Here is a 57,671-nt window from a genome sequence, read left to right as displayed (position 1 = left end):
TTGGATACCGTGGCTCAAAGAATTACCGCTCAGTTGCCAGTGCTGTTAACAGTAACAGATTCGATCAATCAGCCAGAATATACCAATGTGGTAGAGATCGCCAAGAGTTTCAACAAACCTTTGACGACCTGGCATGCAGCTGACTTGAATCTTGAAGAAAAACGTGTTGGACAAGCAGGGTCACCAACAATCGTCCGTTCAATCTCTTCACCAGAAAAGAAGACAAAGGTGGGTCACAAATTGTCCAATGACCCAGTTGAGGCGGCTCGTGAGTTAGTTGACGCCTTGAGAAAACAAAATATTTTGACGGAGGAAGATTAAGATGGCAGTGATCAAAGAGAATTGGGTGTTTGCTGAAACAGAATTAGACAAAGTCAATCCAGTTACTTACCAACTAATAACTAAAATGAAACAGATCAGTCATGATCCACTCGTCGTGATCTTGATCGAAAAAACTTCGGCAAATTTGGAACAAGCCATTACTGAATATGGTCCCGACAAGATCCTAGTGATAAAAGATGACGATTTAGTTGCCGGCGATGATTTGGAGTTAACTAATGCCTTGGATAATTTGATCAAGAAGCTGGGCACACCTAATACCTTGGTATTTCCAGCTACTGTTTTTGGCAGGTCGGTTGCCCCCAGATTACAAGCTCGACTAAGAACTGGTCTAACAGCTGATTGTTTGGACTTAAAATTTGAAGGCAATCTCTTAGTTCAAACGAAGCCTTCATATGGTGATAACATCATGTGTGAGATTACGATTCCTAATCATCAACCGAAGATGGTCACGGCCCGTCCTAATGTTTTCGCAGCAGAAAAAGTTGCCAATCCTCAGACTGAGATTGAAGAAATCAAGGACTTGGACTGGGAAAAAGATACTCAATTGACGGTTGTAAGTGAAAACTTGCCAAAAGAAACTAGTGACGATGTTTCCCAAGCCAATAGGGTTGTTGCTTTAGGTCGAGGTGATAAGACTGAATCTGGAATTGAAATGGCCGAAAGTCTTGCCCAAAAACTTCATGCTACGATTGGAGTAACTCGTCCGTTAACTGATTTGGATAAATATACGGTTAAAGAACAAATTGGTCAGAGTGGTCAAACTATTGCCCCTGACTTGTTGATTAATTTGGGTATCTCTGGTGCGGTACAATATACTGCCGGAATCAGTAATGCTAAGGTAGTGGTTTCAGCTAATACTGATGCCAATGCCCAAATATTTAAGTCTTCAGATTATTACTTTGTCGGCAATGCTTATGAATTTTCAAAAGCACTCGAAGCAATTCTTTAGACAAATAACGTCTCGAAAACAAATGCCTCTTGATTCTAAAAACTAGAATCAGGGGGCATTTTAAGTTGATTTTAGTAATTTAAATAAGATTTTTTTATTTTAATTTATCATCATGGCAAATAAAACTCGCAAAGTAAGATGAAGCATGGGATAGCGCGTTAAATTTTTACATCAAATTTAGGTCGTTTTTGTCCATAAAAATGCTTACAGCAAAACTGATAATTTGCATAAGAAAATTATATTTGTTAGGGTTATATAGTTCGCTGTTATTTGCATTGCTTAAATAATAGCTTTTTTATTTACAATTAATGCATATTTCATTTAAAGAAAGTGCATTTTTTTCAATTCCAAGAATGGGGGATTTAATGAGTACTCAAAAAAGTACAAAAGTAGAAGTCAACAATTTAACGAAAATCTTTGGTAAACATATTGCCAAAGCTAAAGAGTTAAGCCGTCAAGGAAAAGATAAAGCAGAAATACTGAAGGAGACGGGTGCCACTTTAGGTGTCGACCGAGCTGATTTCAAAATCTATGATGGAGAAATCTTTGTCATCATGGGTCTGTCCGGTAGTGGTAAGTCAACTTTAGTCCGAATGATCAACCGTTTGATCGAACCTACTGAAGGTGAGGTTTTGATCGACGGTGAGAACCTAATGAAGATCGACAAAAAAGAACTTCGTGAAGTTCGCCGAAAGAAAATGAGTATGGTGTTCCAAAACTTTGGCCTCTTGCCTAATCGAACTGTTTTGGAAAATACTGAATATGGCTTGGAAATTCAAGGTGTCGATAAAGCGACTCGCGAAAAGAAAGCTAAAGAAGCACTAGAAACAGTTGGTATCACAGGCTATAACGACGAGTATCCTGATCAATTATCAGGTGGGATGCAACAACGAGTTGGATTAGCTCGAGCCTTAGCCAATGATCCTGAAATTCTCTTAATGGATGAAGCTTTCTCAGCTTTGGATCCATTGAACCGAACTGATATGCAAGATCAGTTATTGGATATCCAAGAAAGATTACATAAGACCATTATCTTCATCAGTCATGATTTGAACGAAGCCTTGAAAATTGGTGATCGAATCATGATCATGAAGGATGCCAGAGTAATTCAAACTGGAACTCCAGAAGATATTTTGACTCATCCAGCTGATGAGTATGTTGAAGAATTTATTGAAAATGTTGACCGTAGTAAGGTCCTTACCGCCGGTAATGTTATGATTCGTCCAACAGTTGTCAACATTGAAAAAGCTGGTCCAAGACTAGCCTTGAAGTTGATGAAAGACAATGAAGTTTCAACCGCCTATGTCATTGATTCACGTCGTAATTTACTTGGTATCGTCGATGCGAATGATGTGATCAAATTGGCTCGCGAAAAGAATGGTGATTTAACTTCAATTGTTCAAACGAAAGTACCAACAACGTCAGAAGATACGCCTATTTCAGACTTAATGGATGATATTTCACAAACCGGTATCCCATTTGCCGTTATCAACGATAAGAAACAATTGATGGGAATCATTGTGCGTGGTGCCGTCTTAGGTGCTTTAGCCGGAAATGAGGTGAGCGATTTTGAATAGTCTCTTCTTAAATAGTATTCCACAAATACCACTTGCTAATTGGATCGACAAATTCGTTGATTGGTTAGTTCAATTTACTGGCTTTTTCAATGCCATTACTAATTTTATTGGTTCGATCAACAGTGCCTTTCAATGGGTCTTTGATTTGATTCCAATTTGGTTATTTATCGTAATTGTATTAGCTCTCACATATTATGTGAACCGGGATCAACAAAACTGGGGACTCTTGATTTTTGAATTCCTAGGTTTGTTATTGATTTGGAACTTAGACTTTTGGCGTGATATGACCCAGACCTTAACGCTAGTTCTAACTTCCAGTTTGATTGCCTTAGTTATCGGAATACCACTTGGTATTTTAATGGCTAAGAGTCACACTGCTGAAGTTATTTTGAAACCGATCCTTGATTTCATGCAGACTATGCCGGCCTTTGTTTACTTGATTCCAGCAGTTGCTCTGTTTGGTATCGGGATGGTGCCAGGTATCGTCGCTTCAGTTATCTTTGCGATGCCACCAACAGTTAGAATGACGAATATGGGTATCCGTGAGGTACCGGATGAATTGATTGAAGCCGCTGATTCATTTGGTTCTACTGAATGGCAAAAATTATTTAAAGTTGAATTGCCAATTGCTAAAACTAGTTTAATGGCTGGTGTCAACCAAAGTATGATGCTATCACTTTCAATGGTTGTTATTGCTTCAATGATCGGTGCTATGGGCTTAGGAACGAAAGTTTACTTTGCCGTAGGTCGAAACGACGCTGGTAATGGTTTTGCCGCAGGTTTAGCGATCGTTATTTTAGCTATTATCTTGGACCGATTGACTCAATCACTAACTAGAACACGCAGAAAACATTAGGAGGGATTATTTGAAGAAACAAAAGTTTATTAAACTTTTCTTATTAGCTCTACTGATTATCCCAATTATTTCTGCTTGCAGCTCCCAAACTGCTCCTTACAATAGTAAAGAAAAATTGGGTTCACAGATTAACTATACGATCACTGGGATCGATGCTGGTGCCGGTATCATGTCCTCGACGCAAAAAGCTCTGAAATCATACGGACTTGATAAAGACAATTGGCAACTTCAAACGAGTTCGACTGCCGCAATGACGAGTACCTTAGACAAGGCAATCAAGGATAAACGTCCCATCGTTGTCACAGGTTGGCAACCACATTGGATGTTCACTAAGTATCCAATCAAGTTTTTGAAAGATCCCAAGAACGTCTATGGTAAAGCCGAACATATCGATACGGTAGTTCGTCTAGGTTTGAAGAAAGATAAACCAGAAGCTTACACGATTTTGGACCGATTCCATTGGAAACCAGCTCAGATGTCTCAAGTGATGTTGAAGGTCAATAATGGTATGGACCCACAAAAGGACGCTAAACAATGGATTAAGGACAATCCCAAGTTAGTTAAGCAATGGACTAAGGGTGTCAAAAAAGTACATGGTCAATCATTGAAAATGACTTATGTTGCTTGGGACTCTGAAATAGCTTCAACCAACGTGGTGGCACAAGTTCTACGTGATCAAGGTTATAAGGTCACGATTCAAGCTATGGAAATTCAGCCAGTGTGGGCCTCAATTGCCACCGGTGCTGCCGATGCTCAAGTCAGTGCTTGGCTGCCTAAGACTTCAGGACTCTTTTATAAAGACTATAAAGGCAAGTTCGAAGATTTAGGTCCTAATTTGGAAGGTGCCAAAGTGGGACTAGCAGTGCCCAAGTATATGACTAACATTAATTCCATCGAAGATCTAAAAAATAAGTAAAAAACTCAAAAATCGGAAGAAATTTCGGTTTTTTTTATTGCAATAAAAATAATCATCGCTTTTTGGAATATTACGCCATTGGGGCAATTCATATAATATATAGAAAAATATTTATTCACCTGACGAATCGTCAGAAAACCCGTTCAAACAATGACAGCGTATAAACTAGGGTATATAATTATATTTGATTGATTTATAAATTTTTTATATAGGAGCAACGACGTGGATATACAAACTTTTATTGATAAAAGAAAAGAGTTGGGTATCTCTCAAAAAGAGCTAAGCGATGGTATTTGCACCCAAGCCACTTTGAGTAAGTTTGAAAATAATGGCAAGATACCCTCATTAAAAATTTTGATTCAATTGTGTAATCGATTGAACCTAACTTTGGATAGCATTATTGGTGTAAAAGATGGTAAGAATCAAGCTGTCATCAAGCAGATGAATAAGGCCGAATTCAATTTAATTATTCAAGAGTATGAAGACGCTTGGAATATTATCAAAGCTATCAATATTGACGATTTTGAAGACGACAAAGATGCCTTGATGCAATATTACTATCTCAAAGGCTATTTAAATGTTTTAGATAATGGCGATTTATTTGATGCCGTCTTTGATTTCAACCGAATTCTGTCAGAATTGGACATTCATGGAGAAACTATCTTTACTTTCCTAGGTTTTGTGGGGATGGGAATGGTCTATGCTAAACAAGGCGACGATACGAAGAGTGAATATTATTTCAGTAAGGTCTTTAATAATATTTATACGATGACGATCGATGACTCCTCAAAGATTTGGCGTTATATCAACATTATTTTCTATTGTGCGATTTATTATTCTGAACGCAGTGATTTGGAGACAGCCAATACTCTGTTGAATTATGGTGTCAAAGTTTGTTCAGAGAATCATGTTACATATTATATTGCGAGAATTTATGCTCAGCTAGCAATGAATGAAAACCGTGTTAATGGCAACAATCAGCGAGTCCAAGATTTGATGAACAAAGCTTTAGTCTTTTCTGAGTTCAATCAGAATAAAAAGGAAATCGACTTAATCAACCATTGGGTTGCGAGTAACGCTGTCAAATAACCGACAACCACAGAATGTATAAGAACAACGAAACGACCTACTAATTTTTAAGAAATTGGTGGGCCGTTTTTAGGTGAATGTTTAGTCTTTTTACCTGATATGATATATTGTTTAGAAAGATATTGAGGGAGTAAATTATGGAAATAAAGCGTAAGCAAGTCATCAGATACAGCCTATTAGTTATTGCACTGCTGGTTTTATTGATTTATCCAGGCCAAGTTTACAATATTTTTTTACGACTGCTAGGAATTGTTATGCCCTTGATCTTAGGAGGTGTCTTAGCTTATGCACTCAATATTTTAGTCGTAATACTGGAGAAACATTTATTCCCTCATACAAAAATAAAGTGGCTACAGCATAGTCGTCGAGGAATTGTTATTTTAATCACTCTTGTGATAGTAATTTTAATCATGACGGGCGTCTTTCGGTTGGTATTACCACAATTTGTCAGTGCCTTGACCGACTTCTTCAAATCGATTCCCAGCTTGATTACTGATATTTCTGATTTAGCTAAAAAGTTGAATAATAATTCGGCCATCCCCGATCAACTTAAATCCGTCGATATCAATTGGACGACGATCCAAAGTAAAGTTATGAAATTTTTGACTTCTGGAGTCAGTGGACTGTTTGGGTCAACCTTCAAAATCGTTACCAGTTTAGCCAAAGGAATCTTTAATTTTATTTTAGCCATCACTTTTGCAATATATATCTTAGCGACGAAAGAAAAGTTGGTTCAGCAAGTTAATAAAGCTGGCCAAGCTTTTATCAAAGAGAAATATCTTCAAAAAATCAAATACTTTATTGATATTACGAACAAGATGTTCAGTAGTTTTATCGTTGGACAAGTCACTGAAGCGATTATCTTAGGAACGTTGTGTGCTTTGGGAATGTTATTGTTCAAGTTTCCGTACGCTTTGCCAATCGGAGCTTTCGTTGGCGTCACCTCATTGGTACCAATTTTTGGAGCTTGGGCTGGTGGCGCTGTGGGATTCTTGTTGATAGTCGTTGATTCACCATTAGATGCAATTTTATTCGTAATTTTTATAGTTGTTCTACAACAGTTAGAGAGCAATTTAATCTATCCCAGAGTCGTGGGTACTTCGATCGGTCTACCGGGAATTTGGGTACTAGCTTCAATCACTATTGGCGGCGGTCTTGGTGGGATTGTCGGAATGCTATTAGGTGTACCAATTGCGGCCACAATTTATCAATTAGTTAAGAATGAAGCTGATCGGCGTTTAGCCAAAGATGCTGGGTTATAATTGATGAAATTGTTCAAGGAGAGATGAATGTGTGGAATAATTATTTTGGATTTGTCATAACTTTCGTACTTATTTTTACACTAGTCCCATATCTGACCTCAATGTTAACTTCTTGGTTAGGTCATCTGTCAAAAGTGACTTTAGTTGATAATTTAGGTAGCAATAGTCAATTAGTTGTTGGTGGTTTAGGTGTAATCATTCACGAATTAGGTCATATGATCTTTGCCTATTTATTTGGACATCAAGTCACGAAGGTGCAGTTGTTGAATTTGAACTACCAACGATCAGGCTCATTAGGTTCAGTCGATCATCGCTGGAATGATCGAAATGTTTATCAAATGTTGGGTAATTTTTTTATTGGTTTAGCACCGTATTACATGTGTTCGATCGCATTATACTTGTTACAAAAGTTTTTGTTGAAAGCTCGATTCAGTATCAGTTCATTGACGCAAAGTTTGAATATCAACTATAATTTGTCTCCGAGCATTATCTTTGATTCAGTTCTCGACAATCTCAAGTCGAGTTTTTCCAATGCTTCTATAGGCATGATCGTGCTGTATATTGTCTTGACGATCATGATTGCCAGCACCGGTTATGACTTGAGTAAGAATGATTTCATGACTGTTAACAAGGGAATATTGCCTTGGGTGGTAACTTTGATCGTTTTAGGGTCGATTTTGTACCTCTTCAATATTCGCACCCCAATTATAAGTGGTTCAGTATATTTCATTGCCTTTTCCATTTTGTTTATGATTCATGCCATCATCAGTATTTTGTTCTCAATTGTGATTATCAAGATCTTGAGTTTTTTCAATTAGAAAATTTTAAAAGGGTCATTCAATTCATTTATCGAATTGAATGACCCTTTTGTTAGATGTTTTGATAATTCTTAGCTTTCAAATTGGAGATAGTTAACATGACCAATAAGCTAATGATATAAAGCGTTGAGATGAATACCATCACGTTCATGATATTGTAGTGGTCTAAGATATAGCCGATAGCTAAACTAGAGAAACCACCGATACAACGACCTACATTCATGATGACATTATTAGCCGTAGCCCGAACTTCCGTTGGATAGAGTCGGCTGACGATGGCTCCATAACCGGCGAACATTCCGTTAGAAAAATAACCGACGATTGCTCCGACAACGATCAATGACCAGACGTTGCTAGGCAGTGTTAAGACATAGACCCCGATGGCAGAAGCAGTTAAGAAGATTCCAAAGGCTAAACGAGGTCCTAAATTATCGAGGATCCAACCGAAAGTTAGCATACCGGCACACATACCTAGAATCGTAGCAATCATCCAAGTTGAAGCCCCGACTGTTAGGTTAAGTTGTTTTTGCATAATAGTTGGCAGCCAGTTCATTAAACCGAAGTATCCGGCAATTTGGACGATGGCCATGACCATCAAAGCGACTGTTTGGTAAGCCATCTTTGGTGTGGCGAAAAGTTGTTTGATATTACCTTTTGTTTTCTTGGAGGAATTAGTAAATGAATTACTTTCACGAAGATGTCTTCTGATGAAGAATGTGATGATAACTGGGATAACTCCGAATAAGAAGAGTGCATGCCAGCCTAAAGTTGGTAAAATCAAGGCAGCTAAGAGTGAAGCAAAGATGGCACCGATTTGTCCAGCAACACCAACCCATGAAGAAACACGGCCTAGTTTTTCCTTGGAGAAGCTTTCAGCTAGAACGGTCATGCCGATGCCATACTCACCACCAGCACCAATACCTGCAATGAAGCGACAGAGGTAAATCATAGTCAGATTATTGGCAAAGTACATTGCAGCTGTCGCAAAAGCGAAGATAAAGATGGTGTGGCTGAAAGTTTTGATCCGACCAATTTTATCAGCTAAAATTCCAAAAAAAATACCACCTAATAACATACCAATATTTGTGATGGTCGAGATGAGTCCCGCCTGTGTTCCACTCAAATGCATCTGGGAGATTATGGATGAAAGTGCAAACGATAAGAACATCACGTCCATATTTTCCAATCCAAATCCTGAAGCTGTGGAAGCAACCACTTTAGCCTGGTAGCTATCTAGCTGGTTCGATTTTGTTACTATTTTCATTTCTATTCCCTCCAAAATGGACGCTCACTGACGTCGTTTAATTTTGCTTGAATGTATAATAGCACAAGATTTTTGACCTAACAAGGAACAGACGCTATAAATAGGCACAAAAAAAGTCGTCAATACCATATCTTGCATAGTATTGACGACTAATTTATTTTTTAATCAGTAAATGATTGATTGAGCTTGTTCAAGTCGCTATCTTGGAACTTAATGTCATCCAATTGGTCAGCTTTGTCATGTAAAGTCTCACTAATTCTATCAGTGATCTTTGCGACTTCTGTTTGATCAGCGGCATCAGGGAAGACCCCAACAATTAAATAGTCGACAGGTGCGGCGTCATTGCCCCAAGCAATAGGATTCTTGAAGGTCATCATCATAGTATGTACACGGCTCTTACTGTCACTTGTGGCATACATGAAGACAGCCCGGTTTTCAATGAGCTTGTTACCATTGGCTGCACTAGCAAAGATACTGCTTTGAATGCTTTGTTCATCAAGATTGAATTCTTCAGCTGTCTTCTTGGCAGCTAATTTCAAAGCGTTAATTTGGGTGTTATCCTTTAATTCAACATTTGCGGTGGTGTGATTTTTTCTAAAAATTTTAAACATAATCAATATCTCCTTGCGTTTTAAGTTATGAAGCTATTCGACATGTCTTACTTCTCTACATCAATTATGATATTCTATCGAACCCGTTTCATAGCAAGGGAAAAGTTTAATTTTTTTTAGAAGAGTATAAATTGTTGCTGGGACGGTTGATTTGAGGGTACTTTTCATTTAAAGCTTCAAAAGCTGCTTGGACATTTTGAGGAATATCGACATGGGCAATAAAATTCTTGCCGTTTGGTCCATAGCCGTTTGAATCATCAGTTAGCCGAGGAATTTCGCCCATTAGAAGCTGCATGTAACGTTTAGGAGTCCACATTCCGAGGATCTCTTTGGAAAATGCCACTTGTTGATCTTTGAAGATCAGTTCATTTTGGTAAGTCGCAAAGTTGATGATTTGTATCGATGGCGAAAGATATTTAGCTAAACAGGCACTCATCCGTTTTTGCATCGTTGCGTCTTGAGCCAAAATAATAGACCGGAAATCAAGATGATTTTCAGCCAATAGTTGCAACAGATAGGTGATATTGTTTCCACAGTTAGTCGATTTAGTCTCCAAGTAGTCTACTTCAAGATTGAATCTTCTCTTTAATAACGCCGCAAAGATCTCAGCTTCTTGCATTTCTTGGGCAGGGATGTCCGGGTATTGTAACGCTACAGCCTTTTGTAACGTTGCCGTTGTGTGTCCGAAGCCACCGACAATGACATATTTTTTGGCAACTTGTTGCTGAATCGCCGTAGCTAAAATATCGACTCCATAAAGAATACTGCCACCGAATAAGACGAATACGTCAGCTTGAGGTAGTTGATATTTGGCTTGCAGAGAAGCTTTAGAAAGAGCACTGATATCACGTTGTCCTAAAAATTTTCCCAGCAGATTAAAATTGTCTAAATCATTTTGCAGCATCAATTTTTTGCACACCTTCAGGAATGTCGACTACCTTGTCCACAATGTAATCAGCACCAGCATTGTTTAACTCTGCATAGTCGCCGAAACCATATGTTACGCCTAATGTGTGGACGTTATTAGCCACGCCGCCTTCCATATCTGTCATTCGATCGCCAATCATAATTGATTCAGAAGCTAACACCTGACTGTCATCTAAACCATAATGAAGAATTGCTTTTTTGGTATTGCGAGTCGTCTCATCATCAGAAGCACCATAGATTCCTGAGAAGTATTGCTCTAATCCAAGATGGGGAATAAGTTGCTTAACTAATGATTCAGGTTTGACTGAAGAGACATATAATTTATATCCGTCAGCTTGTAAGTCTTGCAGAGTGTTTTCCATCTGATTATAAATCTTTAATTGATAGACACCTTTATCGTTATAAAAAGCTTGGTAAGTTTTAATAGCTTGAGGGTAGTCGGCTTTAGGGAGATTAGGATAAAATCTTTCCAAACTATCAACAAGCGCTGGTCCAATAAATTTTTGATAAGTGGCTAAGCCCAAGTTTTCCAGATCCATTTTGTCGGCCATATATTCAAGAGCATTGACGATACCTTCTTGAGTATTGGCAATCGTGCCATCGAAATCAAAAAATAAGTTCTTCATTTAAGCAATCTCCTTTATATATCATGTGTTTTTATTATAGCAAATAATAAAATTAGTTATAATCATTCTGCGATTGGTTTGTGACACGCCACTAAGATTCCTGATAATGTTAATAGCACTGATAGAACGACCAGAATCAAGATGATCAAATTCCAAGAGCCAGCCAAATTTTCAATGAAACCGAATAATACCGGACCGAAAGCGGCTAATAAATAACCAGCAGATTGCGCCATCCCTGAAACTTCGGCTGTTTGGTAAGGATTAGTGGTCTTTTCGGTAAAGAAGATCACCGCCATATTAAAGGCTAAGCCGGAACCAAAACCTGTTATGATCGTAATCAAGATGAGGTAGAGGCTGTTATTAGTTGAAACAAGATAACCTAAAGGTGCCATTGCGTAGCCAATAAAGAGCATGATCAATAATTTTTTCATACCATTTTTGCGTATCGATAAGAAAGGCACGACAAAAGAACAAGGGAGCCCACTTAGTTGTAATAAAGTTAATAAATTACTGGAAAAAATCGTGCCGAGACCGTGGCTCTGCAAAATAGATGGTAGCCAAGTGATAAAGGAATAGTAAACAATTGATTGTAAACCAAAAAAGACTGTTATCAACCAACCCAAGCGTTGTTTCCAAACACTCTGGTAATTTAACTTCTTGTCAGCAGAAGTACTCTCATGATGATTGGAGCGTAAGTTAGGAATCCAAAAGATCAAGGCAATAATTGCTACAACGGAAAGAATCGCTAGCGTAGATTGCAAACTCATTTTAGTGATAAAGAGACCGGATAACGCCGTACCAATGGCCCCGATAAGGAGCATCGACATCGTATAAAGACTAGTTCCTAGTGGAATATTGTCAGGTAGACGTTCCTTGATTATAGCTGGAACTAAAACATTACCACTGTCAATTCCGATTCCAGCTAAAAAAGTCCCCAACAGCAAAGCCCAAATAGTAGGGATGATTCGCAGGTAACTACCAACGATGAGAATGATGAAGAAGACAAAAATCGTCAATTCATTACCGATGCGTTTAGCAATTTTAACGAAAACCGGTGAAAAAATAGCGAAAGTAATCAAAGGAATAGAAGTGATCAACCCAGCTAAAGATTTAGGAATACCGAGATCCTTTTCAATCGTGCTTAGAAGTGGCGGAATAATAGTAATGGGGAGCCGCAAGTTGGCTGCAACCAGCATCATACTGATCAGAAACCATTTTTGATGATTTTTTGTTGACTGCATTGTAACCTCCTAAAAAACAATACTTTAAGTTTAAACCTGTAGACTAGGTCAATACAACTATCCTTCTTTGGATATGTTGATGGGGAGGTGATTTTTTGGTTCACTGCCGTCATCCGCTACAGTTCTGGGGGATATGGAACGTGGTGGGCCGACTTGGAGCCCCTCAGCAAGCTGACGGTCTTCAAGCTCGACCGTTTACTAAATTGGCAAAAACCGCCAATTAAGTAAAATTTCACCACTGATATCCCCCAGAACTTTCGCTCCTGACTAGGGCTACTGCATATTTGATTTGTTAGTGATATGTATAGGAATCCTACGTTCCTTATTTAGCTTGGTAGGAGTGGAAGCTGGAAAACCTTGGTGCTTAAGAGCAAAAGATAAAAAGCAAGACAAAAAAATGTATTGAATTGACTTATTTTTATATCAATTCAATACATTAGTAGTTATTAAAAGCATCAATTCATTTTATCTTTTAAGGATTTAAGTTCTTGCCCTTAATCTTTAGCCCTTGAACTTGCCTTAGCTCTTGAACTTGTTCACTTGAGGGATATCCAAACATGTTTTAACATTCTAGGCTGTAGTGAGAGCTCTGAGGGGTCTCAGCCATGAAATTGTTCTTAGTGGGCGAAGCACACTTAGAACAAGGCTCGACTTTGAAACAATTGTGCACTTCAATTGGTTCAAAGCGATGCCCATGGCGTTCCAGACCCCTCAGAGCCGAACGAAAGCCGGCAGTGAACCACCATCAACTGCAACGTTTATTTCTATTTAGACCATTTAGCAAAGAAACTAGCTGTAAAATCAATAAACTTATCACGAGAAACCTTGAAGTCGTTATCTTCAAGATACTCGACCAAACCAAGCAAACCACCAACGATAAAGCTGATCATCAATTCCGGAGTATCCGACTCAGTAATCATCTTAATCAAAGGATCATTTTGACTGGCGGGGTCCTTGCTTTTCTTCTTAACAATATCCTGTAAAATACTGCGAAATTCCGGATAAAGATTAGCCTTAGTCTGATATTGCGGTGAAAGATGATGGATAAAGCTATTATTTTTCTCCATAAAATCAGCAATTTGGTAAACAATCGTTTTAGCGTTCGAAGTATTGTTGAGCAAATCATCTAATAAATAAGAAAAAACTGCGTGCAATAATTCATACTTATCGCTGAAATAACGATAGAAAGTACTGTGATTAATCAGAGCCTCGTCACAAATATCACCAACTGTGATCTTCTCGAAGGTTTTCTTTTGAAGTAAGGAAATCATCGCGGTGATGATCGACTTTTCCGTTCGTTGAGTTACTTGTGACATGTTGCATCCTCCTAAAGTACTTTGACGTTTTCGTAATGTGGCATTAATGTATTAAAATTATAGTCCTTTATTTTTTTAATGCTATCCTTTCCGTTGAAAAAGGCAGTCAAACTTCCAGCTAGCATGAGATTTAATGGTTCGTCGGTCATATTACGAACACCAATGACAGGGACATTATTAGCAAAGGCATAGCCACATTCCCACATTGTACCAGAATCTGGCTCTAATTCGTTTTCTTCTATCTTATAGTCTAACATTGCAACAACGACATCTGAAACATTAATATTGTTGATATCATGCTTGAAGACAGCGGTTTGCCATTCGAATGAACCAAACTCGGCAGCAGTATAGTCATCTTTGCCTGGTCGGAAAATATCGCCAATCGTTTTGTTGGCAGCAAGTAAGTCCTGAATTTCATCGAGGCGTTTCACCTGATTATCACTGAAAAATGGTCCGGCTAAGTAAACACGATTCTTTTTTTCCATGGGTATGTAGCAACTCCTTTATATTTATACTCTAATTATACTGAAATGTTCGGAAAATGCTCGAAAAATTAGCTCGAAGACCGTTATTTTTTCAGTTATAAGGAGTAAATTTTCAATAAATACTATCATAAAAAATAAGTTTTAAATTTTGTTGAAAAGCCTTTTCATTTCAGATATTAGATGATATAACTTTTATAAGCACGGAGGCATTGCTTATGAAAAAGAATTTACAGAATAGTCGTAATGACAAAAGAAATGTTAGCTTACTTGCGGCACTAGGAATTTTCCTGGCATTTATTCTGCTGATTTTTTAGGGAAACGTGCTTATAGATGGGAAAAAGTAGTATTCTTAATTAGAAGACTAAAACGGCTGGGACTAGATGAAAATTTAGTCTCAGTTTTTTAATGGAGGGCTGAAGTTGGTGAATGAAAGTCAAATCAAAAATATTCTATATGCTGGCGTAGTCGGCGATGCTTTAGGCGTTCCTGTGGAATTCTCTAAACGTGATTCATACTATGTTGATTCAATGATTAATGGGGGTGTTTGGGAACAACCTGCTGGCAGCTGGTCCGATGATACTTCCTTTTCACTTCCATTAATGGAGAATTTAACTGAACAGGGTGATTTGAATCAATTAATGAAAAAGTTCGAGAATTACATGTTTCACAACGAATATACCCCTGACAATTTAGCCTTTGGTATCGGTGCGACGTGCAAAAAAGCGATCATCAATTGGTCAGTAAATCAGTATGACCCTTTAAAGTGTGGTGATCCCAGTGTAGAAGCCAATGGTAATGGGGCAATCATGCGACTGGCACCTTTGGCAATTCATTTAACCGATGAAAAAGACTTATCCAAACGGCTTAAACTGACACGTGAATATACTGTTTTAACTCATCGACATGCTCGAGCAATCGTGGGTAGTTATATTTATTTAGAAATCTTACACGGACTTTTGAATGGTCAGGCGCTGCGAACAATCTTGAGTAAATTACCTGATCAATTGAATCAAGCTCTTCAAAATCGTCCAGAAGAGTTAGCTCAATTGGCTCAATATGAATTGATGTTTCAAACAGACTTTGATGCAACACTGCGTAAGGATATCAAATCTACTGGATATGTAGTGGATACACTTTTGGCTAGTATTTGGTGTGTTTTAAATAGTACTAGTATCGATGGAGCTATCATTATGGCCGTCAATTTAGGTGATGACACCGATACGATTGCTAGTATCACGGCTACAATTAGTAGTTGTGAAAATCTAAGTGATCAAGTTAACAACGACTGGAAGTCTCAACTGAGAAATCCCCAATTATTAGAAAGCATTATTGTTCCGTTTGCTCGAAAAGAAGCGGTTCGAGAGTTAGTTTAAAGAAATTGAAAAAGAGACACTGCTGATTAATAGCGGTGTCTCTTTGTTGTTGTGTGGCTTTCAAAAATTCTTTGCTTATTTTTCAGGTTGAATTAAAGAATTATCAGAGTTTCCAAACCATTTTTTGTTGATCTTTTGTAGTTCACCAGTGTCAGCTAAGTGTTGTAAAGCTTGATCGATCTTTTTCTTCAAAGTTTTGTCACCTTTACGCATTCCCACGGCAAAGTCTTCGCCATCAAAGCCACCGGTTGTTGTCCGATAGGAACTAGGATCTTTTTCTTTACTAATATAGTAACCAGCATAAACACTATCGATCAATAAACCTTGAATACGATTAGCATTCAGATCCATCAAAGCATTGTTGAAGGAATCGTAAAGGACCGGTGTTTTGCCTTTGATGTAGTTCTTGAGCATTTGTGGATGTTCATCGAGAAGACTAGCTCCAGAAGAACTAGTTTGAGCTCCTAAAGTTTTGTTTTGCATGTCCTTAAAACTGGTAATATTTTCCTTAGTTTTGGTAACTAAGACTTGGCGGTTAGCCATGTATGGGCGTGAAAAGAGCAATTGTTTTTGACGAGCAGGTGTAATAGTATAACCGTTCCAAATTAAGTCAATTGTCCGATTTCGTAATTCAGTCTCCTTCATGTTCCAATCGATCGATTGAAAATCGGCTTTGATGCCGTATTGTTTAAAGACAGCTTTGGCTAAATCAATATCGTATCCGACAAGCTGCCCATTTTTTTCACGAAAGCCCATGGGAACGAAGGTATCGTCAAGTCCAATAATGACACGGCCTCTCTTTTTGATGTGAGACCAAGTGTCAGCGGTATTGGCCTCTTGGGCCACCGACTTGGAGTTATCTGAACAACCGGCCAGACTGAGACTGAAGAAGGCTAATAAACTGAGTAAGATAAATAGCTTTTTTTTCATATTATTTATTAATCCCCCTATTTCTAATCATTTAATGGTTTAACTTCAAGCAGTTGGTCGGCAATTTTTTTGGCAAAATCAGGGTCATGGGTAATGACGATTTGAGTAATACCGGTATTCTTGAGATCTAAGATCACTTGGGCAACGGTATCGCGTAAACTTGGATCCAAAGCTGAAGTTGGTTCGTCATAACAGAGGATCTCTGGTTTCATTGCCAAAGCTCGTGCAATAGCAACTCGTTGTTTTTGACCTCCAGATAGTTCAAAAGGATATTGATTTTTCAAACTGGTCAATCCTAATTGTGCTAAGAGGTCTTCTACATTTTTTTCAGCAGTTTTTTTATCTTGTTTTAAAACCATTTCCGGTGCTAAAACGATATTTTCTAAAACTGATAAGTGCGGAAAAAGATTGAAGTCTTGAAAGACTACCCCGACCACTCGTTCTTTGACAGATTCGCCGAAGGGATCAAAAGTTTGCCCGTTGAGGAGAAAACTGCCTGAATCCACTTTTTCTAAACCAGCAATGCAGCGTAACAAGGTAGTTTTACCAGCACCACTAGGTCCGACAATACTAAGGATCGAATTATCTTTGACCTCGAGATTGAGGTTATTTAAGATGGTCTTGCCATCGAAGCTTTTAGTTATATTTTCTAATTTCAACATATTGATTTTCTCCTAACGGTAATAACTGAAACGTTTTTCTAAGACTTTAAGCACCCAAGTACAGATCAGAGTTAATAGTAAGTAAATGACACCAACTAATACTAGTGGCAATAAGGTTACATCACGTGAACTGGCAATGTTTCCAGCTCTTAGTAAGTCGCCTAAGCCAATGACATAAACTAAAGATGAGTCTTTGACTAAGTTAATAACTTCATTTCCAATTGAAGGAAGGACGATTTTGATAACTTGAGGAATAATAATTTTTCTGATCGTTTGCCAGTAACTGAGTCCCAATACTTTAGCACCTTCGAATTGACCTTTGCTGACAGTACTAAAACCACCACGAAAGATTTCTGCAAAGTAAGCTGTGTAATTCAAGATAAAGGCAAACAAAGCGGCGTCGTAACGTTCAAAGACGATATGTGCGAAAGGCATGTTAGGTAATCCGTAAAAGACAAAGATCAATTGTAATAGCAGTGGCGTTCCCCGCATGACCCAAATATAAAATGATAAGATCCAGCTCAAAGGTTTAAACTTCGAGCTTCTGCCCAATGAGACTAGAACGCCTAGTGGCAGGGAACAAATGATTGTCCAAAAGAAAACCTTCAAGGTCATTACAGTCCCACTTAATAGTGACGGTAAAATTTCAAAAATATAATTTAACATGGCTAATTTCCCCTTTGTTTAAATACAAAAAAATCCTCTAGCAAAATAATGCTAGAGGACGTTTTGACGTGGTTCCACCTCGAGTTCGTCAGCACTTCACAATACTGACCTCAAGAAGTTATTGCAAACAAAGTAGTAGCCAAAATAAAAACCCCCTTAGTCAAAAACTGACTAAGAGGGCGAATTTTCGCGGTACCACCTCTGGTTACTAATATCTCACGATATTAGACTCATGAAGTTACAATAACTTCAGCTGTAACGGTGCTACCGAAATGACCTACTATAATTCAATCATTCAACTTACAGATGTGTTTCATCAAGGACCAGATTAACTCGCACCACCGTTAACTCTCTGAACTGATTTGCTCGATTACTCTTCTGTCGTCGTTTTTGTATTTGTTTTAAAATGTTGAAATTATCGTACGACCATTAATAAATAAAGTCAAGCTTTTTTATTAAAAATTGACATACGTTATTATTTATAATATATTGTTAATGAACAAATATTATACGACGTATAATATCATAGAAACGAGGAGATCTTATGGCAATTCAAGTCTCAACCGAGATTCTTGAAGGTTCGGTGCTGGCTTTGTTAACCAAAGAGGATTACTACGGTTATGCGCTAACCCGGGAAGTTAAGAAAGTATTTCCAATTTCGGAATCAACCATGTATCCGATTTTACGTCGTCTAAAGAAAGAAGCTTGGTTAAGCACATATGATCAAGCTTATGAAGGACGTAATCGCCGTTACTATAAAATAACTGATCAAGGTTTAGAACGTTTAAACCAAATCAAGAGTAACTGGCAAGAATTAAAAACTGCGACAGATGCAATCTTGGAGGGGAACAATGAAGAATAAGGTGATTGATTCTTACATTGATGAATTTGAAATATATTTACATCAGTTAGATGCAAAAGAAAAACAGGACGTCTTGGAATTTTATCGAGAATATATCATTGATGCTAATCTACAAACTAGCGATGCTATCATCAATGAATTAGGAACTCCTAAGCATTTAGCTCGAAAAGTCTTAGCAGATTATTCGATCAAGATGTCAGAAGAGAATTATCAAAATGTCCAAGAGGGCGAGATCACCAGCAATCAACGTTTTTCACGTAATTTGAAGATGATCGGTTTAGTCATTTTGGCACTAATGGCTTCACCAGTAGCTATTATAGTGGCAATTATTTTAATTCCGTTGATTCTGTTATTCATCGGGATAGCTGTTTTTATGGTCTTGTTATTCCTTTTCCTAGTAGCAATGTCAGTGGTTGGTGGAATCGGGGCTATTTTCATGGGCGTCTCAGTCATCTTCCAATCATTTGCGACCGCTATTTTCTATATTGGAATTGGTCTATTGATTCTGGGAGTCGATTTCTTCATCATTCCGATCATTATCGCACTGTTCAAATGGTTCTTCAGCGTCATCGTAATTTTCTTCCGTTGGTTAGGTAAGAAATTATTGCATGGAAGAAAGACACCAATGAAGGGGGAAAAACAAAATGCGTAAGTACTTCGTAACAGGTTTTTATTTACTGATAATTGGTGGCTTGCTTTTACTTGGCGGAGTTTTGATGGGGGCTAATAGGTCAGTCATTTGGGATCACGGATTCAAAGTGGCACAAGAAAAGGATGAGACTTATCCACTTGCCGATTTCAAGAATGTTTATGTCGAAGGCAAAGACGTTGATGTCTCCATTCGATTTGGTGACCGTTATAAGATCCATATCGCCGGCGACAAATCACAAGCACCTACGTATAAAGTTAAAGATGATACTTTATCAGTTGTCGGACCTGAGAAAAAAGGTTCAATCGGCGTCGATGTTTTAGGACATGAAAAGGTAACTATTACTATTCCTATGAACAAGAAGTTAGACAATGTTCATTTGAGAACGGCCAAAAGTAACTTGCAGCTCAATGATGTAACGATAAACAGTTTGGTGAAAACCGCTCAAGACATGGACTATGACTCCAATATAGCTCTAAATGATGTTACGATTCATAACGCCGCTGATATAACGGTATATAACGCTGCCTTTAATGTCAAAAATTCGAATATTACTAACTTGAATTTAGCGGGGAGTGAGTATTCAACGATTAAAACAGACAACACCACAATTAAGGATTCGCATTTGAACTTGGATGGTTCTACCTTGGCAATCAAGCAGTCCAATCTTGATTCAATGCACGCCGTCATTAATCATGGAAAAGTCAATTTAACTAGCACTGTTTTGATGAATAAGAATAAATTCGATTTGTCTAATTCTAGTAAATTCACTGGTAGTAATCTGACTGTCGATGGTTTGAAATTGGCCCTTGATAAAGGTTTAGTCAGATGCTACAACAAAAATTATGGTATTCAGTATGAAAATAAAGCTGATGCTGCCAACTTGCTTGATGTTAAGGGTACTAAGGGAACGATTACGATTAAGTAAATTAGGTTGTCATAGTTAACTTTGTTATAATAGGAGTATTTATTGCGAGGGATATAGATGAATACTAACTATAATCGATTATCTGCCATGGAGATTCGTCGGGAAGCTCATCGAGCCTTTCGAAAGGATATTAGAGGGACGATTTCATTAAATGTCATTCCCATTCTCTTAAGATTTTTGGCAGTATTTTTTGGAACTAAACTGTATACAAATTGGATGAGTAACTTAAATGTTAATCTAGCTGATCCAGGTCAAGCTAGCCGTCGTTTAGCTGAAATTTCTAATAGTATGGCTAACGATCCTAGTTCTGCGGATAAGTATATGTTGACGTTGACGCCACAAACGAGTGTGGCTGTTTATGCTTTTATGTTATTCTTCATTATGATTTGCGTAGGGGTTTCTTATACCTTACTAGATAAAATCAGAAATCCTGATTATCAGATCAATTCACTGCGCGACAGTCTTCAAGCTTTTTCAGGAAGGTACTTCTTTCCGTTGATCTTTATCACGGCGCTCTTCGGCTTATTCTTAGAAGCTGGGTTGATGCTGTATATCATTCCTGGAATCTTCTTCTTCTTGATATTTTCACAAGCCTTTTTTGTTTTCAAAGATGACGTGGCCGATCAGGGAAAGTGGAATTTCAGAATGGCTTTTTCAACCTTTAGTCGTAGTTCAATCTTAATGCGTGGTTACAAATGGACTTACTTCTCACTTTGCTTTGAATTCTTCTTTTGGGAAATTCTTAATGCTTTAACGCATGAATTATTGTCTATTTGGCTCCAGCCTTATGAGCAATTGACAATGGCAATTTTTTACCAAAAAGTTTTAGAAAATAATCGACAAAATCAACAAAAATAAACGAAAGTATCACCAAACATGATTAGCTTTCGAATATAAAAGTAAAGCCGCCTCTGATTCAAAATGCTGAATCAAAGGCGGCTTTTTTTAACGTGTTTCAACGAAAATATAATCAATGGCTTTTGCACCAATCGTAATGTTAGTTCCATCGGCTTTTTTGACAACTAGTGAATTATCAAATTTTTCATGTTTGATGACTTCAATTGTATCGTCAATTTCCAAGTTTAAACTGCCAAAGTATTGTAAAAAGTCATAATTATCGGAAACTCGCACGATTTGTACTTTCGTACCGTCGGCAATCATACTGAGCAATTTGTCGTCAGCGTCAGTTTCACCTTGGCCGTTACCAGGAATGATACCACCGTGTGGGCAACGTTGAGGATGATCCAAAAAATCATTCAGACGATCAACTAAGTCGTCATCAGAAGAATGTTCCAGTGCATCGGCGTTATGATGAACATTGTCGACGGGATATTTTAAACATTCGTGAAGGAAAACTTCCCATAAACGGTGGGTCCGGACTAATTTTTCCGAAACCTTGTTACCCTTTGGAGTTAAGACAATTTTATTGTAAGGAGAATGCGTTAAATAGCCCTCACTAGCTAATGCATTCAACATTTCAGTAACGGATGGGGCGGAAACATTCATGATTTCGGAGATCCGTTTGTTGGTAATTTTGGTAAAATCATAATTTAATTCATAAATAGTTTTTAGATAATTTTCTTTGTTAGGGGACAATTTTGCAACCTTTCGTTTAACCTAATAATATTATTAGCCTCTTTATTATAGCGCATATCGTTAAACTTTGATAATTTATAATGTTAAAATGTTTACATTAAAAGGGAGGGATTTTTTATGAGCGAGCCAAAACGCCGCTTTGATTGGTTCGGTTTTATTATTGGACTGATCTCTTTGTATGCGGGTTATTTAGTGATCTGGTATCCATTGAAAAGTTTGTCAACGATTGCAGTTATCTTTGGGGTCTTTGTTATTTTAAGAGGGGTCTACCAACTGTGGTTCGGTTCTCAAATGACACGTTTTCTAGGTGTCAGAAGTGGTTGGACAATTTTTTCAGCCATAGTTAATATTATTATCGGTATTATTTTTATCGCACATGTCAACGTAGGTGTGATGGTTATTATTTACATGTTTGCTATTTGGTTCTTGCTAGATGCCGTTTTCCAAATTATGACTTCACGGTTCTACCATTTCTTCGGAAAAAAATATTATATTTTAATCGTAATTTTGGCATGTTTGAACCTACTATTCGCCGTTATCTTGCTGTTCAATCCAGTGCTTGCTGGAGGCTTTATTGTTTTCATGCTAGCCTTCTTCTTCTTTGCAACTGGAATTTCCGAGATTATTGAGGCATTTTAATAAAAAAGCATTTTCTACGTCTATAAATTTTGGTAAAATGTAGGAAGTGTAAATGCCGTCTTAGCTCAGCTAGGTAGAGCATCACCATGGTAAGGTGGGGGTCGTCGGTTCAAGTCCGATAGACGGCTTTTTAAGTTTAAACGAGCAAGAATATCAGTTTTCTTAATAAGAGAGTTGAATGTTGTTAAATCAGCAGTTTCAGCTCTTTTTTGTTTTTCTAAATGTTTTACACATATGGGAAAATTCGTATACTACCTCTATTTTTTGAGATTAAAAAAGTAATATTTCCTCACAAGAATGTCCTAATGTTCGGTAGGAGATGAATAAATGGTATTATTAATCAGTAATTTAAATACAGAATAAATTTAAATTGCTACTTCAACTTTAGGAGGTGGGAGCATGTATCAAATATTAGCTGATTCAGAGTGTGACTTGCCATTGGAAGTTCTTCAAGCAGGTAATGTCAAAGCAATCAGTTTTCACACTAAAATAGGAGACCGGGATTTGATCAATGACTTTGGGGAAAGTTATGATATCGATGACTTCTATAAACAAATTAAAGCTGGTACGATGCCTACTACGACTCAAGTGAACGTTGGCGAGTACTTTGAATTCTTCAAACCATATGTCGAAAAGAAAGTTCCGATCGTGTACGTTGGATTTTCCAGTGGGCTCAGTGGGTCAATGTCAAGTGCTAATCAAGCTAGGGAGATGCTCTTAGAGTCTTATCCAGAAGCTGACATTCGTATTGTTGATACTTTAGCTGCTAGTGGTGGCGAAGGCTTAATGGTCTTGAATGCTATCAGATTACAAAAGTCAGGTGCCACGTTAGATGAATTTGTGAAATGGTTTGATGACAATAAAATGTTATTGCAATCTTGGTTCACAGTCGATAATTTGAACTATCTTTATCACGGCGGACGTATTTCACGAGCTTCGGCAACATTGGGGACTATCCTGCAAGTTAAACCGATTCTTGATGTTGATCCCAATGGTAAATTAAGGATGGTTTCTAAGGCACGAGCCCGTAAGAGATCACTCTTGGAGATTGCGGATAAAGTCATTTTGGCGATGTCTAGCGATCCCCAGCAACCGATAATTATTACCACCAGTGGGGATTATGACGCGGCTGAAGTTGTTAAGGCACGAATTTTAAATAAATTTAGTCAGGCTGATATAAAAATTTATCCAATCGGGATGACAATTGCTAGTCACACTGGATTTGGATGTGTGGCAGTCTTTGCTTTTGGCGAGACACCTCGGGTCTAAATAATAATGAAATTATAATTTAGCTATTCAATTACGATTGAATGGCTTTTTTTTAATATAATTTGACAATCAAATTTTAGAGCGTAATACTTGCGTTATAAGTAATTTATTACCAATTTAATAAAATTGATAATAATTACACTAAATTGATGAGGGTGATTTAGTTAATTATGCTAAGAAATAAGGGTAAAGAATGGGCATTATCCTGTGTAGCTGTCAGTGCGGCAGTACTTATGGGAATGAGTACAACAGTCTATGCCGATACAACCAACAATAATGTTAATTCAGAAAATACAACAATTAATAAAGAAAGCGTTACGTCTGCTCAAACACAGAGTTCAGCTGTGACTCAAGCAACTAATGACTCTGTACCCGATGGGGGACATGTAAGTGATGATTTTTCTAATGAAAGTCAAAATCAACTAGGTTATGCGTCAAACTTCCATATTTTTGCTAACGAAGCTCATTTGAATGCACATACTAACGGAAATGTTGCTGTGGGGGATTTTTATGGCAATGTTAACTTTGGTACGAATGTCATTGATGGTGGTTTAGATAGAGAGGTCTCATATATTCAAACACCACACAATATTGCCAGCAGTTCTTTTGTAACGAGTGGCGATACACGTGATAATAAGGTCGTTTTCGGTGAGAACAATAATATTGATGTTTCAAACAGCAATCGTCCAGCAATTAACGGGACTAATTTGGATCACATCAATGGACAAGAGATTTACCAAGATAAGAATAGTAATGAATACATTGATATTAAGAACTATCTGGATAACTTTTTAAGTAACAAGTCGACTTCTTTAACAGCTAAGACGCCACAAGTTTCAGTAACCAATAGTGACTTCCCCGATAAAAATCAGCGCATTATTAATTTACAGGAGTACCAAGTAACCGCTGATAACAAAATTATCATTGATTTAGATCCTAGTGTATTAAATGAGAATACGCCATTAACAATCTTTGGATTATCTGATACTGCTGGTGGTACCAACGTTATCATTAATGTTGATACTAAGGGTCAAGATCCTTACGAAGTTAACTCACAAATTAAGTTGATTTATAGCGATGGGACTACTAACAATGATGTCACCCGTCCTAATCAGGAAACTGAATACTTCGATGACAACCATTTGCTTTGGAATTTCTATGACAGTACAGCAGCAGATAAGCTTTATCAAGGCCAGGTCAATATCCAACGCCCATTCCAAGGTAGTGTTCTAGCTCCTAAAGCAACAGTAGACGTTAATGCCAACTTAGACGGAAATATTGCCGCTAATAAGGTTGTTGTGTCTGCCGAAACTCACCGTTGGGATTTCCAAGACGATTCTGAAACGGAAACTGAATATGAACGTCCAATAACAATTCCTGGAGAACTACCAGAGTTACCTGGTGAAGAAGGCAATGAAGGCGGCAATATCATAGATCCTGATGATGAAGAGGAAGCAGAGGTTGATCCAGACACTGGTGACCTTATCGAAGTTGATGGAGGCAGTGAGGGTCAAAAACCAGATACTGATGACGAAGATGATTCAGAACAGGACAAGGACAAAGATCCTAACGATGAAGACAAGTTATTAACTGACGATAATTCGGATAAGGATAGTTCTGATAAAGACAGTAACGATACTGAATCACAGACGCCAAATAATATAAATACTGATAAGTCAGGACTATTGCCTCAAACAAGTCAAACAAATGGAATTTTGATTACGATTGGCGGCTTGATTTTGTTAGCCTTTGGCTTGATCTTAAAAGCAACTCACATTAAAAAAGAAGATTAATTAATCTTAACCTTTTAGTTTGGAAGTTAATTTCGAGCTAAAAGGTTTTTTATTTAGAAACTAAAAAAGTCTCTGAAACTTTCTGACAATAATTTCATCAGATGGTTATCAGAGACTTTTTATTAATTATTTCTTTTTATGAGTTTTTCCAGTGAGCAAGTAGTTAAGACCAGGGATCAAACTAAAGATCCAAATAATGGCAACAGATAAGATGGCTACAACGATATACCGCAAGAATAAGGCAATCAACCCATGTACGGCTATATTTGAAGCAAACCATGGTTCAACGTACAAGATAAAAAGGTTGTGAACAAGGTAGACGCCAAAGACTAGTGGTGACAAGAATTCAAAGACTTCGATAGTCGTTTTAGATGTGATGCGGTTGCCCCATTTTTGTAAAAGAATGAACGCAGCGACAGACATCACGGGAATAAAAATTGAAGTTACGTAATAACCATTGTTAGGGTCATAAATTTGAGGTACAGCGGTTGAAACGTAATTTCCAGCAATGCCAGCGATTAGAAAAGTCAACAGTAGGACAAAATTATTAATATTTTCAACTTTTACTTTAGTTAACAGATAGCCAAGAATAAAGTAGCCCGTAAAACCGCCAATCAAAAAGAAATTAGCTACTGGGGATAAAGTCAGCATCGCTTGTTGGTCTTTGGGTAACAATACCGCTAAAGATGGTAACAACGAACAAGCAACTAACCAAATACCGGTAATGTAAACTAACATTTCCGTAGTCGCATTTTGAACAAAAGTTTTGATGACTGGAGAAAGAATATAGATTCCGATCAGAGGATACATGAACCAAAGTGTTGGTGAGGTGGGATGGTTCAAGATGGTTTTAACGGAACTAACAACATTGTGCAGCGATAAAGCATGAGCATAGATTCCGACAACAATCGGTGAAATAATTGACCACATAATGAATGGAACCGCAACTCGAGGAATTCTTTGTTTCCAAGTGTAAGTAAGTGAAGTAGTTTTTTTGCTATTCAGTAATAATGACCCGGAAATCATGAAGAATACTGGTACGCTGATATGGGCCAAATAATTGAGGATTTTGGTTACTTGCCACTGACCGGTACCGATATTTTGGGTTGTGTCGATAGCTGATACGTGAATAAAAATGACCAAAAAGATAGCGATAACTCGAATGAAATCAAGATAAAAAATACGATGGTTTTTATTCATTAATAAGTCCCTCCAAGAATACTCTATTAATAATAGTTGAAAACCAGTTGAAAATGAAGCATTAGCGTATGATATAATTACAAAGTAAAATTATTGATTGGAAGAAGTTAATATGCGCGTAGGAGATTCCCCAAGTACCGATTTTACCAGATATCTGATTTGGATAGCATTTTCGATTATTACCTTATTTTTAAAAAATAATGTGGTAAATCAAAAAGGATTTAATATTCCTTTGTTGTTTTTGTTTATCGCTGTCGGATTAATTACGTTATTCTTGATGATTAGAAAATACATCCGTGAAGAGAATTCTTTCTCGGATACGGCGGAGGGCTTCGTTTATTCATTAGTGTCTAATGCTGGCTTAGTTAGTTTAATGATCATCATGGTTTGTCTTTTGAGAATCATGATCAGTTATTTGCAAGTAACTGGAAAGCTAGCTAGTTTCGTTAATGATGATATTTTGAGTTCAGACCAGAATGTTTTTTTATTTGATATGATTGCCAATGTGTTCGTTATAGCGGTTCAGCAACAGTTAGTTCAGACTGGATTTTTCTTTAATTATTTCTTTAGAAAGACTTCTTCAAGCGGTGCCATTTTAGGAATCATTTTTAGTGGCTTAATTGCAGGTGCCATCAGTTTACCTGGTTCGTTATTGCAGTTTGCTATGATGACAGCTTTAGGTTGGTGCTACGCCTTGACATATCTTTATACAAAAGATGAAAAAATGGCGATTTTTGTAGCCATGGTCAGTGCAGCGGTTGGTACGATTATAATTTAATGTAAAATAAATAGATAACAGAAAAACAGCCACCAAATTTCAACTTTAGGGAATTTGGTGGCTGTTTTCATGTTTAAAATAATCTATTTTTCGGTAATTAAGTCAGCTGATTCTTGGCTCAATAGTGGCGACAAAGTTTTATCAACACAGAGAGTCAAACTGTGCATGGCTCTTGTACAAATCGTGTAGAGGACATCAACGCTGCGGGAGTCAGGATAATTCTTAGCTGAAATATCGTGGCCAATCACGGCGTCAAATTCCAATCCTTTGGCTAGATAAATTGGTAAAACTAGAATTCCCTTGGGAATAGAACGGAAATTGGCATCAACAAGGGTCACAATCGATTCATCGCTAAAGTGGGTATAAATCTGTTCCGCTTGAGCTTGATTACGGGTCAAAATAGCGACTGTATCGTATTTCTTGTTCAATTCACGTGCGGTATCTTTTAGACCCTGATAGTAATCGTCGTTGTCGAAGACTTTGATTACGGGATCTTCACCTTGTCTGGAGAAGGCTTTAACTTCGTCTCCATTAGGGAGTAATTTAGTCGCAAAGTTAGTGATTTCAGCCGTGGAACGATAACTTTGGTTCAAAGTTATTGTGGTGATCTTCTTTTTCTTAAAGAGATCGTTGACTTCGGTAACTAGATCTTTTTGACGATAAGAACTAGTCAATACATCTTGCGCTCTATCTCCTAATAGGGTCATTTTAGCGTTAGGGAAAGAGTGAGCGATATATTTCAATTGCGCCATCGTATAATCTTGAACTTCATCAATGAAAATATGTTGGATGGCATGATTGATTCCACCATCAGTTATTAAATCACGTAAGTACAGGATGGCAGTGGCGTCAGAAAGATTCAATTTATGAGCTTCAATTTGATCATCGATTGATTCGATCATAGTTTGCCAAACATTCTCTGAAACTAAGTCTTGGCGTAATTCATTGAGTAAGAAGAGGTATTCTTTGTAGGGATTGAAGAAATAATTATTGATCAAAGCGTTGTAAATTGGGGCATAACGCTCACGTAAGAATTCTTCGGCAATGATTTCACGTTGATTGGTCGACTCTTCGATATTGTGATCAGTAATGATCTGTTGAAAGTCTTCATCGAATAAGTTGTCGATCTCTGCTTGTACCCAGTCTTCTGTTCGATCTTCATGGATGCGTCTTTGTAGACGCTTGATCAAGATATTTTTAGTTTTTAAGAAACGGTCAGGGATGTGATAGGCATGATTGACTTGATCATAAATTTGGGCAATTTCTTCTTTAGTAAAGAAAGGTTTGCCATCAAAAATAACATCTTCAAAATATAAAATATGGTCAGGGTGGTTTTCTTCAAGTTGGGCTAACTTATCGAGAAATGCGCCGCTTTCTTTATATAAGCGCATTTTAATAGTTGTCTCTGGTAAGTTGCGTTCGTCTTTTTCATAGCGCTCAAAGAGAGTTTCAACTTGAATACCAGTCAAACGCAGTGCCAAAAATTCGTTTAAAGTAACTTGTCGCATATTTCTTTCCCCAAGACTTGGTAAGACTTCTGAAATATAGTTACTGAAAAGTTTATTTGGTGAAAAGAGGACAATATTGTCAGCGTTCATAGTTGAACGTGAATGGTAGAGTAAGTAAGCCACCCGCTGCAAAATCGCAGAGGTTTTACCAGAGCCAGCCACTCCTTGGACTAATAAAACGTCTGAATGGGTATCACGAATGATAGTATTTTGCTCATGTTGAATCGTTGCGACAATGTTTTTTAAATATTCATCGCTATATTCACTGAGGACGGACTGTAGGATTTCGTCGCCCACAGTTTCGTTAGTATCAAACATTGTTCTAATTTGATTATTAACGATTTGAAATTGACGTTTCTTCTTTAAATCAACCGTTGTTGGCCCGTTGGGAGTTTGGTAATGAACTTTACCAAGCATACCATTGTAGTAGATTCCCGAAATTGGTGCCCGCCAATCGTAGATCAAAAATTCGCCATCATCGTCTTGCAGGGTAGAAGTTCCAATATAAAGAGTGTCCTCTTCGCCATCTTCAACGATATCGATTCTGCCGAAGTAAGGCGATCCTTGGAGATTTTCGAGTTTTAATTTATTGGAGTTTAAAATATTTTCGTTTTCGACTGCCAAGGCCACCAATTGTTTCTGCTGTTGCACAGATGCATTAGTTTCCATTTGGTCATCGACTTCAGTAGTATTGACTTTGGTATTTTCACCGTAATTACGTTCGATGCGATGCGTTTCTTGATGTGCTTGAGCAATACTTTTATCAACGCGTTCAATTCTTCTGTCAATCTTGTCAGCAACTAAATTGACGCGCTTTTGTTCTTCTGCTTTCGATTGATTGATCGTCATAAAAAATACCTCTCGTTGACAATTTGTTGGTTTTTCATTATGCTAATAGCAATTAGAGTACATTACAGCATAGACATTTTTTAGTACTAATTCAAGTAAGTTGGTTCAGAGAATAACTTCATGGCTGAAAAAGTTATCAACCTTGTTTTGGGAAATGGGTTTGGTTTGTTACCTTATAACTTAAAGTGGTAGATTAAACTCTACAAGACAGGTGGTACCACGCTTTGGCGTCCCGTTATTAATAGATAACGGGGCGCTTTTTTATTTTTAAGCAGACCAGTATTATAGCACCTTTGAAATGTCGATGCACATGTAATTTTTGGAGGAAATAAAATGAAAACTAATACAATTTTAACTGGAGACCGTCCTACTGGTAAATTACATATTGGACATTATCTTGGTTCCTTAAAAAACCGAGTTAAGCTCCAAAATGAAGGCAAGTACAAGATGTTTATCATGATTGCCGACATGCAAGCTTTGACCGATAATGCCAGAGATCCAGAAAAAATTCGGACTAGTCTGATTCAAGTAGCCTTGGATTACCTTTCAGTAGGAATCGACCCAGCAAAGACGAACATTTTAGTTCAATCCCAGATTCCAGCTTTGAATGAATTGACGATGTATTATCTTGATTTAGTTTCCTTTGCTCGTTTGGAAAGAAATCCTACTGTTAAGACTGAGATCAAGCAAAAGAGTTTCGGTCAAAGTATTCCTGCAGGTTTCTTAACTTATCCTGTCAGTCAAACTGCTGACATCACAGCATTTAAGGCTGATACAGTTCCAGTTGGCGATGACCAAGAACCAATGATGGAACAAGCTCGTGAAATTGTCAGAACGTTCAATAATACTTATAACGTTGATACTTTAGTGGAACCAGAAGGCTACTTCCCACCAAAAGGACAAGGCAGATTACCTGGGATTGATGGTAATGCCAAGATGAGTAAGTCATTGGGCAACTGTATTTATCTATCTGATTCAGCTGATGAAGTTACTAAGAAAGTTATGTCAATGTACACTGATCCTGATCATATCCACGTTGAAGATCCTGGCAAGATTGAAGGCAATACGGTCTTTACCTATCTTGATGCCTTTGGAACAGATACTGAAAAGATTGCTGAATTGAAAGAACAATACCAAGCTGGTGGTTTAGGCGATGTTAAGGTTAAACATTATTTGAATGATGTTTTACAAGAAATTCTCGAACCAATCAGAAACCGTCGAGCTGAATATGAAAAAGATATTCCTGGCGTTTACGATATCTTAAAGAAAGGTAGCGATAACGCTAATATCGTTGCTAATCAAACACTTTCTGAAGTTAGAAAAGCAATTGGCGTTAACTACTTTGATTAATTTCTGAAAAAATAATATTGATTTCATGAAAACATATTGCACTTAACTCTTGATTTTATCAAGAGTCAGGTGTAATATGTTTTTTTGTTCCAAAAAATAAAAGTTTTTTTAAATAAAATGAGGTAAATTTATGGATGATTATGCTTTGGTTAGGTTTGTAATGAAATATACATCAATCAAACGTCGCATTGCTGCTAATTATTTAAAAGAAAAGCAATTGAATGTTTTTGAAAGTATTATTTTGTCGATCATTTATAAAAAGGGTGCTTGCACTCAAGACAAGCTGGGCGAAATCACGATGTCTGACGGTGCTCTCATTGCTCGTTCATTGAAAAAGCTTGAAAATTTCGGCTATGTTTTACGAAAACCAGACCCGACAAATGGTCGTCGCAAAGTGGTTTCCATCACCGAAAAGGGAACTGAGCTCACTGATACAGTTCGTAATAAGTTTAAAGCTAGTAATCGAACGATGCTTCAAGGTATTACGACTGAAGAACAGGCTCAGTTGGAGAACATTTTAGAAAAACTTTATAAGAATTTAGATAGTATCGAAATACCTTCTAAATAATTCAAGGGAAGAGGAATTTTTTATTATGGATAGTAATAAAAAGATTGTAGATGCACATGGAAAAACCTTCAATCGTAATTTGATGGTTCTAGTGCTTTTAGTTGGTACGTTCTGTACGGTTTTAAACGGTACTATTTTAACGACTGCGTTTCCAACTTTAATGAAAGAATTTAGTGTTACAACTTCAGATGTTCAGTGGTTAACAACTGGATTTTTGATGGTTAACGGGATCATGATCCCAGTTACTGCTTGGTTGAGCAATAACTTTAGTACCAAAGTTTTATATATTATTGCAATGTCAACTTTCTTAGTCGGAACAATCATGTGTTTCGTGGCTCCAAGTTTTGGCGTTATTCTTGCTGGTCGTTTGATTCAAGCGGTCGGTGTTGGTATCACAATGCCATTGATGCAAGTAGTTATGTTGTCAGTCTTTCCAGCTAATAAACGTGGTAGTGCCATGGGATTAGCTGGTTTGGTAATTGGACTAGCTCCAGCTATCGGACCTACACTATCTGGTTTCATCATTGATAACTGGACTTGGAGAGATCTTTTCGGAATGATCATTCCAATCGTTATCTTAGTTTTGATTTTGGCCTTTTTCTTTATGAGACCAGTTATTCATACACACCGGACAAAATTGGACGTTCTTTCATTGATTGAATCAACTGTTGGATTTGGTGCTATTCTTTACGGATTCTCATCAGTTGGTGATAACGGATGGGGTTCAATGACGGTCCTTGGTTCGATTGCCATCGGTCTTATTTCGATTGTTTTATTTGGTTATCGTCAACTACATTTAGACAAACCATTTTTGGAATTACGTGTTTTTAAGGAAAAGAAATTTGCGATTGCCGCAGCCTTATCATCAGTTACCAATATGGCGATGATCGGTGTGGAAATGGTCTTGCCTTTGTACCTACAAATTGTTAAAGGTATGTCAGCTTTCCATTCAGGTTTAACACTCTTGCCTGGTGCCTTGATGATTGGTGTCATGAGTCCTATCACCGGTAACGCTTTTGATAAGTTTGGTCCTAAAGATTTAGCTCGGATGGGTATGTTCTTATTAACTGCCGGAACAATTCCTTTCTTGTTCTTAACTCAAGATACCCCCGTACTTGATATCGTGATTCTTTATATGATCCGTATGTTTGGTATTTCAATGGTTATGATGCCAGTTACAACTGATGGTATGAATTCCTTGCCATTTGATTTAATGAGTCATGGTACTGCCGCAAATAACACTGTTCGTCAGGTCTTCAGTTCGATGGGTACTGCTATTTTGGTCAGTGTTTTAACTAATGTAACAAACAACTTGAAACCAGGACAATCATTGTTGAAATCAGCTCCACTTCAATATAAAGATAACTTTTTCAATGCTACTTTGAGTGGTTATCATGCCGCCTTTGCTGTAGCTATCTTATTCTGTGTGATCGGTCTTTTGATCAGTTTCATGGTCAATAACAGTTCTAAATCAAAGACGATCGATGAAACAACTTTAAAGAATACAAAATTGGCAGGTGAAGAATAATGGTTCTCATTTCAATCTTAATTTTTGCGGTTTTAGCTTATTACTTCGCTGTCTTTTTGAGAAATAAGAAAGTTGGTTATACCTTAGCTTTTACTTCCATCGCATTATTTATTTGTAGTTTATTCTTATTGATTTCAAACGAATATGGTCATTTTGGAATGAAGCAAGTTGTCACTGACAAAACTTATCAAATTCAATCAGTTCAAAAAGGAACTAATCTTTTATTGAAGAAAGAATTAGGTACTAGCGGTAAAGAAGATGTATACATTTATCGGACTCCAGAAACAGCCAATAAGAAGAAACCAACGACAACCAAGGTCGATGTTAATGTAACTAATAAAGTGAAAACCGGCAATTATTCGGCAGCCACTTTAGATAAAAAGACAACTCATTGGGAATATAAGAATGGTTTTTATTCATTCCTCTTCGGAATCTCTGGAAATAATAAGCAGTTTGTTCGTCAAACTAATACTTTTAAAGTTGGCAAAGATTGGTTGGTTCTAACTACTACTCAAGCTAGTCAATTGCAAAAGAAGATGAAGAGTAAAGCCTTCCAAGCTCAAATGAAACAAGAAGGTGCTACTTACGTTAAAGCAGCAATGATGAAAGCCATGCAAGCTAACCCAAGCATGACTAAAGCACAACAAAAACAAGTAATGCAACAAGCTCAAAAAGCCTTTAAGGCTCAAGCTCAAGCCAAATTGATTCAAGAAATCAAGGCTCAAAAATAAAAAGTATCTCCAGCAATCCAATTGGATCGCCGGAGATATTTTTTTTAATCAAGTTTTACATATTGGTTGGAAGCAACACGATAGAAACGTTGACCGTTGATATCAGTTAATCGATCAACATCCCAACTTGAATTTGCCGGAAGTGATTTTCTTAGTAATTGACCTCTAGCATTGTAAAGTGGGGTATTTTGTTGAGTCGTGTATGTTGTTTCAACAGGAGTGTAAGTATCGATCTTGGAATCTTCAACATATTGGTTGGAAGCGACGCGATACATCTTAACCCCGTTAATAATTGCCCAACCGTCAGATCTCCAAGCACTGCCAACTGGCAAGACTTCAGAAACTTTTTGACCTTGGGAATTGAAAGTATTGGTTTTAACCGTGACATTTACGTCGGTATTTAAAGGATTGAAAACGAAGACGACGCCATTATCAATTTTAATAAATTTGTCCACGGCAATTTGATAGTAACTTTGGCCCACAATTTTCACGATTCGTGAGAATTTCCAAGCAGTATTTGGCAATAGAGCGATATTGATTGCTTCACCTTGGCGGTTATACATTTCAACATCAAAGCCGAAGGTTCTCACGATGCCATGTTCTGTCGATTCAATACCGATATATTGACTGGCTTCAACGTATTCACCGTTATTTAAAAGATAGAAGTGTTTACCGTTGATTACAGCAGTACCTTTGACACCAACTGAAACTAAGTAAGCATCATCTTTAGAATTTGGATCAAGGTAATGAACATTGACATTTTGATCGTTAGGATTGGTCTCACTAGGCTTATTTCCAGTGTCATTGGAGACAATAGCGCCAGTATTTCCGTTACTGTTAGTGTTAGGAGTTGTTGTTTGGGACCCAGAATTAACGTTACCAGTAGTGGAACCTTGAGTAGCGATTGCCGCATAAGTTAGATTGACCGTCTGCGGATTTTGGCTAAAGTTACCCGTCAATAAGGTTAGGGGACTAGTAAGAGTGTAACCGTTTAATTGGCTAATTTGAGTTAGATTATATGGATCACCGATTTTATTCCCCGCAAGAGTCTTAGTTTGAGCCACGCCGTTTACAATAATTGGTTTGCCACTATTATCTAAGAAGTTGATCGTAACAGTAGGATGAGCTTGAGTGATCAGTGGTTGATTGACCGTGGTGGATACTTCAAAGATCGCATTGCCTAAGTGTTCGAGAACTGCTGAATTAGCACTGTATCCATTGCTGAAACCATAATTGCCATAACTTAGAGTTTTGGCTGTATCATCAAAATTATTCAATGTATAAGTGTCGCCGGTATTGTGAGTCAAGTTGCCGTCAGCTAAGTTAGCTGCTGGAACTGTCGTTGAGTAAGTGAAAGTATTTGCGAGGTCTTTTCCATCAGGGTCCAAAACTTGAGGACTGGTAAAAGTAACTGGTTGTTGGTCGACTGCAAAGACAGGTGTTGAGTCGTTTACTGTATTACTTACGGCATCGATAAAGACACCTTGACCAGTTTCGGATGGTTTTAGAGGTGAAAAGTCATTGATTAACGAATTACTGAAACCAATCATGTGCGAGCTTTGTCCATTATTAGCAAATTTATTAATAGTTGGAGCGAGCTGATTTAATTCTGGTTGATTTATTCCATCATTTGTAGTGCTACCTTCAAAACTAAGGGTATTGGCTTTGGAGAGATTCAAATCGCTGATTTGTGAGACATCGATCTCTTTTTGACTAGGATCGCTGAAATCACCACCGATTTTGACGCCATCCAAATTCAAGTTGTCTAGTGGTCTTAAGTCGGTGTCAGCTTTAGGGTCAGAAGCAAGCATAGCTTGGAAACTAACCGTAGTCTTTGATGGCAATAATTGTAAATATTGTAAACCGTTGAGTGTCTCCAATGGGGTACTCTGTTGGTCAGAAAGCGAGGCACCAGGGATGGCGGTAGAATCTGGGCCATTGGGATGAGCTAAGTCATAGAGCGTCATCGAAAGGTCAAGGTTGCTACCAGTATAATTTTTGATATCGCCGACCGTTAAATTATTGCTTAATGGAATATTTAAAGCATATTTGATGGAATTTGCTAAATTTTGGTCACCAATATTTACAATCGTCGCATCAGTCAGGTTGCTTGGCAATGCGTAGGGATCATTAGGATTTGTGGTGTTATTAGATGTATTGGTATTAATGGTAGTTGACCCTGAACTATTATTGTTGGTTGTGGAAGTGCCACTGTTGGTCGTACCAGAGCCATTTGTCGAAACATTGGTGGTTGATGATCCAGTTGTGGAATTAGAGTTATTCGAAGTAGAACCGATGTTACTTGTGCTGCCTGTTGAAGCGTTTGAAGTGGTTGTTGAATGGCTTGTACCAGTTGAAGTATTGGTTTGTGTGCCAGAAGTAGTGCCACCATTAGTTTGAGTAGAAGTTGTGGAACCAGTATTCGAAGTGGAAGTGCCACCCATATTTGAAGAACCTGATGTGCCAGTATTTGAAGTTGAACTGCCACTTGAGGTTGAAGGAGAACCAGATGTGTCAGGCTTTGTAGAAGTTGAACTGGTATTCGAAGTAGAACCGGAAGTTCCAGGTTGAGAGATGCTTGTGGAGCCATTTGAGGTAGAGCTTGAAGTCGAGCCATTACCTGTATTAGAAGTAGAGCTACCGCTCATATTTGAAGAAGAACCAGATGCATCAGGTTTTGTACCATCAGTTGTACTTGAAGTTGAACCAGAGTTACCAGTTTGAGAAGTACTTGTAGAACCATTTAAGGTAGAACTTGAAGTCGAACCATTACCTGTAGTAGAAGAGGTTCCAGTATGCGTATTAGTCCCCGTACCTGTACTGGAAGTAGAGCCAGAATTACCAGTTTGAGAAGTGCTTGAAGAACCAGTGTTTGAAGTTGAGCTGTCTCCAGTAGTAGAAGAAGTACCGGCATTTGTAGAAGTAGAACCCGTACTTGTATTGGAAGTCGAGCCACCAGTCATGTTTGAAGAAGAACCTGATGTACCAGTGCTTGGAGTAGAAGTCGAACCAGAATTACCGGTTTGAGAAGTGCTTGAAGAACCAGTATTTGAGGTAGTATTGGAATTTGAACTACTTCCAATAGTAGAAGAGGAACCGGAGTTTGTAGTAGAACCTGTTCCAGTATTAGAAGTAGAGCCATCACTCATATTTGAAGAAGAACCCGATGTACCAGTGCTTGGAGTGGAGGTCGAACCAGAGTTGCCGGTTTGAGAAGTACTTGAAGAACCGGTATTTGAGGTGGTATTTGAAGTTGAGCCTGTACCAGTAGTAGAAGAGGAACCGGAGTTTGTAGTAGAAGAACCTGTAACTGTGTTGGAAGTAGAGCTGCCACTCATATTTGAAGAGGAACCTGATGTACTAGTACCCGTATTTGAAGTCGAACTGCTTCCAGTATTAGAAGTAGAACCTGAGGTATTAGGTTTTGTAGTATCAGTTGTACCAGTGTTTGTAGAAGTTGAGCCTGTACTTGTATTAGAAGTCGAACCAGAATTACCAGTTTGAGAAGTACTTGAAGAACCAGCATTTGAAGTTGAACTGCTACCTGTAGTAGAAGAACCTGTACCTGTGTTGGAAGTAGAGCCACCACTCATATTGGAAGAGGAATCTGATGTACTAGTACCTGTATTTGAAGTCGAACTGCTTCCAGTATTAGAAGTAGAGCCTGAGGTATTAGGTTTTGTAGTATCAGTTGTACCAGTGTTTGTAGAAGTTGAGCCTGTACTTGTATTAGAAGTCGAACCAGAATTACCAGTTTGAGAAGTACTTGAAGAACCAGCATTTGAAGTTGAACTGCTACCTGTAGTAGAAGAACCTGTACCTGTGTTGGAAGTAGAGCCACCACTCATATTGGAAGAGGAACCTGATGTACTAGTACCTGTATTTGAAGTCGAACTGCTTCCAGTATTAGAAGTAGAGCCTGAGGTATTAGGCTTTGTAGTATTTGTTGTACCAGTAGTAGAAGAACCAGCATTTGTAGAAGCCGAGCCTGTGTTAGAAGTGGAGCCACCACTCATATTGGAAGAAGACCCTGATGTACCGGTATCTGTATTTGAAGTAGAGCCCGAGGTATTAGGTTTTATAGTATTTGTTGTACCAGTGCTTGGATTAGAAGTTGAACCGCTACCTGTAGTAGAAGAAGTACCAGAATTTGTAGTAGTAGATCCTGCACCCGTATTAGAAGTAGAGCTACCACTCATATTGGAAGAGGAACCTGATGTACTAGTGCCCGTATTGGGAGTCGAACCAGAATTGCCAGTTTGGGAAGTACTTGAAGAACCAGCATTTGAGGTAGTATTTGAAGTTGAACTGTTTCCTGTAGTAGAAGAGGAACCAGAGTTTGTAGTAGTTGAGCCTGTGTTGGAAGTAGAGCCCGAGGTATTAGGCTTTGTAGTATCAGTTGTACCAGTGTTTGAAGTAGAAATTGAACCAGAATTACCAGTTTGGGAAGTACTTGAAGAACCAGTATTTGAGGTGGTATTTGAAGTTGAACTGCTTCCAGTAGTAGAAGAACCAGAGTTTGTAGTAGTAGAACCTGTACCTGTGTTGGAAGTAGAACCACCACTCATATTGGAAGAAGAACCTGATGTACCAGCATCTGTATTGGAAGTAGAGCCCGAGGTATTAGGCTTTGTAGTATTTGTTGTACCAGTACCGGGAGTGGAAGTAGAACCGCTACCTGTAGTAGAAGAAGGGCCAGAATTTGTAGTAGTAGATCCTGCACCCGTATTAGAAGTAGTGCTACCACTCATATTGGAAGAGGAACCTGATGTATCAGTGCCCATATTGGAAGTCGAACCAGAATTGCCAGTTTGGGAAGTACTTGAAGAACCAGTATTTGAGGTGGTATTTGAATTTGAACTGCTTCCAGTAGTAGAAGAACCAGAGTTTGTAGTAGTAGATCCTGCACCTGTATTAGAAGTAGAGCTACCACTCATATTGGAAGAGGAACCTGATGTACTAGTACCCGTATTGGAGGTCGAACCAGAATTACCGGTTTGAGAAGTACTTGAAGAACCAGGATTTGAGGTAGTGTTTGAAGTTGAACCATTTGTACTGGTAGTAGATCCTGAAACGTTGGTGCCAGCGTTATTTGACGAAGTATTTCCAGTTGTACTTGATGTACTCGAATTAGAGTTACCTGTAGTTATAGAGCCACTGTTGTTATTTGTTGAACTGCCTGATGTAGTTGTATTCGACCCAGTGTTGGCGGTCTGACTACTTGAACCGGTATCGGGATTGGTATTAACTGTTGTAATTGGTGCATAGGTTAAGTTAATAGTTTGAGGATTTACTGTATAACTTCCTTGTAACAATGTGGTCGGACTAGTCAGATTATAGCCTGGGAGTTGGTCTTCAGTAGTAAAGTCATAGGCAGCACCAACGGAGCTTCCTTCGACGGTCTTTGTCTGCAATACTTTATTAGTTGAACCATCAATGTAATTGATTGTGACGGAGGGATTAGCTTGAAAGACAACAGGTTGGATAATGTTAGTTGATTCAGCTAGTGTGGCATTGCCAACTTGTTGATTAACTGCAGAATTTCGTGCATCGTAGCCGGCGTAACCAAAGTTACCATAAGTTAAATTTTTGGCATTATAGTCAGGATTATTCAAAGTGTAGTTATCGTTGCCATCATTGATCAAGTTACCGTTTGGAGGATAAATTCCATTAACGGTTGGTGAAAAAGTAAAGGTATTAGCAACGTCTTGACCATTTAAACCGATGACTTTAGGACTTGTGAAATTTAGGGCCTGATTATTCATGGCATAAACGGTGGTTGGTGCACTGACAGTATTAGTAGTTGCTGAAATAGCGGTGGGAGCTCCAGTTGAAGTTCCAGCTAAAGGTGAAAAGTCGCTGATTGAAGAATTATTAAAAATAATTGTGTGTGCGCTTTGAACGTTATTATTAGCATAATTAACTAGCGTTTTTGCGATTGATGCTAGTTGGCTTTGATTGACGCCATCTGTTGGTGTAGTGCCCTCAAAATTGAGTACGTTGGCGTTGGAAAGATTGACGTTATTTAATTGACTAATATCGATCTGTTTTGTCGTAGGGTCACTAAAATTGCCACCAATCGATAACCCGGATAAGTTCAAATTATTCAAAGGTGCAAGATTGGGGTCTGCTTTTTCATCGTTGGCTAATACTACTTGAACTTGAACCTTGGTCGATGAGGGTAACATTTGCAAATATTGAAGGCCATTCAAACTTTCGATTGGGGTAGTAATGATGTCGGGAATATAGCCGCCGGGTCCAGTAGGTGAAGTCACTCCCAAGTTGGGAGTAATAGTATCATATTCGACCATTGAAATATTGAGGTTGTTTCCTTTGTAGGATTCAATTTGACCAACCGTAATCGGCGTAGTAGTGAAGATGTTCAACGCATTTTTAACTTCGCCTTCCAAATTAGGATCGGTAAAATTAACAACGGTATCGGCTGAAAGATTGCTTGGCAGTGCATAAGGATCAGTTGTTGTACCAGAATTGTTAGTTGAAGAACCAACTGAGGGACTGGTGGTGGCTGCTTTTGCGGTCTGATTGACAGTTGAACCTAAGATTGCGGTTGAAAATAGGGAGACTCCTAGATAGATTGCTTTTTTCTTTAATAACATTTTTTCTGTCCTTTCTATTTTGTTCGGCTATATCCTAATTTTTTTTGGCTCTCAACAAAAATATTTGAAACGACGATATTCAGGACTTTTTTTGAGAAGTCTTTATTGATAAGGCATATAGAACTTTTTTGTGAAATAGACGAAACGGAGGGTATAAAATGAGTTAAGATACTTGTAATAATAGTGGCAGCGTAAACATTGCTTTTTGTAAGCTAATCATTAGGAGTCTGTTGCATTTATGTTGATAATTAATTGTGAGAAATGGGAGGCGATATTTTGTCTAAGATATTTGAAGTGAATGAACTTTTTTATCAAGTCGGTGAGACAAAGATTTTAAAAAACATTAATTTAGACATCGAACAAGGCCAATACCTGACTTTTATTGGGCCGTCTGGGAGTGGGAAGAGTACCTTGATGCGGATCTTGGCTTCGATGATCAGTCCTACTTCAGGAAAGGTGCTTTTTCAAGGGGATGATATTGAAACTTTAGAGCCAACTCAATATCGGCGAAAAGTCTCATATGCCTTTCAGCAGCCAACACTATTTGGAAAGACAGTCCGTGATAATTTGATGTTTCCATTTGAAGTTCGTAATCAACAATTTGATGAAAGTAAGGTTGATCAGTACTTGAAAATGGTCAATCTGGAATCGGATTATTTAGACAAGAGCGTCAATGATGTTTCTGGAGGCGAAAAACAACGGATCGCTTTGTTGCGTAATTTGTTGTTTCAACCAGAAGTTTTGATAACGGATGAAGTTACTGCTGGTCTGGATGCTGAAAATAAAAACATTGTCCATAAGATGTTAAATGACTTCAATCAACAAGGACTCACGATTCTGCGAGTTACACATGACGAAACCGAAATTGACGATTCGGCTGATACGGTGACAATTAAGGGAGGAGAGCTTGTAAATGACTAATTTAACGGTTTCTAATTCAACCTTAGCATTAGGATTTGTCTTGGTTTTAGTGGCTCTGATTATTGGCTACGTAGAAAAGTTACATATTGATAAAGATATTATTATTGGCGTTGTGCGGGCTATCGTTCAATTGTCGATCGTTGGATATATTTTAAAATTCGTGATCAAAGCTAATGACATTTGGCTCACCTTGGCCTGCTTTTTGATTATTGTCGGCAATGCTTCTTGGAACGCAGGTAAACGTGGTAACGGTATTCCTAAAGCCTTTCAATCGTCGTTGTTAGCTATCTTTGTGGGGACAACTATTACTTTGGCGACATTAGTTCTGACTGGTTCAATCAAGTTTGTTCCTGAACAGATCGTTCCTGTAACCGGAATGATTGCCAGCAATATTATGGTGGCGATTGGGTTATGTTATCGGAATATGAAACAGACCTATACAGATCGTCATCAACAAGTTTTGGAAAAATTGGCTTTGGGAGCAGATGTGAAATTAGCTTCGTTAGATATTTTGCGTGATTCAATTAAGAGTGGAATGCAACCAACCATCGATTCGATCAAAACACTGGGATTAGTTAGTTTGCCTGGAATGATGTCCGGTTTGATTTTTGCTGGAGTTGATCCAGTTAAGGCCATCAAATACCAAATTATGGTAACTTTTATGTTACTATCAGGAACAAGTATTGGATCGATTATTTCTTGTTACTTGGGCTATAAACAGTTCTTTAATCACCGTAAACAATTAAAGAATGAACTTATTTCTTAGCTTTCTTAAAATAGACCTACTATGTAGGTCTATTTTTTTATATAATTGGTACAATGGGATGTGATGTAGATTTGAAGTTAGCAGTTATAGAAATTGGATCTAACTCCATTAGAACATCAGTGTACAGATCTTCAAAAAAGAATCGTTTTAAAACTTTAGACCGTTGGCGTGAACCAGTGAGACTAGGAAAATCTATTACTCAAAGTCGACTCTTGACCAACGATCAAATTGAAGAAACAATTGATGTTTTAAAGAAATTTCAAATTCGAATTGAAAGATACCAAGTTGATCGAATCAGCTTGATTGCCACTGCCGCTGTTAGAATGGCTAAGAACCAGGAGCAATTGATCTTTGCTGTTCTCAAAGAAACAGGCTTAAGACTAGAGATCATTAACGAAAAAGAAGAAGCATACTATGATTACGTTGCAGTGAGAAGTACGATGCGGATCAAAGATGCGTTGATCGTTGATGTTGGTGGCGGAAGCAGTGAAATTAGTTTGGCTAAGAAAGGTCGGCTCAAACATGGTTTGAGTATTCCAATCGGGGCCATTTCAATTTCTGATTTGTATTTAGCGAGTGATCCAATCCAAGCAGAAAAATTACAAGCAGCAAGAAAAGATATCGCTCAGCGTTTAGAAGACCTGCACTGGATGAGTGCGCCAGCAACCTTTGTTGGCCTTGGTGGTACTTTGCGCGCTGTGACGAGTATTTTGAATCGTGAAGGTAAAAATAAAAAAACCTTGCACAATTCAGTTATTTCGTGTGACCAAATCGACGAACTCTTTGATAAATTGATTCACGCTTCTCTTGAAGAACGAAGTCAAATCAAAGAATTGAGCGATGGTAGATACGAAGTTATTTTGGGAGGCATTTTAATAATTTCTGAGATTATTAAAAAAACCCCCTCTAAAGAAATTCGTTTTTCGAATTTCGGCGTTAGAGAAGGTTATGTCTTTAGTTATTTTCACAAAATGAATCTTCAAGATAAATGATAATTATGCACGGCTTGGAATAGTCATCTTAGCAGAAGCTAAAATGTGTCCGTCCATCTTGTGCAGTAGTTCGTTCATCCAGAAACCATTTTCCAAATCAAGATTGTCATCTAGAGCAAATACCTTGAGTACGTAATCATGGGTTTGATCAGGTGGATAAGGTCCGTTGTAACCTGTGGCCACATCTTTAGGACCATCTAGTAATGGACTGGCAGAACTATTTTTGCCTTGAACGACTGGTTTATTGGCAATTTGACTGAAGTTCTCAGGTATCTCAACTTGTGAACTAGGAATATTTGCGGCTGTCCAGTGAATCCATTCAAATCCACAAACTGGAATGGAGTCAGGATCAGTAAAAGTCAAAGCAATAGTTTTTGCGTCTGCTGGAATATCTGATAATTTAATTGGGAAACTGATAACCGGTTTCCCATTTTTTATATCATCTGGAGCAGCGTATTTACCATATTTGTCTGGCAATAAGTTGTTAGGTAAGTCTACTTTTATTTCCATACAAAAATCTCCTTTATATGAGGTAATAATAATGCAACAAATAAATCTTAATGAATTGCCTGATTTCATTGTAGAACAGGTTGAAAACATTGAACAACAATATAATAAGAAAATTGAGATATATTCCCAATTCGAACCACAAAAACTTTTAACATTAGATCAAGCTAATCATACTGTGGATCAAGATCTCGTTAAGGTTGTAATTACTAATGAAAAATATGCCGATTTCGTCTTGAGTCACGAGTTACATCATATTGAATTGGAATTCTCCGATGAGCCAAATATTTCCTCTGCAGTGACGACTGGTCAACGTGAGCGTGATGAGAGAGTTCTGGCGATTGCTAATTCAGTCTTCGAGACTTTGGAACACGTTACGGTTTTAAAGCGTCAAAAAGCTGATCAAACTTTGACGGATGAAGTCAAGGCCGAATACTTGAAGGGCCTTGAAATAGCTTTACATCCTAACGTTTCGTTAGATAATGCCAATATGCGTTTCTTCCGGACTGTAATCATGTTCGATGGAATGATTTTCGGTGAACATGCTTTAGATGATAAATGGAAAGACGAATTTCCTACATCATTTAAGTATGCTTTGAAGATGGCTAAAATTGTTGAAGAAAACGACTTGACGGTTCCCTTCCAATTCAGAAGAGCTTTGGTTAATAGTCTCGATGCTTATAATGAAATTATTATTTCCAACGGTTATCAAGGAATGCATTTCCATACTTTCTTGAACGTCACACCGGTCGTATCCAAGCGTCAATTACGTTTGAGTTTGAACCAAGTCTATCAGATCAAGCATTCCGAATATAAGAACCGGGCTACTGGTCGAGACGGCTTTGCTCTGATCAGCATCAACGATGGTCAAAGCGTGGCCACTTTGAATCTTGACCCTAATAAAGTCACCCCCGAATTTTACAAAACTTTCTATCAATATACAGTTGAACAAGTTTTTAAGGAACAAGGAACTGATTATTTAATAAGATAGGAGAAAATAATGTCCGATAAAATTGAAGAGTTTAAAGAATTGTTAGCACAAGCTAAGTTTGTAACTTTTCTAACTGGTGCCGGCGTTTCCGTACCATCAGGGATTCCTGATTATCGTTCAAAAAATGGGTTGTACAAGCGCAAGAACTACAATTTTCCACCTGAATATATGTTGAGCCATGATAATTTGGTCAAACATCCGGATATCTTTCATGAGTTCGTGGTCGAAAATATGTATTTTCCTGACGCACAACCGAATATCATTCATCAAAAAATGGCCGAGATCAGCAATCAAAAAGGTGCAATCGTCACGCAAAATGTTGACAAACTGCATACGAAGGCTGGGGCAAAAAATGTCGTAGAATTTCATGGTAATTTATACGATAATATTCATTGCCTAACTTGTGGCAAAGAGTTTGATTACAAGTATTATTTAAAGGATTTTCGCCATCATGAGGACAACGGGATCATTCGTCCGGGGACAACTGTCTTATATGGTGAGAATATCAATCCAAAGAATTTTCAAAATGCGGCCTTAGCAGTTCAAAAAGCTGATCTTTTAGTAGTTGTCGGAACTAGTTTCAAAGTTTATCCATTTGCAGGATTATTAGAGTACAGTTCACCCCAAGCTAAATTGGTTGTCATTAATAAAGAAGATTTAAACCTTGATTCATCTATTTTGGCTATCGCAGACGATGCCACGAACGTTTTTTCACAAATTTAAAAAAATGCTATACTTAATATCAATTTAGTAGCGGTGGAGGTTAATATATTGACTGAAGAGAAAAAGACTTTTTATATCACAACACCCATTTATTATCCATCTGGAAAATTAACAATTGGGAACTCATATACAACGATCGCAGCGGACACGTTGGCTCGTTATAAACGTAATGAAGGCTATGATGTGTTCTTCTTAACGGGAACTGATGAACATGGTCTCAAGATCGAACAAAAAGCTGAAGAAAAACACATGGAGCCACAAGAATACGTGGACATGATGGCTAAAGGAATCAAAGAGCTTTGGAAGAAGCTTGATATCTCAAATGACAAGTTCATTCGTACGACTGATGACTATCACGTTAAAGCAGTTCAAAAGATCATTGAACGTCTGATTAAACAAGGGGATATTTATTTAGGCGAATACAAAGGCTGGTATTCAGTCGATGATGAAGAATACTTCACCGAATCACAAATGGCTGAAGTTTATCATGATGATGACGGTAATGTTATCGGTGGGAAAGCTCCTTCTGGTCACGAAGTTCAATTGGTTAAAGAGCCTTGCTACTTCTTTAAGATGAGCAAATATGCTGACCGTTTATTGAAGTATTACGAAGATAATCCAACTTTCATCGAACCAGAGATTCGTAAGAATGAAATGATCAATAATTTCATTAAGCCAGGATTGGAAGATCTAGCTATTTCTAGAACTACTTTCAATTGGGGCGTACAAATTCCAAGTAATCCAGAGCACGTGGTTTATGTATGGGTCGATGCACTTTTGAACTATATTACAGCTCTAGGATATGGCAGTGATGATGAATCACTCTTCAATAAATACTGGCCTGCTAATGTTCAATTTGTCGGTAAGGAAATCGTCCGTTTCCACACTATCTATTGGCCAATTATTTTGATGGCTTTAGGGATTGATTTGCCTAAGCAAGTCTTTGGTCATGGCTGGTTGTTGATGAGACACGGTAAGATGTCTAAGTCGAAAGGTAATGTTGTCTATCCAGAGATGTTAGTTTCTAGATATGGTTTGGATTCACTACGCTATTATCTAATGCGAGCTATACCATTTGGTAGTGATGGTGTCTTCACACCCGAAGATTATGTCGACAAGATCAATTATGACCTCGCTAACGATTTAGGTAATTTATTGAACAGAACTATTTCAATGATCAATAAATATGACGATGGTAAGATCGTAACTGTCAAAGCAGCTACTGAACTTGATAAGGATCTTGAAGCAGAATATGCCAAGACATTAGTAGCTTATCGTGAACACATGGATAAGTTTGAATTTCCCGATGCATTAGCTAGCGTTTGGTCATTCATTGGACGTGCTAACAAGTATATTGACGAAACACAACCATGGGTTTTGGCAAAAGATGAAGCTAAGAAGGCTGAATTACAATCAGTTCTTGGTCATTTAGCTGAATCATTGCGTTTAATTGCCCTTTTGATCAGCCCAGTAATGACTCAATCACCTGTTAAGATGTTTGCCCAATTAGGACTTGATTATGATCATGATAAGTCACTTGAATTTGGCGACACAGTAGTTGGCAAGACTGTAACCGACAAACCAGAACCAATCTTCCCACGTCTTGATGCTGAAGAAGAAGTTAATTACATTAAAGGCAAGATGGCAGAAGAACAAGCTAAGCATGGTACTGGCAAGTTGAGTAAATCTGCTCAAGCTAAAGCTAAAGAACAAGCAGAAGAAGATGACGAATTCCCTAAAGAAATCGAATTCGATGATTTTGCCAAAGTTAAGATGGTCGTAACAGAAATTCTTGACGTTAAACCGGTTGAAAACTCAAGTAAATTGTTGCAATTCAAACTAGACGATGGTTCAGGCGTTGACCGTCAGATCCTTTCAGGAATGCACAAATTCTATCCTAACTACAAAGAATTGATCGGTAAGAAAGTGCTGGCAGTTGTTAACTTGAAGCCTCGTCGGATGGTTGGCGAATGGAGTAACGGTATGTTGCTTTCAACTGAAAAGGGTGATGAAGTCAAACTGGCAATCGTTGATGATTCACACAAAAATGGAGCTATTTTAGGCTAATGAAAATCTTTGATACGCATACACATTTAAATGACGAGGCTTTTGCAGGTAAGACGCAACAGTTCATTGATAATGCAAAGGAATTAGATGTTGTTGAGATGGCTATTATCGGTTCAAACGAACAATTTAACCTCGATGCGATTCGACTAGCCCAAAATTACCAACCATTGCATGCCGTTGTTGGCTGGCATCCAGAATTTGCTGAAGAGTATAATCAAACGCAGCTGATCAATCAAATCCAGCTACCCGAGGTAGTTGCTATTGGTGAAATTGGTCTCGATTATCATTGGGAAGAAGATCCAGATCCAAAGATTCAACAAAAGGTCTTGATTCAACAACTCGATGTTGCTCAACAATATAACATGCCAGTCTCAATTCATTGTCGTGATGCGTTTGATGATATGTATCGTATTTTGAAAGACCATGATATGTCGAAGTCCGGTATCATCATGCACAGTTTCAACGGTGATCTTAAATGGCTGAATAAGTTCTTGGACTTAGGTTTGTGGATTTCATACAGTGGAGTCGTTTCTTTTAAGAATGCTCCAGAAGTTCATGAATCGGCAAAGAATACGCCCTTAGATCGCCTATTAGTTGAAACAGACGCCCCTTATTTAACTCCCGAGCCTTATCGTGGACATGCTAATCAACCAGCTTATACGAGATATGTGGTCGATGCGATTGCCAAATATAAGGATATTGCACCGAATGAGATTGCTGAACGGACTTTCAATAATGCTCACCAAGTGTATAATCTACCAGTATGAAAAAAATAAAAGAGATTATCGTAGTTGAAGGTAAGTCGGACACCAATCGCCTAAAAGATTGCTTTGGAGACTTAGGCGTCGACACGATTGAAACGACTGGCTCAGCTATCAGTCAAGAAACAATTGCTAGAATCAAAGCAGCTCAAAAAAAACGTGGCGTGATTATCTTTACTGATCCAGACTTTAACGGCAACCGTTTGCGCACCATCATTCAAAAGGCGGTCCCTGATGCTAAACAGGCCTTTTTGCCCCGTAACAAAGCCGTTCCTAAGCATAGTGATGGCAGTCTAGGTATCGAACATGCTAAAGACGAAGATATCAAATCCGCATTAGCAGCTGTTTATACGCAAACTGAAAGTGATTTTAAGGATTACGACCAATCTGATATGGTTAATTTAGGACTGATTGGACGAACTGATTCTCATCAGCGGCGCTTATTCGTTGGTTCCGAGTTGAAGATAGGCTACACGAATGCGAAACAGTTTTTGAATCGTTTGAATATGTTTCAAGTGGCACCGAAAGATTTGTTAGCAGCGGTTAAAAATTTTGATAAAGGAAGTACTCATGACACAAAATAGATTAAGTATTGCTGATCCTATTCGTACGAATGACATCATGCGTAAATATAAATTGCGTGCAAAGAAAAGTTTAGGACAAAATTTCTTAACCAATGAAAAAGTTTTAGACGATATTGTTGATGCATCTGGATTAAAATCTGATGAGATTGCCATTGAAATTGGACCTGGTATCGGTGCCTTGACGGAAAAATTAGCTCAAGTAGCCGAACACGTCTATGCTTTTGAAATCGATGATAGTTTGATACCAGTTTTAGCCGATACATTGCAATATTACGAAAATATCGATGTGATCAATCAAGATATTTTAAAAGTCGATCTTGATCAATTTGTTAAAGACCATGATTTAGTAGGTAAAACAATCAAAGTTGTAGCTAATTTGCCTTATTACATTACGACACCGATTATGTTGAACTTGATTGAAAGTGACTATCCATTCCAATCCTTAGTACTGATGATGCAAAAGGAAGTTGCTGAAAGAATCACTGCTAATCCAGGACATCGTGAATATGGTTCCTTGTCGATCGCCGTCCAAACGCAAATGAATGCTAGAATCGACCGGATTGTCGGTAGCAAGTCATTCATTCCTCGTCCCAAAGTTGATTCAGCGGTCGCAGTGCTTGATCGATTACCCAAAGAGCAGATTGATATCGCAGATCCAATCTTTTTCAATAAATTGGTACGTTCAGCTTTTATGCAAAAACGTAAGAGTTTAATGAATAATTTATTGAATTGGCTAGGCCGTACCGATGAAAATCGTGAAAAAATAAAAAATGTTTTTGAAAAATGTGGAATTGCTGAAAATGCCCGTGCAGAGCAAGTTTCAATCGATCAATTTAAACAGATGGCCGTAGAGTTTGCTAAGTAAAAGGTTAACTACCTCAAGATTTTGTTGAAATTTTCACAAAAACGTGGTAAAATTTCACTCCTAAGGAGTGATTATTATAATGCCAACATCATTAAAGACAATTAAAAGTCGACTAGATTCACACTTAGGTGAGAATTTGACCATTGTCGCACAAGCAGGTCGTAAGAAAGTTGTCCGTCGCCGGGGAACTTTAGCAGAAACGTTCCATTCAGTATTTGTCGTAGATTTGGATCAAAATGAAAATTCTTTTGAACGTGTTTCATACAGCTATGCTGATTTGTTAACAAAGTCAATTGATATTCAATTTGATGGTGAAGAACCCGCTGAAGCTGCTTCAGACGCTGAAACTGAAGCTGAAGCTGAATAGTTATAATAAGCTTTTGTTAATTTGAAGACACACAAGATATTGTCAGTCTTTGAACATTGATTTTGAATAACCTCTGATTTCACACATCGAATCAGAGGTCTTTTTTTGTGAAAGTTAAGATAATCTATTGACTTGGTTCGAAAAAAACATGAATTGTTCATTGTTTTGCTTTATAATCTTGTAGGTAGATATGTTTTTAGGAGAAAAAAAGATGAAAACACGAAGAAGCGAACGTTTAATTGACATGACTCGCTATTTATTAGAACGACCACATACCTTGATTTCTTTGGCATTTTTTGCAGATCGTTACGAATCAGCCAAGTCATCAATTTCTGAGGATTTAGGTATTTTGAGAAGAACTTTTATGATTCGGGGAATCGGAGTTCTTGAAACTTTACCTGGAGCTGGTGGGGGAGTAATTTTCACACCGGGAATTTCCAAAAAAGAAGCGACTGAATTTGTTGAGAGTACTGCCAAACGCTTAGTCGAACCCAATAGAATTCTGCCCGGAGGGTATTTATATTTGACAGATTTATTGGCTGATCCGGAGCTGTTGAGAACTGTTGGCCGCATGATTGCTACACAGTACTCACAGAGTTCAATTGATGTCGTCATGACAGTTGCCACAAAAGGTATACCAATTGCCCAAAGTGTCGCTAATTTCTTAAATATTCCATTTGTTATGGTCCGTCGTGATTCAAAGATCACAGAAGGTTCAACAATTAGTGTCAACTATGCGTCTGGTTCATCGGACCGAGTGGAAAAGATGGAACTTTCTAAACGAAGTCTTGATGAAGGCTCACGGGTGTTAGTAGTTGATGACTTCATGAAAGGCGGCGGTACGATCAATGGCTTGCGTAGTTTGATCTCTGAATTTAACGCTATCTTTGTTGGTGCGACCGTCTTTGCCGAAAATATTAATATTCACAGTCAGTTTAGTGATGAAGATGTGACTTCTATTTTTAAAGTGACTAAAATCGATACAAAAAATAAGATTTTGAACGTTGAAGCAGGAAATTATTTGACTAATACCGATTTCAGTTATTTTGAGTAAATTCTTAATTGAGCAGTCATATATAATAATGCTATTATATATAAGGATATTTGAATGACTGAAGGGAGTTTCTGATGTCGAATCGTTATGTAATAATTCTTGCTGCCGGAAAAGGCACGAGAATGAAGTCTAGACTATATAAAGTCTTGCACCCTGTTGCAGGGAGAGCCATGGTTGACCATGTGTTGACACAGGTGGAGAAGGTTAAGCCAGATTTGATCGAGACGGTTATCGGTAATGGTGCTGATAAAGTTCAAGAACTATTGGGCGACCGGACTAAATATGCCTTGCAAACAGAACAATTAGGTACAGGCCATGCTGTATTGCAAACTGAGGATGTTTTGGGAGATAAAGATGGTATTACTCTAGTGGCTACTGGTGATACACCTTTGTTTAGATCTGAAACATTTGAAAAGTTGTTTGATTTTCATGAAAAAGAAGGCGCTGCAGCAACAATCTTAACTGCTCATGCTGATGATCCGTTCGGTTATGGACGAATCATTCGTGACGGCAACGGTAATGTTGAGAAGATCGTTGAACAAAAGGATGCCTCAAGAAGTGAACAAGAAGTTCAAGAAATCAATACTGGTGTCTTGTGCTTTGATAATAAGTTGTTATTTGAAAACTTGCACAAAGTTAAGAATGATAATGCTCAAGGCGAATACTATTTGCCTGATGTGATTTCATTGCTTAAACAACAAGGTAAAAAAGTTTCTGCCTATCAAATGGCTGATTTGAGCGAATCACTTGGTGTCAATGACCGAGTTGCTCTATCTAAAGCTGAGAAGATCATGCAGAGAAGAATCAATGAAGAACACATGCGCGACGGTGTAACAATCGTTGATCCAGATAATACTTATATCGATGTTGATGTTGAAATCGGCAACGATACTGTCATCGAACCAAATGTTAAGATCTTTGGTCAAACTAAGATCGGTTCAGAATGTGTTATCGGTTCAGGCTCAAGAATTTCTGATTCTGAGATTCAAGACAATGTTGAAGTGATCAGCTCAACGATTGAAAATGCTATTATGCATAAGGGAAGTAATGTTGGCCCTAATTCACATCTTAGACCAAAAGCAGAGATTGGCCGTGATGTTCATATCGGTAATTTCTGTGAAATCAAAAACGCTAAGATTGGCGATCGGACTAAGGTAGGTCATCTAACATATGTTGGTGACGCTACTTTGGGTACGGATATCAATGTCGGTTGTGGTGTAGTATTTGTTAACTACGACGGTGTCAAGAAATGGCACAGCAATATCGGCGACCATTCATTTATTGGCAGCAACTCTAATATTATTGCTCCAGTTGAAATGGCTGATCATTCGTTTATCGCTGCAGGTTCAACGATTACAGATGATATTCCTAAGCATGCAATGGCAATTGCACGTCAAAGACAAACAAATAAAGAGGATTTCTGGGAAAGATTACCTCTGTCAAATAGTGAAGAATGGAAATAAGGGTGAATAATTAAATGTCATGTCAAAATAACGAACGACCAATGAAGATTTTTGCATTGAATTCAAACAAGCCTTTAGCTGAAAAAATTGCTAAAGAGGTTGGTGTACCATTAGGTAAATCATCAGTTACACGTTTCAGTGACGGTGAAATTCAAATTAATATTGATGAGAGTATTCGTGGTGCCGAAGTTTTCTTGATTCAATCAACTTCAGCTCCAGTTAACGATAATTTAATGGAACTTTTGATCATGGTTGACGCCTTGAGACGTGCTTCAGCATCAGTAATCAACGTGGTGATTCCATACTACGGTTACGCACGACAAGATCGTAAATCACGTTCCCGTGAACCAATTACAGCTAAGTTAGTTGCTAACATGTTGCAACGTGCCGGCGTAGATCGTGTGCTTGCACTTGATTTACATGCTGCCCAAATTCAAGGATTCTTTGATATCCCAGTTGATCACTTGATGGGTGCCCCATTATTGGCTGACTACTTCTTATCAAATCATCTTGAAGAAGATGCTGTGGTTGTTTCACCTGACCATGGTGGTGTTACACGTGCTAGAAAATTAGCTGAATTTTTGAAGACCCCAATTGCAATTATTGATAAACGTCGTCCTCGTGCTAATGTTGCCGAAGTGATGAACATTATCGGTAATGTTAAAGGCAAACGAGCTATCATTATTGATGATATGATCGATACTGCCGGTACTATTTCACTTGCTTCACAAGCTTTGATCGACGCTGGAGCTACAGAAGTTTATGCTTGTTGTACACATCCAATCCTTTCCGGCCCAGCTATTGAAAGAATCGAAGCTTCTCCTATTAAGACATTGGTTGTAACAGATTCAATCAATCTTCCTCAGGAAAAAGTTATCGACAAGATGGTTCAAGTTTCAGTAGGTCCACTGATTGGTGAAGCTATCAAACGTATTCATGACAACGAACCAGTTAGTCCATTATTCAATACACGTTTTGAAAGAAAAACAAAATAATTATATTAAAATATAACAAAAATACCATTATTTTATATTAAAAAATAATGGTATTTTTGCGTTTTTATATATAAAAATGATATCTTTCTTTATTCACAAAAGCTATAATCGAATCGATTAAAAACTTATATTTGATGGCAATGATGTGGATAGGGAGGTATCAACAGTGTTTAGAGTGAGGATTGTTTGTTGTGCAGTTTTTATTTCGCTTTCATTAATACTTTTAAACGTTAAGATAGTAGCAGCAGATGCGACTGGAGATGCACTTGCTGAGGCTGAGTACGGTTTGAGTATTGCTCCTAATAAACTGATACTTAATAGTGATTTATTTACAGTTGGAGATTTGAGTCAGTATGATGATCCAAGCAATACTTTGACGGGAAAGGGGAAAAATCTGGCCCAACTTCAAACGGTCGATGGTCGTCCAGTTTCGGCTAGTAATCCTTATCGGGCAATTAGAATGACTTATAATAAAGGCCAAACTGCTTCAATCTGGTCAAATATGAGTGGCAGTAATTATTTTGACCTCGGGAAAGATCAGACTTTAACTATGTGGCTGTATTTTGGTAGGGCGAAGGTAAAACCTGGTGATGGCATGGCCTTTGTACTCCAAAATGATCCTAAAGGTACAGGTGCTTTTTCTAGTCTGTATAATAAAATTGGTGCTGGTGAAACTTTGGGTGTTTGGGGAGTCGATACGGATTATAGTGTAGATAGTAATATTACACTTGCTAAATCAGCCATTCAAAATAGTTGGGCACTTGAGTTTGATAGTAATAAAAATACTAATCCTGCTCCAGGAGGCGCTGACTACTTTGATGCAAATATTGCTACCGGTTCGCAACATATTGCTGATGGTGAACCTGGAGATTCTAAAATGTATAGACGATACGGAACTAAACCAACTTTCACTTGGTTGGGGCACCTTAAAGATGGCGGATATTATTACTCTATGGCTCACGGTAATGCTTCAAGCGCCGCTTTAACAGATGGTTTATGGCACCATTTGACAATTAAGTGGGACGCAGCCAAAAAGATTTTACATTATAGTTTTAATGACAAGAAAATGGATGGATCAAAAGGAGATTATCCAATTGAACAGAATGTGCCAATCGATACCAATATCTTTGGTACAGTAAATCAAAATAAATTACTCTGGGGTTTTACTGCTACCACAGGTGACTACTACCAGCCTAATTTAGTTGTTTTTGAATCGATTCCGGCCGTAGTAGAAGGTGATGTCAGTTCTTCGATTCAAGATATTACCAAGAATGAAGATGTTAAAGCTAATGGAATAGTTGATTCTTCTGATAAACTGGCACTTAATTATAAATTAACTTATCAAAGCGGTAATAAGGCTTGGTCCAATATTCAAGCTAAGTTGGTTTTACCAAGTCTGCTTAATTACCCATCTACCGGGACCCTTGGCAAGATTACTTATAGTGATGGTTCAGTCGAAGATATTCCAGCCTCAAGTCTAACTAAAGATCATACTTTGAATCTTACATTAAAGAAGTCATTGTCAAATTCATTGAATAAAGCCACGATTACGATCAATGGAACTGCCCCCAATGTCAACGTTCAGACTCTTGTACCAGAAGTTCGTTCGGTAATTGACAGTCCGGTTTTAATTAAGTCAGTCGATACCATACCTTTTTATATCGCTAAGAGTAAACCATTGCTGTTGAGTGTGGATCAAAATGAACTTACCGTAAATCCAAATGATTCCGCCAAGATAACCGGCAAAGTATCTAATAATGATGGATCGGCGGTCAATAATTCTCAAATTACGATCTATCCCACCTTAAACGGAACCAACTTGGCGGCCTTTCCATTGGGAAGTAGTGGTACTGATGGCAAGTTGACTTATCAAGTTCCTTACGCTAAATTGACTCAAGAAAAAAATACATTAACCTTATATGCCAAAGATACTACAGGTAATATTTCCAATAGTGTATCGGTAATTATTTCAAAACAAGGTTCATTATCATTAACGGTGAAGGATTCCAGTTTTAAAACAGTCAATCAAACCTTTGCAGATCGGCTGATTCCCAGAAATGGTGACTGGGATATCAAAGTTAATGATAGCCGTGATGCAGGTCAAGCATGGCAACTGTCGGCTACTAGTACGGGATTGTTCTGCGGAACGACCAAATTTCTTGGCAATATTATTTTTCGTGATTCGTATAGCCATGAAAACGAGTTTAGTACAAATTCGCCAGTTATAATCGCTGATGGAGTAAAGACTGGTAACAATATGCAAATAACCAATATTAATGATAGTTGGAATTCTGCTACCGGGATCTTATTAAAAGCTACCGGACAAGAACTGGCAGGTTTATATTCTGGAAAAATAGTTTGGACATTAGTAGATTCCTCTAAGTAACAGGACCTCTTTTAAGTAGAAATATCCTTACCTTTTAAAACTTATGATATTTTTATCAGAAATAAATATCGTTTTTAACAAAAAATTTTATTACGGTCTATAATATAAAGTGATAGATTTATTTCTGCAATGTAAAGTTTTAAAAGAGGTTTAGTATGAAAAAGAGATTATTTATATGGCCAACTATTTTATTATTACTATTACTTTGTTTTGTCGAGACGACTGAAAATAATACTTTTGCTGATTCTTCTATTGATGCTCTTAATGATGTAATTGCAGGATTGCAAAGTGCGCCAGATAACTTGGGACTTAAAGACAAGAATGGCAATGTCTTATTTGTACCAGGAGATTTTAGCGGGTATTCAGGCAATCCAACCAATAAGGCGCTTCTTCTAAATTCTAGTGCTAGTACTACTGGAGTTTTGCGAGCCATTCGAATGACTAGCTACAAGAACGAAACTGCCGCCATGTGGTCGAATGTAGCAAACAATAATTATATTGATTTAGGGCAAAATCAAACGTTGTCAATGTGGCTATATTTTGGTGATACAAGGGTGACACGTGCGGATGGAATGGCATTCGTTATGCAGAATTCGGATGCCGGAATCAAAGCATTTTCCAATAAAAATGGAAGTATTGCCGGTGGTGAGACTTTAGGAACTTGGGCTGTCGATAATGATAGAGATGTTAGTTCCAATGTTGATTTAGCTAAAACGGCTATTCAAAACAGTTGGGCTTTGGAGTTTGATACTCATGTGAATAATAGTGCAACTCCTGGGGCTGCAGATTATTTTGACTCAGGGAGTAATATAACTGGCCAACATATTGCTTACGGAGAGCCGGGAAATTTTCTTACTTATAATCGTCAAGGTACTAAACCAAGTTACTTCATGGGGACTTATTTGAGCGGTGGATATTATTATTCTATGGCGCATGGTGAGGCTCAAAATGTTAATTTGATCAACGGACAATGGCACCACTTAACACTTCATTGGTATGCGACCCCTGGTGATCAACATATAACATATAGTTTCGATGATAAGAATCCTGATGGTTCAAAAGGTACTGATCCGAAAAGTGCGACTGTTCCCGTTGATACGTCATTATTCGGGACTGTTCCTAATAATAAACTCCGCTGGGGATTTACAGCAACCACTGGTGATTACTATGAACCCAATTTAGTTGCTTTTGAATCTATTCCCTCTTTAGTTGAAGGTGATATAACTTCAAGAATTGATGATCTCACTCAGGATAAAACAGTTGAAACTAATGGGACGGTCAATTCAGGCGATAAATTAGGAGTCAATTATCTTTTGAAATATCAAAGTGGTAATGAAGATTGGTCTAATATTCAAGCTAAACTGATATTGCCTTCATACGTTACCTATCCAACTACTGGCAATGTCGGTACAATAACGTATAGTGATGGCACAATTGAAAATATCCCTGCAAGT

The 57,671-nt window shown here is 37.9% G+C and carries 50 protein-coding genes, 1 tRNA gene, 1 pseudogene and 1 other annotated feature (1 of these 53 running past the window's edge); of the genes and pseudogenes, 37 read left to right on the top strand and 15 right to left on the bottom strand.

Annotation, left to right across the window (positions count from 1 at the left end):
* From ACG72T_RS00260 to ACG72T_RS00225, 8 genes are all read left to right on the top strand, one after another.
* Nucleotides 1–321, top strand: partial view of an electron transfer flavoprotein subunit beta/FixA family protein gene (locus ACG72T_RS00260; protein ID WP_395263935.1) — the 3' end only. It extends 477 nt beyond the left edge of the window; the window shows 321 of its 798 coding nt (coding positions 478–798); its start codon lies off the left edge, out of view; it ends in the stop codon at nt 319–321.
* Between the two features lies 1 nt (nt 322).
* Nucleotides 323–1,291 (top strand): electron transfer flavoprotein subunit alpha/FixB family protein, encoded by a 969-nt coding sequence (locus ACG72T_RS00255; protein ID WP_395263934.1) that lies wholly within the window; start codon nt 323–325, stop codon nt 1,289–1,291.
* A gap of 365 nt (nt 1,292–1,656) precedes the next feature.
* Entirely contained in the window at nt 1,657–2,868 is a 1,212-nt protein-coding gene (locus tag ACG72T_RS00250; protein WP_395263933.1) for a glycine betaine/L-proline ABC transporter ATP-binding protein, read from the top strand.
* Nucleotides 2,861–3,724 (top strand): ABC transporter permease, encoded by an 864-nt coding sequence (locus ACG72T_RS00245; protein WP_395263932.1) that lies wholly within the window; start codon nt 2,861–2,863, stop codon nt 3,722–3,724. Before ACG72T_RS00250 ends, ACG72T_RS00245 begins: the two co-directional genes overlap by 8 nt.
* A 10-nt stretch (nt 3,725–3,734) precedes the next feature.
* The gene (locus ACG72T_RS00240; RefSeq protein ID WP_395263930.1) at nt 3,735–4,640 is read left to right on the top strand and encodes a glycine betaine ABC transporter substrate-binding protein; all 906 of its coding nucleotides are present in this window, start codon (nt 3,735–3,737) and stop codon (nt 4,638–4,640) included.
* Between the two features lie 222 nt (nt 4,641–4,862).
* Complete coding sequence (locus ACG72T_RS00235) at nt 4,863–5,729, top strand: helix-turn-helix domain-containing protein (protein ID WP_395263929.1); 867 nt, start codon at nt 4,863–4,865, stop codon at nt 5,727–5,729.
* Between the two features lie 137 nt (nt 5,730–5,866).
* Complete coding sequence (locus tag ACG72T_RS00230; protein ID WP_395263928.1) at nt 5,867–6,991, top strand: AI-2E family transporter; 1,125 nt, start codon at nt 5,867–5,869, stop codon at nt 6,989–6,991.
* Between the two features lie 29 nt (nt 6,992–7,020).
* A complete protein-coding gene (locus ACG72T_RS00225) occupies nt 7,021–7,809 on the top strand; it encodes a hypothetical protein (protein ID WP_395263927.1) in 789 nt (262 codons plus the stop codon).
* A gap of 52 nt (nt 7,810–7,861) precedes the next feature.
* Here the strand turns inward: ACG72T_RS00225 and ACG72T_RS00220 are convergent, their stop codons facing one another.
* The 7 genes from ACG72T_RS00220 to ACG72T_RS00190 form a co-directional block, all read right to left on the bottom strand.
* Complete coding sequence (locus tag ACG72T_RS00220) at nt 7,862–9,073, bottom strand: MFS transporter (protein ID WP_395263926.1); 1,212 nt, start codon at nt 9,071–9,073, stop codon at nt 7,862–7,864.
* A 161-nt stretch (nt 9,074–9,234) separates the two neighbouring features.
* Nucleotides 9,235–9,684: a PTS sugar transporter subunit IIA gene (locus ACG72T_RS00215; protein ID WP_395263925.1), complete on the bottom strand. Its 450-nt coding sequence runs from the start codon at nt 9,682–9,684 to the stop codon at nt 9,235–9,237.
* 106 nt (nt 9,685–9,790) lie between these two features.
* On the bottom strand, nt 9,791–10,588 hold the full coding sequence (locus ACG72T_RS00210) for an ElyC/SanA/YdcF family protein (RefSeq protein ID WP_395263924.1): 798 nt from the start codon (nt 10,586–10,588) through the stop codon (nt 9,791–9,793).
* Nucleotides 10,575–11,237 carry an HAD hydrolase-like protein gene (locus ACG72T_RS00205; RefSeq protein WP_395263923.1) on the bottom strand — a complete coding sequence of 221 codons (663 nt, stop codon included), beginning with the start codon at nt 11,235–11,237 and terminating at the stop codon, nt 10,575–10,577. Before ACG72T_RS00205 ends, ACG72T_RS00210 begins: the two co-directional genes overlap by 14 nt.
* Nucleotides 11,238–11,299: 62 nt before the next feature.
* Nucleotides 11,300–12,478 (bottom strand): CynX/NimT family MFS transporter, encoded by a 1,179-nt coding sequence (locus ACG72T_RS00200; protein ID WP_395263922.1) that lies wholly within the window; start codon nt 12,476–12,478, stop codon nt 11,300–11,302.
* Nucleotides 12,479–13,242: 764 nt separating this feature from the next.
* Nucleotides 13,243–13,794: a TetR/AcrR family transcriptional regulator gene (locus tag ACG72T_RS00195; protein ID WP_395263921.1), complete on the bottom strand. Its 552-nt coding sequence runs from the start codon at nt 13,792–13,794 to the stop codon at nt 13,243–13,245.
* A gap of 11 nt (nt 13,795–13,805) precedes the next feature.
* The gene (locus tag ACG72T_RS00190; RefSeq protein ID WP_395263920.1) at nt 13,806–14,279 is read right to left on the bottom strand and encodes a nucleoside 2-deoxyribosyltransferase; all 474 of its coding nucleotides are present in this window, start codon (nt 14,277–14,279) and stop codon (nt 13,806–13,808) included.
* A gap of 422 nt (nt 14,280–14,701) precedes the next feature.
* Between ACG72T_RS00190 and ACG72T_RS00185 the strand changes: the two genes are divergently transcribed.
* Nucleotides 14,702–15,652: an ADP-ribosylglycohydrolase family protein gene (locus ACG72T_RS00185; protein WP_395263919.1), complete on the top strand. Its 951-nt coding sequence runs from the start codon at nt 14,702–14,704 to the stop codon at nt 15,650–15,652.
* A gap of 75 nt (nt 15,653–15,727) precedes the next feature.
* Here ACG72T_RS00185 and ACG72T_RS00180 read toward each other — a convergent pair whose 3' ends face one another.
* Genes ACG72T_RS00180 through ACG72T_RS00170 form a run of 3 tightly spaced genes read right to left on the bottom strand, consistent with a single transcriptional unit; the run spans nt 15,728 to nt 17,910 of the window.
* Entirely contained in the window at nt 15,728–16,582 is an 855-nt protein-coding gene (locus tag ACG72T_RS00180; protein WP_395263918.1) for an amino acid ABC transporter substrate-binding protein, read from the bottom strand.
* A gap of 23 nt (nt 16,583–16,605) precedes the next feature.
* Nucleotides 16,606–17,244, bottom strand: a complete 639-nt coding sequence (locus ACG72T_RS00175; protein WP_395263917.1) for an amino acid ABC transporter ATP-binding protein — start codon at nt 17,242–17,244, stop codon at nt 16,606–16,608.
* Nucleotides 17,245–17,256: 12 nt separating this feature from the next.
* Entirely contained in the window at nt 17,257–17,910 is a 654-nt protein-coding gene (locus ACG72T_RS00170) for an amino acid ABC transporter permease (protein WP_395263916.1), read from the bottom strand.
* A 172-nt stretch (nt 17,911–18,082) separates the two neighbouring features.
* Nucleotides 18,083–18,304 (bottom strand) — a binding site (T-box leader).
* A 150-nt stretch (nt 18,305–18,454) separates the two neighbouring features.
* Here ACG72T_RS00170 and ACG72T_RS00165 point away from each other — a divergent pair.
* Genes ACG72T_RS00165 through ACG72T_RS00150 form a run of 4 tightly spaced genes read left to right on the top strand, consistent with a single transcriptional unit; the run spans nt 18,455 to nt 21,207 of the window.
* Nucleotides 18,455–18,772: a PadR family transcriptional regulator gene (locus tag ACG72T_RS00165; RefSeq protein WP_395263915.1), complete on the top strand. Its 318-nt coding sequence runs from the start codon at nt 18,455–18,457 to the stop codon at nt 18,770–18,772.
* Nucleotides 18,762–19,424 carry a DUF1700 domain-containing protein gene (locus ACG72T_RS00160; RefSeq protein WP_395263914.1) on the top strand — a complete coding sequence of 221 codons (663 nt, stop codon included), beginning with the start codon at nt 18,762–18,764 and terminating at the stop codon, nt 19,422–19,424. The genes ACG72T_RS00165 and ACG72T_RS00160 overlap by 11 nt, the downstream gene beginning before the upstream one ends.
* On the top strand, nt 19,417–20,349 hold the full coding sequence (locus tag ACG72T_RS00155; RefSeq protein WP_395263913.1) for a DUF4097 family beta strand repeat-containing protein: 933 nt from the start codon (nt 19,417–19,419) through the stop codon (nt 20,347–20,349). The genes ACG72T_RS00160 and ACG72T_RS00155 overlap by 8 nt, the downstream gene beginning before the upstream one ends.
* 57 nt (nt 20,350–20,406) lie before the next feature.
* Nucleotides 20,407–21,207 (top strand): DUF975 family protein, encoded by an 801-nt coding sequence (locus ACG72T_RS00150; RefSeq protein ID WP_395263912.1) that lies wholly within the window; start codon nt 20,407–20,409, stop codon nt 21,205–21,207.
* 87 nt (nt 21,208–21,294) lie between these two features.
* Here the strand turns inward: ACG72T_RS00150 and ACG72T_RS00145 are convergent, their stop codons facing one another.
* Nucleotides 21,295–21,945, bottom strand: coding sequence for a metal-dependent transcriptional regulator (locus ACG72T_RS00145; RefSeq protein ID WP_395263911.1), 651 nt, complete (start codon nt 21,943–21,945; stop codon nt 21,295–21,297).
* A gap of 117 nt (nt 21,946–22,062) precedes the next feature.
* Between ACG72T_RS00145 and ACG72T_RS00140 the strand changes: the two genes are divergently transcribed.
* The 4 genes from ACG72T_RS00140 (at nt 22,063) to ACG72T_RS00125 (ending at nt 25,646) form a co-directional block, all read left to right on the top strand.
* Nucleotides 22,063–22,584, top strand: coding sequence for an HdeD family acid-resistance protein (locus ACG72T_RS00140; RefSeq protein ID WP_395263910.1), 522 nt, complete (start codon nt 22,063–22,065; stop codon nt 22,582–22,584).
* A 54-nt stretch (nt 22,585–22,638) separates the two neighbouring features.
* Nucleotides 22,639–22,712 (top strand) — tRNA-Thr (locus ACG72T_RS00135).
* 271 nt (nt 22,713–22,983) lie between these two features.
* Nucleotides 22,984–23,853, top strand: a complete 870-nt coding sequence (locus tag ACG72T_RS00130) for a DegV family protein (RefSeq protein WP_395263909.1) — start codon at nt 22,984–22,986, stop codon at nt 23,851–23,853.
* A gap of 170 nt (nt 23,854–24,023) precedes the next feature.
* Nucleotides 24,024–25,646, top strand: coding sequence for a collagen-binding domain-containing protein (locus ACG72T_RS00125; protein ID WP_395263908.1), 1,623 nt, complete (start codon nt 24,024–24,026; stop codon nt 25,644–25,646).
* A 126-nt stretch (nt 25,647–25,772) separates the two neighbouring features.
* On the opposite strand, the gene ACG72T_RS00120 is transcribed toward ACG72T_RS00125, so the two are convergent.
* Entirely contained in the window at nt 25,773–26,846 is a 1,074-nt protein-coding gene (locus ACG72T_RS00120) for an acyltransferase (RefSeq protein WP_395263907.1), read from the bottom strand.
* A 112-nt stretch (nt 26,847–26,958) separates the two neighbouring features.
* Between ACG72T_RS00120 and ACG72T_RS00115 the strand changes: the two genes are divergently transcribed.
* Complete coding sequence (locus ACG72T_RS00115) at nt 26,959–27,624, top strand: type II CAAX prenyl endopeptidase Rce1 family protein (RefSeq protein WP_395263906.1); 666 nt, start codon at nt 26,959–26,961, stop codon at nt 27,622–27,624.
* A gap of 83 nt (nt 27,625–27,707) precedes the next feature.
* Here ACG72T_RS00115 and helD read toward each other — a convergent pair whose 3' ends face one another.
* The gene (gene helD / locus ACG72T_RS00110) at nt 27,708–29,981 is read right to left on the bottom strand and encodes an RNA polymerase recycling motor HelD (RefSeq protein WP_395263905.1); all 2,274 of its coding nucleotides are present in this window, start codon (nt 29,979–29,981) and stop codon (nt 27,708–27,710) included.
* A 333-nt stretch (nt 29,982–30,314) separates the two neighbouring features.
* Between helD and trpS the strand changes: the two genes are divergently transcribed.
* The 4 genes from trpS (at nt 30,315) to ACG72T_RS00090 (ending at nt 34,158) form a co-directional block, all read left to right on the top strand.
* Nucleotides 30,315–31,331 carry a tryptophan--tRNA ligase gene (gene trpS / locus ACG72T_RS00105; protein WP_395263904.1) on the top strand — a complete coding sequence of 339 codons (1,017 nt, stop codon included), beginning with the start codon at nt 30,315–30,317 and terminating at the stop codon, nt 31,329–31,331.
* Between the two features lie 130 nt (nt 31,332–31,461).
* Nucleotides 31,462–31,899, top strand: coding sequence for a MarR family winged helix-turn-helix transcriptional regulator (locus ACG72T_RS00100; protein WP_395263903.1), 438 nt, complete (start codon nt 31,462–31,464; stop codon nt 31,897–31,899).
* Between the two features lie 25 nt (nt 31,900–31,924).
* Complete coding sequence (locus ACG72T_RS00095; protein ID WP_395263902.1) at nt 31,925–33,427, top strand: MDR family MFS transporter; 1,503 nt, start codon at nt 31,925–31,927, stop codon at nt 33,425–33,427.
* The gene (locus ACG72T_RS00090; protein WP_395263901.1) at nt 33,427–34,158 is read left to right on the top strand and encodes a DUF4811 domain-containing protein; all 732 of its coding nucleotides are present in this window, start codon (nt 33,427–33,429) and stop codon (nt 34,156–34,158) included. The genes ACG72T_RS00095 and ACG72T_RS00090 overlap by 1 nt, the downstream gene beginning before the upstream one ends.
* A gap of 44 nt (nt 34,159–34,202) precedes the next feature.
* On the opposite strand, the gene ACG72T_RS00085 is transcribed toward ACG72T_RS00090, so the two are convergent.
* Nucleotides 34,203–40,775, bottom strand: a complete 6,573-nt coding sequence (locus ACG72T_RS00085; protein ID WP_395263900.1) for an SLAP domain-containing protein — start codon at nt 40,773–40,775, stop codon at nt 34,203–34,205.
* 276 nt (nt 40,776–41,051) lie between these two features.
* Between ACG72T_RS00085 and ACG72T_RS00080 the strand changes: the two genes are divergently transcribed.
* The 3 genes from ACG72T_RS00080 (at nt 41,052) to ACG72T_RS00070 (ending at nt 43,454) form a co-directional block, all read left to right on the top strand.
* Complete coding sequence (locus ACG72T_RS00080) at nt 41,052–41,696, top strand: ATP-binding cassette domain-containing protein (protein WP_395263899.1); 645 nt, start codon at nt 41,052–41,054, stop codon at nt 41,694–41,696.
* Nucleotides 41,689–42,462: an ABC transporter permease gene (locus ACG72T_RS00075; protein ID WP_395263898.1), complete on the top strand. Its 774-nt coding sequence runs from the start codon at nt 41,689–41,691 to the stop codon at nt 42,460–42,462. The genes ACG72T_RS00080 and ACG72T_RS00075 overlap by 8 nt, the downstream gene beginning before the upstream one ends.
* A gap of 71 nt (nt 42,463–42,533) precedes the next feature.
* Complete coding sequence (locus ACG72T_RS00070) at nt 42,534–43,454, top strand: exopolyphosphatase (RefSeq protein ID WP_395263897.1); 921 nt, start codon at nt 42,534–42,536, stop codon at nt 43,452–43,454.
* A 3-nt stretch (nt 43,455–43,457) separates the two neighbouring features.
* Here the strand turns inward: ACG72T_RS00070 and ACG72T_RS00065 are convergent, their stop codons facing one another.
* Complete coding sequence (locus ACG72T_RS00065; protein ID WP_395263896.1) at nt 43,458–43,964, bottom strand: YbhB/YbcL family Raf kinase inhibitor-like protein; 507 nt, start codon at nt 43,962–43,964, stop codon at nt 43,458–43,460.
* Between the two features lie 31 nt (nt 43,965–43,995).
* Between ACG72T_RS00065 and ACG72T_RS00060 the strand changes: the two genes are divergently transcribed.
* The 12 genes and pseudogenes from ACG72T_RS00060 to ACG72T_RS00005 form a co-directional block, all read left to right on the top strand.
* Complete coding sequence (locus ACG72T_RS00060) at nt 43,996–44,952, top strand: hypothetical protein (protein WP_395263895.1); 957 nt, start codon at nt 43,996–43,998, stop codon at nt 44,950–44,952.
* A 21-nt stretch (nt 44,953–44,973) separates the two neighbouring features.
* A complete protein-coding gene (locus ACG72T_RS00055) occupies nt 44,974–45,675 on the top strand; it encodes an NAD-dependent protein deacylase (protein WP_395264163.1) in 702 nt (233 codons plus the stop codon).
* A 48-nt stretch (nt 45,676–45,723) separates the two neighbouring features.
* Entirely contained in the window at nt 45,724–47,742 is a 2,019-nt protein-coding gene (gene metG / locus ACG72T_RS00050) for a methionine--tRNA ligase (RefSeq protein WP_395263894.1), read from the top strand.
* Entirely contained in the window at nt 47,742–48,509 is a 768-nt protein-coding gene (locus tag ACG72T_RS00045; protein ID WP_395263893.1) for a TatD family hydrolase, read from the top strand. The genes metG and ACG72T_RS00045 overlap by 1 nt, the downstream gene beginning before the upstream one ends.
* Nucleotides 48,506–49,087, top strand: a complete 582-nt coding sequence (rnmV, locus tag ACG72T_RS00040) for a ribonuclease M5 (RefSeq protein ID WP_395263892.1) — start codon at nt 48,506–48,508, stop codon at nt 49,085–49,087. Before ACG72T_RS00045 ends, rnmV begins: the two co-directional genes overlap by 4 nt.
* Entirely contained in the window at nt 49,074–49,952 is an 879-nt protein-coding gene (gene rsmA / locus ACG72T_RS00035; RefSeq protein ID WP_395263891.1) for a 16S rRNA (adenine(1518)-N(6)/adenine(1519)-N(6))-dimethyltransferase RsmA, read from the top strand. The genes rnmV and rsmA overlap by 14 nt, the downstream gene beginning before the upstream one ends.
* A gap of 79 nt (nt 49,953–50,031) precedes the next feature.
* Nucleotides 50,032–50,319, top strand: a complete 288-nt coding sequence (locus tag ACG72T_RS00030; protein WP_395263890.1) for a Veg family protein — start codon at nt 50,032–50,034, stop codon at nt 50,317–50,319.
* Nucleotides 50,320–50,530: 211 nt separating this feature from the next.
* Nucleotides 50,531–51,373, top strand: coding sequence for a pur operon repressor (purR, locus tag ACG72T_RS00025; RefSeq protein WP_395263889.1), 843 nt, complete (start codon nt 50,531–50,533; stop codon nt 51,371–51,373).
* 74 nt (nt 51,374–51,447) lie between these two features.
* Nucleotides 51,448–52,836 carry a bifunctional UDP-N-acetylglucosamine diphosphorylase/glucosamine-1-phosphate N-acetyltransferase GlmU gene (glmU, locus tag ACG72T_RS00020; RefSeq protein WP_395263888.1) on the top strand — a complete coding sequence of 463 codons (1,389 nt, stop codon included), beginning with the start codon at nt 51,448–51,450 and terminating at the stop codon, nt 52,834–52,836.
* A gap of 14 nt (nt 52,837–52,850) precedes the next feature.
* Entirely contained in the window at nt 52,851–53,831 is a 981-nt protein-coding gene (locus ACG72T_RS00015; protein WP_395263887.1) for a ribose-phosphate diphosphokinase, read from the top strand.
* Nucleotides 53,832–53,997: 166 nt separating this feature from the next.
* On the top strand, nt 53,998–56,217 hold the full coding sequence (locus tag ACG72T_RS00010; RefSeq protein ID WP_395263886.1) for a hypothetical protein: 2,220 nt from the start codon (nt 53,998–54,000) through the stop codon (nt 56,215–56,217).
* 155 nt (nt 56,218–56,372) lie between these two features.
* Nucleotides 56,373–57,671: pseudogene (locus tag ACG72T_RS00005) on the top strand (hypothetical protein); the annotation flags it as partial.

It is taken from the genome of Companilactobacillus sp. FL22-1 (assembly GCF_043951805.1).
GTDB lineage: Bacteria > Bacillota > Bacilli > Lactobacillales > Lactobacillaceae > Companilactobacillus.
Note: the sequence above shows the minus strand (reverse complement) of the source record. Positions and strands in the feature narration are given on the sequence as shown.

Coding starts and splice junctions, on each gene's coding strand:
- ACG72T_RS00255 (WP_395263934.1), top strand. CDS start 323: ATGGCAGTGATCAAAGAGAATTGGGTGTTTGCTGAAACAGAATTAGAC.
- ACG72T_RS00250 (WP_395263933.1), top strand. CDS start 1,657: ATGAGTACTCAAAAAAGTACAAAAGTAGAAGTCAACAATTTAACGAAA.
- ACG72T_RS00230 (WP_395263928.1), top strand. CDS start 5,867: ATGGAAATAAAGCGTAAGCAAGTCATCAGATACAGCCTATTAGTTATT.
- ACG72T_RS00220 (WP_395263926.1), bottom strand. CDS start 9,073: ATGAAAATAGTAACAAAATCGAACCAGCTAGATAGCTACCAGGCTAAA.
- ACG72T_RS00215 (WP_395263925.1), bottom strand. CDS start 9,684: ATGTTTAAAATTTTTAGAAAAAATCACACCACCGCAAATGTTGAATTA.
- ACG72T_RS00210 (WP_395263924.1), bottom strand. CDS start 10,588: ATGCTGCAAAATGATTTAGACAATTTTAATCTGCTGGGAAAATTTTTA.
- ACG72T_RS00205 (WP_395263923.1), bottom strand. CDS start 11,237: ATGAAGAACTTATTTTTTGATTTCGATGGCACGATTGCCAATACTCAA.
- ACG72T_RS00200 (WP_395263922.1), bottom strand. CDS start 12,478: ATGCAGTCAACAAAAAATCATCAAAAATGGTTTCTGATCAGTATGATG.
- ACG72T_RS00195 (WP_395263921.1), bottom strand. CDS start 13,794: ATGTCACAAGTAACTCAACGAACGGAAAAGTCGATCATCACCGCGATG.
- ACG72T_RS00190 (WP_395263920.1), bottom strand. CDS start 14,279: ATGGAAAAAAAGAATCGTGTTTACTTAGCCGGACCATTTTTCAGTGAT.
- ACG72T_RS00180 (WP_395263918.1), bottom strand. CDS start 16,582: ATGAAAAAAAAGCTATTTATCTTACTCAGTTTATTAGCCTTCTTCAGT.
- ACG72T_RS00175 (WP_395263917.1), bottom strand. CDS start 17,244: ATGTTGAAATTAGAAAATATAACTAAAAGCTTCGATGGCAAGACCATC.
- ACG72T_RS00170 (WP_395263916.1), bottom strand. CDS start 17,910: ATGTTAAATTATATTTTTGAAATTTTACCGTCACTATTAAGTGGGACT.
- ACG72T_RS00165 (WP_395263915.1), top strand. CDS start 18,455: ATGGCAATTCAAGTCTCAACCGAGATTCTTGAAGGTTCGGTGCTGGCT.
- ACG72T_RS00160 (WP_395263914.1), top strand. CDS start 18,762: ATGAAGAATAAGGTGATTGATTCTTACATTGATGAATTTGAAATATAT.
- ACG72T_RS00155 (WP_395263913.1), top strand. CDS start 19,417: ATGCGTAAGTACTTCGTAACAGGTTTTTATTTACTGATAATTGGTGGC.
- ACG72T_RS00150 (WP_395263912.1), top strand. CDS start 20,407: ATGAATACTAACTATAATCGATTATCTGCCATGGAGATTCGTCGGGAA.
- ACG72T_RS00140 (WP_395263910.1), top strand. CDS start 22,063: ATGAGCGAGCCAAAACGCCGCTTTGATTGGTTCGGTTTTATTATTGGA.
- ACG72T_RS00130 (WP_395263909.1), top strand. CDS start 22,984: ATGTATCAAATATTAGCTGATTCAGAGTGTGACTTGCCATTGGAAGTT.
- ACG72T_RS00125 (WP_395263908.1), top strand. CDS start 24,024: ATGCTAAGAAATAAGGGTAAAGAATGGGCATTATCCTGTGTAGCTGTC.
- ACG72T_RS00120 (WP_395263907.1), bottom strand. CDS start 26,846: ATGAATAAAAACCATCGTATTTTTTATCTTGATTTCATTCGAGTTATC.
- ACG72T_RS00115 (WP_395263906.1), top strand. CDS start 26,959: ATGCGCGTAGGAGATTCCCCAAGTACCGATTTTACCAGATATCTGATT.
- helD (WP_395263905.1), bottom strand. CDS start 29,981: ATGACGATCAATCAATCGAAAGCAGAAGAACAAAAGCGCGTCAATTTA.
- trpS (WP_395263904.1), top strand. CDS start 30,315: ATGAAAACTAATACAATTTTAACTGGAGACCGTCCTACTGGTAAATTA.
- ACG72T_RS00100 (WP_395263903.1), top strand. CDS start 31,462: ATGGATGATTATGCTTTGGTTAGGTTTGTAATGAAATATACATCAATC.
- ACG72T_RS00095 (WP_395263902.1), top strand. CDS start 31,925: ATGGATAGTAATAAAAAGATTGTAGATGCACATGGAAAAACCTTCAAT.
- ACG72T_RS00090 (WP_395263901.1), top strand. CDS start 33,427: ATGGTTCTCATTTCAATCTTAATTTTTGCGGTTTTAGCTTATTACTTC.
- ACG72T_RS00085 (WP_395263900.1), bottom strand. CDS start 40,775: ATGTTATTAAAGAAAAAAGCAATCTATCTAGGAGTCTCCCTATTTTCA.
- ACG72T_RS00075 (WP_395263898.1), top strand. CDS start 41,689: ATGACTAATTTAACGGTTTCTAATTCAACCTTAGCATTAGGATTTGTC.
- ACG72T_RS00065 (WP_395263896.1), bottom strand. CDS start 43,964: ATGGAAATAAAAGTAGACTTACCTAACAACTTATTGCCAGACAAATAT.
- ACG72T_RS00060 (WP_395263895.1), top strand. CDS start 43,996: ATGCAACAAATAAATCTTAATGAATTGCCTGATTTCATTGTAGAACAG.
- ACG72T_RS00045 (WP_395263893.1), top strand. CDS start 47,742: ATGAAAATCTTTGATACGCATACACATTTAAATGACGAGGCTTTTGCA.
- rnmV (WP_395263892.1), top strand. CDS start 48,506: ATGAAAAAAATAAAAGAGATTATCGTAGTTGAAGGTAAGTCGGACACC.
- rsmA (WP_395263891.1), top strand. CDS start 49,074: ATGACACAAAATAGATTAAGTATTGCTGATCCTATTCGTACGAATGAC.
- ACG72T_RS00030 (WP_395263890.1), top strand. CDS start 50,032: ATGCCAACATCATTAAAGACAATTAAAAGTCGACTAGATTCACACTTA.
- purR (WP_395263889.1), top strand. CDS start 50,531: ATGAAAACACGAAGAAGCGAACGTTTAATTGACATGACTCGCTATTTA.
- glmU (WP_395263888.1), top strand. CDS start 51,448: ATGTCGAATCGTTATGTAATAATTCTTGCTGCCGGAAAAGGCACGAGA.
- ACG72T_RS00015 (WP_395263887.1), top strand. CDS start 52,851: ATGTCATGTCAAAATAACGAACGACCAATGAAGATTTTTGCATTGAAT.